Source organism: Streptomyces sp. NPDC007907, from assembly GCF_042959365.1.
GTDB classification, from domain to species: Bacteria; Actinomycetota; Actinomycetes; order Streptomycetales; family Streptomycetaceae; genus Streptomyces; species Streptomyces indiaensis.
In genome coordinates this window covers 115,344-171,761 of sequence record NZ_JBIBKR010000011.1, presented here as the reverse complement: position 1 = coordinate 171,761, position 56,418 = coordinate 115,344, and the positions used below count along the sequence as shown (strand labels likewise).

Sequence of the window (56,418 nt, the reverse complement as noted above, 5' to 3'; positions counted from 1 at the left end):
TGCACGACACGCGGGGCCTTTCCGCCGAGCTGGCCGGACTGCCGGGCGACCGCCCGCTGGTGGTGGCGTCGGTGGGCAGCGCACTGCCCACGGTGATGGGCATGAAGGAGCAGGGCGTCGAGCCGCCCGAGGGCATGCTCCACCCGTCCGAGACGCTGCGGGCCATCATCGAGGGGCTCTCCGCACTCGACTGCTACGCGGTCGTGGGCACCGCGGGCTTCCCCGTCGACGGCGTCACGGTGGGGGACAACGTGACCGTGATGGACTGGCTGCCCCAGCAGCAACTCCTGGAGTGTGCACAGCTGTTCGTGACGCATGGTGGTTACAACAGCGTGCGTGAGGCCATCCGGCAGGGCGTGCCGATGGTGTCGCTGCCCCAGTTCGGCGACCATCTGCACAACTCCGAGCGACTGACGGAGCTGGGCCTGGGCGCCCATGTCACCGACGTGACGGCCGAGGGCGTCGCCCTGGCCTGCATGCAGGTGCTCGGCGACGACCGGATCCAGGCGGGCATGCGCAGCGCCCACCGGCAGATGCTCGGCCTTCCGGGCATCGGCGAGGTCGTCACCCACCTCGAGTCGCTCGTCGCCACAGCTACCGCCACCGCCACCGCCACCGCGTGACCCGGGCCTGACGTCCTGTCAGGCCCCCCTGAACCCGCTGCCGGTCCCCCGTCCGGCAGCGTCCGGCGGGCGCCGGTTCCGATCGACCGTCGGAACCGGCGTCCGCTTTTTGTGGGCGGGCGAATCCTTACGGGCGGGCGGGCTCCTGGGCCTCCAGCGCGATCGCGGTGACGAGCAGGCCGTCCCGGGCGAGCCAACGGCCGGTGAAACCCGTCAGCGGTTTCCCGTCGGGCAGCCGCCCCGGACGCAGGATCCGCGCCGAGAACATCCCGGACGATCCGCCGGCACCGCTGAAAGTGATCTCCGCGTCATCGAAGTCGATCTCTCGCCGGGTGAGGGGGAACCAGGTCTTGTAGACGCACTCCTTGGCGCTGAACAGCAAACGGTCCCGGTGCACGGGACCGGCCGTCCCCGGGGCGAGCGCCCACGCGGCCTCACGGGGCAGCGCGATCGCCCCCAGCACCCCGTCGGGGAGCGGCCCGTCGGGCTCCGCGTCAATGCCGACCGCCAGGACGTCGTCGGCCTTGGCCAGCGCCGCGGCCCGGTAACCCGCACAGTGGGTCATGCTTCCCACCACACCCCGCGGCCACTGCGGCACGTTGCGCATCCCCGGCAGCACCGGCGAGGGCGGCAGCCCCAGACCGGCGAGCGCCTGCCGCGCGCAGGCCCGTACGGTCGCGAACTCCGCGCGCCGTTCAGGCACCGAGGACCCGATGAGGGCTGCCTCCTGCGGGTACAGGGCAGTCTCCGGCCTCTCCCCGTCCTCGAAGGCTTCCGCGCAGACGACCGTCTTCGGCATCAGCTGGCTGATCATGCCGGCCCTTTCAGTCGGTCGGCAGTGCCCTGAGGGGCCGCGGTCTCCGGTGTGAACGGAGCGATCCGGCGCAACAGGCCTCGTGGGTGGCCCCGTTTGCGCCACTCGCGCGGATAGCCGATGGAGACCTCCTCGAAGCGGACCCCGTCGTACCAGGTGGTACGCGGAATGTGCAGATGCCCGTAAACGACGGCGGCGGTGTTGAAGCGTGTGTGCCAGTCAGCGGTCAGCTCGGTGCCGCACCACTGGGCGAATTCCGGGTGCCACAGGACGTCCGTGGGCTGCCGCACCAGCGGGAAGTGGTTCACAAGGACGAGGGGCAGGCCCGGGTCGTGCGCCGCCAGCCGGCGTTCGGTCTCCGCCACGCGCGCCCGGCACCACGCGGCCCTGCCGGGATAGGGGTCGGGATGGAGCAGGAACTCGTCCGTGCACACCACGCCCGCTTCATAGGCGCGCGCCAGTGACTCCTCCTCGGTCCGCGCGCCGGGCGCCCGGAAGGTGTAGTCGTAGAGCACGAAGAGCGGGGCGACTGCGAGCGGCCCTCCCGGCCCGTCCCAGACCGGGTAGGGGTCCTCGGGCGTGACCACGCCGAGACTTTCGCAGAGTTCCACCAGATGCCGGTAGCGGGCTTCGCCGCGCAGTTGGACCGGATCCTCGCGCGGCGTCCACAGTTCGTGGTTGCCCGGCGCCCAGATCACCTTGGCGAACCGGTCGGCCAGCATACTCAGTGCCCGTTCGATGTCCTGCGTCAGTTCGGCGACGTCTCCGGCCACGACCAGCCAGTCTCCCTCGCCCTCAGGGCGCAGGGATTCTGTGATCGGCCAGTTGTCGGCCATCCCGACGTGCAGATCGCTCACGGCGAGGAGTTGTCGTTCATGCACAGTCGGCGACATCGAAGTCCAAAGTGGTCGGCAGGTCCTGTCGGCGCCTGATGTTGATCTTCCGGTAGACCCGGGTGAGATGTTGCTCCACCGTGCTGACGGTGATGAAGAGCTTGCTGGAGATCTCACGGTTGGTGTGGCCGAGCGCGGCCAGCCTGGCCACCCGGCGTTCGGCCTCCGTCAGGGCCTCCTCCGCGCGGATCCCGGTCCCGGTGCTGGGTTCCGGCCCTTTGGGCAGGGCTTCGGGGCCGGCCGGGGCGACCCGGGCGGGGGCGACGCGGGCCGCGGCGGGCCGGGGAGACCGGAACAGCTCGTACGCGCCGCAGATGTCGGCCACCTGCCCCGCCTGCCGGACCAGTCCACGTCCCTTGGCCGGTGCGCCGAGCCGCTTGTAGGCGTGACCGAGGTCGGTCATCGCCAGGGCCATGGTGTACGAGTCACCGACGTCGCGGAGCAGTCGCACGGCCTCCTCCAGCAGGGCGGGCCGTTTCGCGAGGGGACGGGTGGCGGCCAGCACCCGCAGAGCGGCGCCCCGGGTGCGCAGATGTTTGGGATGCGTGCGGGACAGTTCGTCGTTCACCAGGGCGGCGGCCCGTTCGGGATCCTGCAGCTTCAGCCAGGTCTGCGCCGCGCCGGTGCGCCACGGCACCAGGGCGGGAGAGTCCATGCCCCAGGCCATCATGAGTTCGCCGCACCGCAGGAAGTCGGCGAGAGCGGCGTGATGACGCCCGGTCTGCAGCTGTAGCCCCGCACGCGCGTGGAGATAGGAGAGTCCGTAGCGGGTCCTGAACATCGCGTCGGGTACCGGTCGTTCGAGCAGTTCCGCCGCCGCCTTGTGGTGCCCCATGCGGGTGTGGGCCTCCACCAGCGCCGACAGGGGCAGTCCGATGCCGACGCCCCAGCCGTGCGCGGGCAGCCGCGCCAGCGATGCCTCGGCTCGCTCCGCTGCCGCGGTGAGATTGCCCTGCCGCAGGAAGATGTGCGCCCGGATGGCCATGAGCATGGCCATGGCGCGCTTGCCGCGGGCCTGCCCCAGCAGCCGGTCGCACCAGCGGGCCGAGGAGTCGAGCAGATCGCTGAGGATGAGGACTCCCAGCGCGGCCAGCAGCATCTCGACGGTGGTCTCGGTCAGCATGCTGGACCGCAGGCTCTGCTCGGCGTCTGCCACCGCCGTCGTCTCCGACCGCAGACCCAGTACGGAGTTCAGCGCCCCGAAGACCCGTACCCGGGCGCGGGCCGCGGCACCCGGGGCGGGTTTCGTCGGGGCGGATGCGGTCGTGGTGAGTACGGCCGGGGTGGGGTGAGTCGCCATGGACTTCGTCGGCATGGATTCGGTCGCCGTTGTGGGCGCGGACGCGGTGGCCGCCTCCGGTTCCGGACGCGGCTCGACGTACGGAGCCCGGTCGTTCTCCGTGAGGGCGTCCGGATATGTACCGGCCACCTGCCACCGGGTTGCCCTGACCTCGTCGTCCAGGCGCGGAGCGTGCGTCTCGGCGGCGGTCGTCGCCTGCCGCAGGGCGGCGGTCGCCTCGTCCACGTACCCGTACCACATGAGCTTGGGGACCAGCCGCAGGGTGTAACTGACCGGCAGCCGGCCGTCGCGGGCCGGCAGGGCCAGTGACCGCACCTGTTGGGCGGCGGTCGCTGGCTGGTGCCCCCAGTTGAGTTCGGCCAGTTGGGCCCGGATGGACAACCGGGTCGGCTCGTCCCGGCAGCAACGCTCGGCCATTTGCAGGCACCGCACCCCGAAGTCCGGCTCACCGCCGGCCGGTGCCTGGCGGGCGGCCTCCTGAAGGACCTCCCACACCCATGCCTCGTCCACCGGCCCCCGCAGGTCCTGGGCCAGAAGCTGAGTCGCGACGCGCACGGGGTCGGCACCGCCCTGGTGCAGCAGCTCGGCCGCGGAATAGTGCAGCCGCGCGGCCTCCTCGGTCGGCAGGTCGTCCAGTACCGCCTGCCCCATCGCTTCGTGATGGAACTGCCGTCCGCGCAGGATGCCCGCGTCCTCCAGGGCGGCCGCGGTCGACCGGATCGTCCGGTCCTCGACTCTGAGCAGCAGAGTCACGTTCGGCGAGGTTGGGGGCTCCCGGAGCAGCGCGATACCGCGTGCGACGGCCATGGCGTAGGGGCCACTGCGCTGCACACAGCGCAGCACGGCCTGCCGGAAGAAGTCACCGGCCTGCGGTGTCCCGCCGCCCCGGCGGGTGGGCGACACCAGGATCCGGTCCGCGGCGAGCGCCTTGAGCAGCGTGGGATTGCCGCCCGTGGCTCGGTGGAATTCCGGGGCCAGGTGAGCGGCCTCGGTGGCGGGGAGCCGGTCGGCGAGCAGCCGGCCGACGTCCTCGACGCCGAGCGGTCCGAGCCGCATACGCAGCACACGATCCGGTTCCGGCGACGCGTCGGCGGAGAAGACCTCCCCGGTCGGCGCGGGCCCTTCCGTCACCACCATGGACAGCCCGGAGAACCCGGAGTGCCGCAGGAGGTACTGCAGGACCTGGCGGGACTGGACGTCCGCGAACTGGATGTCGTCGACGGTGATCAGCACCCGCCCGGCAGCGGCCGGTGCGCCGAACTCGCGCGTCAGTTCACGCAGTACTCGCAGCGGGACCTGGGAAGCGGGCGCGGAGGGCGCCGCGGCTTCGGGGCGGTCCGGGTCGGTCCGGTGCTCCTGCTGGGGCTCGGCCGGCATGCCCTGCTGGAGCTGTTCCAGTACGGCGTACGGCAGGTCCTGTTCCGTGGGCGCCGCCACGGCGCTCACGACGGTGACCCGGTTCGCCGCGGCGAAGTCCGCGACCGCATGGAGGAGTTCGGTCTTGCCCATGCCGGCCGCGCCGCTGATGACCGCGAGGCGGGGGCCGGGTCTCGCCGTCCTGGAGTCCGCCTCGAGAAACTCGCGGAGCCGCGCCGTTTCCTCGCCCCGATACACCGTCATGGCCACGTGTCCTTCCCCTCCGTCGCTCACGGGTGGCGACGAGGTACGGACACGCCAGCGGTCGGCTGGTCCTGCCTGCACGTCGTGCTTCCCCGTTGCGATGTGCGCTGCGGCGGCCGGGACCGCTGTCCCGGCCGAGGCCGGGATCCGACTGCCACTGCGCTTCCCCGTTGCAATGCCCGCGGTGCGGGAGTACTGCGCCCCTTTCGTTCCGCGGCGGTCTGGCGGAACGGGGGTGACCGGGTGGTCAGCTCCGGTCAGGACACCTGGCTGGTGTCGAGGTCAGGTACAGATGCGGTTAGTTGGGGCTGCCGGTTCCACAGCACGTCACCTCCATCGGAACCAGATCGGCGACTGTTTGCCTGCCGTTCAGCGCGAACTGGGCGTCGCCACCGCCTGCCAGCCGGGTCGAGAGGTCGCGTCGCCTGTTGACCTTCAACTTCCGGTAGATGCGCGTCAGATGCTGCTCCACCGTGCTCACGGTGACGTACAGCCTGGCCGCGATCTCCCGGTTCGTGTTGCCGTGGGCCGCCAGCACGGCCACCCGGCTCTCCGCCTCGGTCAGCGCGGCCGTGTCCTGCGGCAGCACGGGCTCGTGACGCGGCGCCTCCCGTTCGGGGTCCGTGCCGCCCGGTATCAGCTGGCGGCAGAGCGGCGCGGCGCCACACGACTTGGCCACCTGCCACGCCTTGCGCACGAGCATCCGGGCTCGATTCACATCGTCCATCGCCCGGTACAGGCGCCCCAACTCTCCCAGGCACAATGCTAGTTGCAGCCGGTCGCCACCGTTCTCCAGTATCTCCACCGCCTCCTGGAGCTGCTGGAGGCCGCGGCGGCCCTCGCCGGTCGCGCCGACCAGCCGCAGAGCCGTGCCGCGCGCCCGGTCAGGACTGCGCAGCAATTGTTGCTCGGCCAGGCTCCGGGCCTTCTCGGGGTGGCCGAGGGCCATCCAGGTCTCCGCCGCGTCGAGCCGCCACGGCACCAGCTCGGGAGCGTCGATACCCCACTCCTCAAGGGCCTCGCCACAGGCGAGGAAGTCCCCGAGAGCGGCGTGGTAGCGGCCGATGGCCAGGTTCCAGCGGCCCCGGGCACGCGCGTAGTGCAGGCCGGGCAGGGTGTGCAGGAACACCTCGGGCACGGTCTGGCCGAGCAGGCTCTCCGCCTCATCGAACTGCCCCATGCCGGTGTGCGCCTGGATCAGCGTGGCGAGTGGGAAGGCACGGGCGAGGGACCAGCCCCGCGGCCCCAACTGCCGCAGCGACGCTTCGGCGTGCACCCTCGCCCCGGGCAAGTCACCCTGGCGCAGGGCCGTCTCGGCCCGTACGGAGGTGAACAGGGCCTGCCAGGGCCGGGCGTGGTGGGCTGCTGATTCGTTGAGCAATCGCTCGCACCAGGGAGCGGCGAGATCCAGCCGGCCGGCATACACCAGCGCCCAGAGGGCGAGGGCCAGGGGCTGCACATAGCCGTCGTCGAGCCGGTAGCGCTGAAGCACCCTGGTGGCCTCGGCGACCGCGTCCGCGCGCCTGCTCTCCGACAGGGCGGCCGCCACCGCGGAGGAGGCGTGCAGGTGGGCGATCTCCGCGTCTCCCGCGAGGGTGTCTGCGGGCCCCGGGCGCATCGGCTCCTCGTCGCCGGGCTCCATGTCCAGCGAGGGGCTGAGTACGGTCAGCCAGCGGCGGGCGGCGGTCAGGGCCGTCCGTTCCTCGCGCCCGGACCAGCCTTCGGTGCCTTCGAGGGCCTCCAGCACCTCTCCCGCCTCGTGCAGCTGGCCCGACCAGGCCAGATATGAGAGGGACACCACGAGGTCGCCGGGCGAGAGCCTGCCCGCCTTCGCGTCCAGCAGGAGCGTCGAGGCATCGATGTCGACGGCCGCCGGATCAGTGCGCCAGACGACACCGGCCAGCTTGACGGTGAGCGAGGCGCGCACCCGGTCGTCCCGGGAGGAGTTCCGGGCGAGGGCGAGGCAGCGGTGGGCGAAGTCCATGTCACCGTCGGCCAGGGCGTAGTCGGCGGCCTCCTGGAGCACTGGGACCGCCCAGAGGTCCGCCGTGTCCCGGGCCGCGACGAGGTGGTGTGCGATGTCGTACGCGGCCGAGCCGTCCTGGTGCAGGAGTTCGGCGGCGTGGGTGCGCAGCCGCGAGAGGCGGTCCGCCGGCACGGCGTCCCGCACCAAGGACGCGGCGTGCTCGTCGCGGAAGCGGCCTTCGCTCAGGAGCCCGCACTGGCCGAGGTCGGCGACGGCCTGCTCGGCATCTCTGAGGTGGAGGCCGAGGAGGCGGCTGAGCAGCCCCGGCCCGGTGTGCGCCCCGAGGACGGCGATGCCCCGCGCGATCTCCAGCGTTTCGGGCCCGCACCGGTGCAGGCAGTCGATCACGGCTTGTGCGTAGTTGTCGCCTCGTACGAGCGGCTGGTACGGGTCGCCCGCCTCGGTGGCGGTGAGGCGGTCCTCGACCAGCGCCCGGAGCAGCAGCGGGCTGCCGCCGGTGATGTCGTGCAGTTCCGGGGCGAGGCGCGCGGCTGTCGACGGCGTGAAATGTTCACTGAGCAGTCCTACGGTCCCCATCGGCGACAGCAACTTCAGTCGCAGCAGTGTGCAGTGGGGCAGGTGCGCGAGTTCCGTGTGGAATCCCCGCTTCCCCGCTTCGAGTCTGGCGGGTTCGGTCAGGATGACCAGCATCCGGACGTGGCGAATGCGGCGGGTCAGATAGAGCAGAAACCGAAGTGAGGCCTGATCGCTGTCATGCACGTCATCAACTGCGATCACCACGAGGTGATCCTTGGCCAAGTCGAGGAGAACCGCGCTCAGCTGAGGCATGGCCAGCATCTGGTCGTGGACCGATGACTCGCCCCCGGCCACTCCGTCGATCAGCCGGGCCACTTCCGCGTGGCCCCCTGGGGCCAGCGGCGCGCTCGCGAAGATCCTGCCGAGGAGGCCGAACGGCCGGGCACGCTCGGCCTGGACCCCTGCCGTGTCCAGCAGGAGCGCGCCCTCCGCCAACGCTTGGTCGGCGCAATGCATCAACAGCGCTGATTTCCCACTGGCGACCGCACCGCTGAGCAGTGCGACCTGCCCCTGCCCCTCACCCGCTTTTTCCAGGAGCTCTCTCAGCAGGGCCCGCTGCTTTTCCCGCTCGACATAGTGTGTGTCCAGGAACATATTCCTCCCCCGAGCCGCCGGGGCTTTCGCAAGGAAAGGGAAAGCCTGGCGGTAAATGCTTTGTCAATGAACGCGATCCGCAAAACCCTCGCGCGCCTGGTCATGCGGGCGCGGGTCTGCGCAGTCGGCTAGAGCAGACAGTCGGAAACGATTCCGCCGACCTGCTCCAGGTGATCGGCCAGGAAGAAGTGGCCGCCCGCGAACGTGTGCAGTTCGAAGTCACCGGTGGTGTGCTGCCGCCACGCGGCGGCCTCTTCCGCGCTCGTCCGTACGTCGGTGTCACCGGTGAGCACGGTGATCGGCGCGCGCACCTTGGCGCCCGGCTCGACCCGGTACGTCTCGATCGCGGTGTAGTCGCCCCGGATGGCCGGCATCGCCATCCGGAGGAACTCCTCATCGGCGAGGATCCGGGCATCAGTGCCACTGAGCAGGCGCATCTCGGCGATGATGCCGTCGTCGTCGCGCTTGTGGACCGCCTCTTCACGGTGCGTGGAAGGCGCGCGCCGCCCTGAGGCGATGATCCTCCGCGGAGTGAATGCCGGATCCCGCTCCAGCCGTCGCGCCACCTCGAAGGCGAGCGTCGCCCCCATGCTGTGGCCGAAGAGGACGGTGGGCAGTTCGAGCCACGGCTGAAGAGCCGACGCGATCTCGTCGGCCAGCTCTCCCAAATCCGTGAGACAGGGTTCGGACCGGCGGTCCTGACGTCCCGGGTATTGCACCGCGAGAACGTCCGTATCGGGAGCTACCGTCCGGGTCATGGGAAAGTAAAAAGATGCTGAGCCACCCGCGTGCGGCAAGCAGACGAGACGGGTCCTGGCCTGCGAGGCCGACCGGAACCGTATCAGCCAGGGCGTGTTGGTTATAGATTGAATCATTGGCTGCCGTTCCACCTTCAATTAAGTGCTCGGTGCGACGTACTCGCCGATGGCAGCAATATTAGGCAGCATGATCAAAGTAGGGGGTACCCCTATTTAGGGGCTGCGCGGTCACGTGGAGGGGTTGCGACACCCCGGCACTGGGGATGGCGCAGGGGTCCGGAGGCGCATAGGCCGAGTTCCACAGGGGGATGTGCCCCCTCGGGGTGACATTAAGACGGCGCGGACGTGATTTACGCCACGCCCGCCCCTCGGGGGTGCTCAACCTCAAATGAACCTCAACGGTAGGGGTTCGGGCCGTCCCGTGACGTGCGGTCAGAGGGGTGCGCAAGCCCCCGCTGGTAGGCGTAGCGCACGGCGTCGGCCCGGTTGCGCGCGTTGATCTTGGCGAACGCGTTGTTGATGTGCGTCTTGACCGTCGTCTCCTCGATGAAGAGCGTCGAGGCGATCTCCCCGTTGCTCAGACCCTGGGCGATCAGCTTGAGCACATCCACCTCGCGGCCAGTCAGACCGTCGGGGTTGACCCGGCGCCTGGCCGGGGCCGGGGCGGACGGGGGCTGCGGGGACTGGCTCGGGGTGACCGCAGGCGCCGCGGGCACGCTGAGCGCCGCGGCCAGCCGGCGGGTCACCGCCGGATCGAAGGTCGACTGACCCTGGGCCGAGCTGCGGATGGCCACCGCGATCTGCTCCTGGTTGGCATCCTTGGTCAGATAGCCGCACGCCCCAGCGTTAAGCGCGTCGACGAGGGACTCGTCGTCGGCGAACGTCGAGAGCACCAGCACGGCCACGTCCGGGTGTTCCGACAGAATCCGCCGGGTGGCCTCCGCACCGCCCATGCCCGGCATTCGCAAGTCCATGAGCACCACCCGAGGCGAGGTCTCGCTGGCCAGGCGAACCGCCTCCGCGCCGTCGGCCGCGCCTCCCACCACCTCGATGTCATCCATCAGATCGAGCAACGACATCAGACCTTCACGAACGATGTGCTGATCATCCACGACCATGACGCGAATCCGCGCCGAACCGGGCTCAGCATCCACGCCTGCGACCCCCACGCCTCTTGCGGTCCGAGCGCGGGCGCCGAACCAGGCGTCCCCCGCTTTCCTTCGGCGACCCAACCTACCCGCAATCCACGGACCGGCCAGACCGCGTGGGCGACCGCGGGGAGGGTCACTGCGCAGGCCGGGGAGGACCCGACCGAGGATCTCCGCCCTGATCTCCACCACAGGGTGGGCCCGCGGCACGGTCCCTCGTTCCTACCCTCTGGGCATTCCCCGGAAGGAACGCATATGAGCCTGGCCCTCGACCTCGATACGGTCATGACCATCCTGTTGATCCGCTTCGCCCTGATCGTCGGCGCCGTCGCAGTGCTCGTGATCATCGCCTTCGCGATCTTGATCGGTCTCAAGCGAAGCGGCCATCTCGGCGCCCTCAGAAGGCGGGTGGAGCACATCGTGCGGGATCGGCGCCGGGCCCTGGACCGCATCACCAAGGACGGTGGCCGCTCATGAGCGGGACGGTTCGGGCGGCGCGGTCGGCCATGACCGTCCAGGCAGACGGCGAGGAAGCGGGAGACATCCTCTTGGCGGTGCTGCTGGACCGACTGTGGAAGATGGGCATCGTGGTGGCAGCGGTTATCCTCGTGCTGACCGCCATGATCATCATCTATCGGAGAACGGGCCCCAAATAGGCTCGCCCATGCATCCCGGGGCCGTCGCGCGACATCGTTGGAGCAAGGTGAACAAGGCACCCGCACGCGGTAGTTGGCGCATCGTGGACCGGCTGGCGCCTGCCTGGCTCGTGGTGCAGTTCCTCGGCACGGCCGTGCTCGTCGTGGCCATAGTCACGGCCAGGGAGGACACGCTCTGGGTCTGGGGCGTGTACGCGGCGAGTCTGTTGTGCTGGACCCTGTTCATGGTCCTGCACCCCGTCCGGCCCGAGGCCGCCAATGCCATGCTGGCGACGAGCGCACTGCTGCCGGCCCTGGTGGTGGGGTACTCCGACGACGCGACCGCGGTGATCATGCTGTGCGTACTGCTCGGCAGATTCACCTCGATGATCACCTCCTCCGCGCGCACCCTCACGGTCGTGACGTGCGCGTGCCTGGTGGCCATCTGGGTCAGCTGCATGGTGGCGGGGCAGCCGCTCACATACGTGCTCGGCTACACGATGCTGGCCCTCGTGCTGACGCTGTTCGGCCTCAACCGGCGCCAGTACGAGGGCCGGGCCAGGCAGGCCGAGCAACTGCTGGCACAGAACCAGCTGATCCAGCAGGAGCAGGCCCGGGCTGCCGCGCTCGCTGAACGCAGCAGGATCGCACGGGAGATGCACGATGTACTCGCACACTCCCTGGGCGCGCTGAGCGTCCAGCTCAAGGTCGCCACCGCACTGATAGAGAAGGGCGACTCGGCCGGGGCGCTGGCCCGGGTGCGCCGGTCCAACCGGCTGGCGGACGAGGGCCTGGTCGAGGCGCGGAACGCGGTGGCGGCCCTGCGGGGGGATGTGCCCTCGCTCCCCGAGGCACTCAAGAGCCTCGCCGGGCAGCACCGTTCGAACCACCTCAGCGAGGTCCACGTGGACATCGTGGGCGAACTGCGGCCACTCTCTCCGGCGGCCACGGTCTCGCTGGTCCAGACGGCACGCGAGGCGTTGACCAACGCCGCCAAGCACGCCCCCGGCGAGACCATCGGGGTGACGGTGGAGTACCGCGCGGACGCGCTGCGGCTCACCGTGGAGAACGCCACGCCGACGTCGAGTCTCCCCGACCCTGACCACGCGCCCGGCTACGGCCTCACGGGCATGAGGGAACGCCTGGCCCTCGTCGGCGGCTCCCTCGTCGTGAACCGCCTAGACGGGGACACGCGGTGGGCGGTGACCGCCGAGGTGCCCGAGTGAGGCGGTGACGGAACGCCGTCACACCTGCCCCGCCCGGGTGGGCCGACCGCTTACGTGGCGCGAATCGCGCGCCGGCCCCGCCGATGGGCGGGGGGCCGTTTCTCGGCCGAAACTCATAGGGTCGATATCTCGCGCCTTTCGTTGAACCGAGTGAGCGCCCGTGACTGACCTTCCAGGGTGGACCAGTTGACCTCGCCCACACCGAAAGTTCCACACGCCGCGGCTACCCGCTCTTGCGGGGCCGACCCTCCTCGGAGTCGTGGGACCGCCCTGCCCTCGCCGCCACTCCTCCGACGCAGTCGTCGCCGAAGGCGGCGGGTGAGCCGCAGGGCCATCCCAACTCAGGGGCGGCTTTCATGCGCCTGACACCTCATCCAGAAAGCGCGTCAAGCGTGCGTCAGACGTGCGTCACATGCGTCGCTCGTGCGTCAAGATATCGCCCGTAACACCCACAGCGCACATCATGCACACCAGGCAAAACCGCAGGTCAGTGCCCCTTCCCAGTAGGCTCAAGGATCGCGACGCACTCAACATGATGGGTCATCGGAAACAGATCGAACGCCCGAAGCGTCCGCACCCGGTAACCACCGTCCCGGAAGTACCCCAAGTCCCGTGCCAGCGCCGCCGGGTCGCACGCCACGTACGCGATCCGCCGGGCGCCCAGCGACGACAGGTGCTCCACGGTCTTGCGGCCCGCCCCGGCCCGGGGCGGGTCCAGCACGACCAGGTCGACCTCGGTGATGCCCGTGCGCGGCAGCACGCTCTCGACCTTGCCCTGCTCGATGCGGACGCGCTCGAAGTCGGCCAGGTTGTGCCGCGCGTCCTCCACCGCCCGCTTGCCCGACTCGATGCCGAGGACCGCGCCCTGGTCGCCGACCCGGTCGGCCAGCGCGCCCGCGAACAGGCCGACGCCGCAGTACAGGTCGAGCGCCATGTCGCCCTTGCGCGGCAGCAGGCCCTGCATGACCGCGGTCACGAGGGTGTCCGCGGCCTTCGGGTGGACCTGCCAGAAACCGCCGTTGCCGACGCGGTGCGTGCGGCCGTCCGCCCGTTCGCGGACGAAGGGGCGGCCGTGGACGCGGTGGACACCGCCGGAGCGCTCGTCCACCCGCAGCACGGAGACCGGGCGGTCGAGCTCGACGAGCGGGAGACGCGCGCCCGGCTTCGGGGTGAGGACCACCTGGCGGTCCTGGGAGCCGGTCGCCGCGATCGCCTCGACGGAGTCCATGCCCGTCCAGACCCGCTTCTCGATGCCCAGCTCGCTGACGCCCTCCGCCGCGATCATGCAGTGATCGATCGGCTCCACCTCGTGCGAGCGGTGCCGGCGCAGGCCCGCCCGGCCGTCGGCGGTGACGGCGTACTGCACGCGGGTGCGCCACGCCGGGACCTGGCCGGCCGGCACCTTGTCGCCCTCGGCGGGCAGCACCGTGCCGTCCCAGCCGGCCTCCTCCGGGGTGAGTCCGGCGAGACGCTGGAGCTGTTCGGCGATGACGTCGGCCTTCAGACGCCGCTGCGCCCCGGGCTTGGCGTGCTGCCAGTCGCAGCCGCCGCAGCGGCCGGGGCCGGCGAACGGACAGGGCTCGTCGATACGGTCCTTGGACGCGTCGAGCACCGTCACCGCGTCGGCGCGCAGGAACCGCGCGCCCTCCTCGCCCTCCGTCACCCGCGCCACCACCCGCTCGCCGGGCAGCGCGTGCCGGACGAACAGCACCTGGCCCTCGGACGTGCGGGCGATGCAGTGACCGCCGTGGGCGACGGGGCCGACCTCGACCTCGTACTCCTCCCCCACCAGCGACTTCCTCGGTTCTGCCTGCATGGCGGGGTGACTCCAAAACACGTGAGGGGAGGGGCCGAAACGGGAACGGCCGGACGACAGCCCACCAGTCTACGTGGCTGCCGACCGGCCGCTTCACATGAGCCGTCGCCTCAGGAAGTCATCACGACTTGTGCTCGGAAGACTCCTTGGACCGCACCTGCGCGGGACCCCGGCGCACCGAGCCCGGCGCGTTCCAGTCCTGCTGCTTGCGGGCCCGCCGCTTGGCCGCCTCGGAGGACTGCAGCTGGTACGGCACCGAGGTGACCATGATCCCGGGTGTGAACAGCAGCCGGCCCTTCAGCCGCAGGGCGCTCTGGTTGTGCAGCAGGTGCTCGTACCAGTGGCCGACCACGTACTCCGGGATGATCACGGACACCGCGTCGCGCGGGGACTCCTTGCGCAGGCTCTTGACGTACTCGATGATCGGCCGCGTGATCTCGCGGTAGGGCGAGTCCAGGACCTTCAGCGGTACGTCGATGCCGCGCCGCTCCCACTCCTCGCGCAGGGCCTTGGTCTCCGCCGGGTCGACGTTGACGCTCAGCGCCTCCAGGGTGTCCGAGCGCATCAGCTTGGCGTAGGCCAGGGCGCGCAGCGTGGGGCGGTGGATCTTGGAGATCAGCACGACCGAGTGGACCCGCGAGGGCCGTACGAGGTCGTCGGTGGGGCCCTCGGGGGCGGCGATCTCGGCGGCGACCCGGTCGTAGTGCTTACGGATGGCCGTCATCGTCGCGTAGAAGATCACCATGCCGAGCAGGGCGACCCAGGCCCCGTGGGTGAACTTGGTGAGCAGGACGACGACCAGCACGAGGCCGGTGAAGAAGGCGCCGAACGCGTTGATCGCGCGGGAGCGGATCATGTGGCGGCGCTTGGCCTGGTCCTTCTCGGTGGCCAGGTGGCGGTTCCAGTGCCGGACCATGCCGGTCTGGCTCAGCGTGAAGGACACGAACACGCCGACGATGTAGAGCTGGATCAGGCGCGTGGAGTCGGCGCCGTAGATCCCCACCAGCAGTCCGGCGGCGCCGGCGAGGAGCACGATGCCGTTGGAGAAGGCCAGCCGGTCGCCGCGGGTGTGCAGCTGGCGCGGCAGGTAGCGGTCCTGGGCGAGGATCGAACCGAGCAGCGGGAAGCCGTTGTACGCGGTGTTGGCCGCGAGGAACAGCACCAGCGCCGTGGCCGCGGCCAGGATGATGAACAGGAAGCTGCCCTTGCCGAAGACGGCCTCGGCGACCTGGGAGATCACCGGGTTCTGCACGTAGTCGGGGCCGAGCGGGACACCGTTGTGGATGAGGTCCTTGGCCGGGTTCTCGGCCATGCGGACGTCGGTCGCGGCGGCCAGCGCGATGATGCCGCAGAACATGGTGACGGCCAGCAGGCCCATCATGGCGAGGGTGGTCGCGGCGTTCTTCGACTTGGGCTTGCGGAAGGCCGGGACGCCGTTGGAGATCGCCTCGACGCCGGTGAGGGCGGCGCAGCCGGAGGAGAAGGCGCGCAGCAGCAGGAAGACCAGCGCGAAACCGGCCAGGCCCTGGTGCTCGGGCTTGATGACGTAGTCGGCGGTCGGTGCCCGCATGGTGTCGTCCAGGACCAGTCCGCGGAAGGCACCCCACGCGATCATGGTGAAGACGCCGAAGACGAAGACGTACGTCGGGATCGCGAACAGCGAGCCGGACTCCTTCACCCCGCGCAGGTTCATCAAGGTCAGCAGCACGATCACGCCGATCGCGCAGAGCACCTTGTGCTCGACCACGAAGGGGACCGCGGAGCCCAGGTTCTCGATGCCGGAGGAGATCGACACGGCGACGGTGAGGACGTAGTCCACGAGCAGGGCGCTCGCGACCGTCAGGCCGGCCTTGGGCCCGAGGTTGGTGTTCGCCACCTCGTAGTCGCCGCCGCCGCTGGGGTAGGCGTGCACGTTCTGCCGGTAGGAGGCGACCACGGTGAACATCAGCACGACGACCGCGACGGCGATCCACGGGCTGAAGTGGTACGCCGTCACTCCCGCGATCGACAGGACCAGCAGCACCTCGCCGGGCGCGTACGCCACGGAGGAGAGCGGGTCGGAGGCGAAGACGGGGAGTGCGATGCGCTTCGGCAGGAGCGTTTCGCCCAGCCGGTCACTGCGCAGTGCGCGCCCGATCAGGATCCGTTTGGGCACGTCGGTCAGTTTGGACACAACAGAGGATCGTAGGCGTTCGATTGCGGGGGCGCCCACCCGCCACCCCTCATCGGCGTTCCGTCTGCTCTCCGAGTGAAATCAGAGGCGCATGCGGCTGAGGATTCCGCAGGTCACCCGCTTCCCATGCCTATATGACTAAGCCCCGTCCGTTCCCGGCCGTTGCCGCCCCTGGAGGTTCCATGCACACCCCCGCCCAGCTGATCGGCGCCACGGCCACCCTCGTCGCCCTCGGATTCCTGACCCTGGCGAGTGTGCGCAGCATCGGCCGCCGCAAGGACGTCCCACCCGGGGCACGCCAGGCGTCCGGGGCGCGCTAGGCGCTCGGGGCCCGCTGGGTGTCCGAGGCCCGTCGGCTGCTCGGGCGGGTTCCGCTCCCCTCCCTCTCCGCCGCTGACTCTCCGCCGCCCCTGCCCCGCCCCGCCGCTCTCGCTCTTGTGACTCACGGCGGCCGCCTGCCCGGCCGGGAGCCCGGCAGGGCCTAGGCAACGCCCTCGGCTTTGCGGATACGTTGGACTCGGGCAGCCGAAGGCGGCACCGCCCCCGGAGGGCATCATGGCGTGATTCCACCGGCATGATGTTGCCCGGCGGCCCGCTCGCGGGTCGCGACGTGATGCCGGGCGAGCCGAGAGAGAGACATGAGCACGACATTCATGAAGCCCAGAGGGCCAGCAGGAAGCGCGGTGTGACGCGATGCATATTGTGATCATGGGTTGCGGAAGGGTGGGTTCCGCACTGGCCCAGAACCTGGAGCAACAGGGGCACACGGTCGCCGTGGTCGACCAGGACCCCACGGCCTTCCGCCGGCTGGGCTCCTCGTTCGGCGGCCGCCGGGTCACCGGTGTCGGCTTCGACCAGGACACTCTGCGTGAGGCGGGCATCGAGGAGGCCGGCGCCTTCGCCGCCGTCTCCAGCGGTGACAACTCCAACATCATCGCCGCCCGCGTGGCCCGCGAGATGTTCGGCATCGAGAACGTCGCCGCCCGCATCTACGACCCCCGCCGCGCGGAGGTCTACCAGCGCCTGGGCATCCCCACCGTCGCGACCGTCCGCTGGACGGCCGACCAGATGCTGCGCCGTCTGCTCCCCTCCGGCGCCGAGCCGCTGTGGCGCGACCCCACCGGCGGCGTCCAGCTCGCCGAGGTGCACACCTCCACCGCCTGGGTCGGCCACAAGATCAGCCGGATCCAGGACGAGACCGGCGTGCGCGTCGCGTTCCTGACCCGGCTCGGCGAGGCGGTCCTGCCCACCTCGCAGACGGTGCTGCAGGAGGGCGACCTGGTGCACGTGATGATGCGCACCGACGAGGTCGACAAGGTCGAGGCGGCGTTCGCCAAGGGTCCCGAAGAGGAGGGCGGTCACTGATGAGGGTCGCCATTGCCGGAGCCGGCGCCGTCGGCCGCTCGATCGCGGGCGAACTGCTGGAGAACGGCCACGAGGTCCTCCTGATCGACAAGGCGCCGACCGCCATCTCGGTCGAACGCGTCCCGCAGGCCGAGTGGCTGCTCGCCGACGCCTGCGAGATCACGTCCCTGGACGAGGCGGCGCTCCAGCGTTGCAACGTCGTGATCGCCGCGACCGGCGACGACAAGGTGAACCTGGTCGTCTCGCTCCTGGCCAAGACGGAGTACGGCGTCCCGCGCGTCGTCGCCCGCGTGAACAACCCCAAGAACGAGTGGCTGTTCAACGAGTCCTGGGGCGTGGACGTGGCCGTCTCCACCCCGCGTCTGATGTCGGCCCTGGTCGAGGAGGCGGTGAGCGTGGGCGACCTGGTCCGCCTGCTCCGCTTCAGCCACGGCGACGCCAACCTGGTCGAGCTGACCCTGCCGGAGGAGTCGGCCCTGGCCGGTACGCAGGTCGGCGACGTCGACTGGCCGCAGGACACGTCCCTGGTGACGATCATCCGCGGCAACCGCGTACTGACCCCGTCCCGGGAGGACTCCCTGGAGGCGGGCGACGAACTGCTCTTCGTGGCCGCCCAGGCCCGCGAGGAGCAGCTGGAGGACCTGCTGTCGGTGCGGCGCGACGCGGCGAGCTGAGCCGGCCGGTCGCCGAGCGAACGGAAAGGGGCGTCCCGAGTGCTCGGGACGCCCCTTTCCGTCGGCCTTCACCTTCGGGCTTTACCGCCGGCTGTGGAGGGTCACTGCTCCGCGGACCGGGCGGCGGCCTGCCGCTCCCGCTCCTCGGCGGCCTTCTCCTCCGCCTCCATCTCCGCGAACACGTCGATCGGCGCGGGCGCCTTGGCGAGGAACACCCACGTCAGGTACACCGCGAGCAGGAACGGCGGGATCTTCAGGGCGACCAGCACCCAGCCCAGCTGCGTGGTGTCGGCCCACCAGTACAGCGGAAAGAGGATCGCGCACTTGGCGAGCAGGATGGCGCCCCACGCGTAGCTGGCCTTCGCGTACGCCTTCTTGCGGCCCGGGTTGCGCGTGCGCCAGGAGAGGTTCTCCTTGAAGACCGGGCCGAGGATCAGCCCGATCAGCGGCACCCCGCACAGGGTGGTGACGATGTAGGCGAGGCCCAGTCCCAGCGTGTAGAGCATGCCGGGCAGGTAGAAGTCCTTGGCGTTGCCGGTCATCATCGCGAAGACGACACCGAAGGCCACGCCGAAGACACCGCTGAAGGCGTGCTTGACGGTGTCCTTCATCACCAGCCGGACCACGACCAGCACGAGCGACACGGCCAGCGCCGCGATCGCCGAGAGGTGGAGGTCCTTGTTGATCGTGTAGATGGTGACGAAGAGGAGGCCGGGGACCACCGTCTCCACCATGCCCCGCACGCCGCCGAACGCCTCGAACAGGGCGGCCTCCGTCACCGCCCGGGCGTCGTCCGCAGATGTCTCTTCGGTCGGCTTGTCGAGCGACGTCACCGGCTACTCCCGTCCGAGGGGTCTCAGTTCGTACTTGGGATTGAACAGCACCCGGCGGCCCCGGCTCATCGAGATCCGGCCCGACGCGATCAGCTTGCGTCCGGGCTCTATCCCCACGATGGAGCGCCTGCCGAGCCACACCACGTCCAGCGCTGCGGTGCCGTCGAACAGCTCGGCCTCCAGGGCGGGGACTCCGGCGCGCGGCCGAAGGGTGACCGTGCGCAAGGTACCAGTAACCGTCACGATCTGGCGGTCCTGACAGTCTCCGATCCGGATGCAGCCGGCCGTCTCGGCGTCCTCCCGCAGTTCCTCGGACTCCAGGTCCTCCTGCGACGAGGAGAGCCGGTCGAGCATGCGCCGGAACCGGCCCACCGGCTTTTCGGAACGAGGAACAGCACTCATATCTGAAGCGTACCGGGGCGTACTGACGAAGGGCGAGGAGCCTATTTCTCGAACCTGTAGCCCATGCCCGGCTCGGTGATGAAGTGCTTCGGATGGGAGGGATCCGCCTCCAACTTCCGTCGCAACTGCGCCATGTACACGCGGAGATAGTTCGTCTCCGTGCCGTACGACGGCCCCCACACCTCCTGGAGCAGCTGCTTCTGTCCGACCAGCCGGCCGCTGTTGCGCACCAGGACCTCCAGCAGGTGCCACTCCGTGGGGGTCAGCCGCACGTCCTTGCCGCGCCGGTCGACCTTCTTCGCGGCCAGGTCGACGGTGAACTCACCGGTGTCCACGATCACGTCGCCCTCACCGTGGGCCGGCTCGGCCCGGCGCACCGCCGCCCGCAGCCGGGCCAGCAGCTCGTCCACGCCGAACGGCTTGGTGACGTAGTCGTCGGCTCCCGCGTCCAGCGCCGCGACCTTCTCGTCGGAGGAGTGCCGGGCGGACAGCACCAGGATCGGCACCCGGGTCCAGCCCCGCAGTCCCCTGATCACCTCGACACCGTCCATGTCGGGCAGACCGAGGTCGAGGACCACCACGTCGGGGTGGCGGGCCGCGGCGAGCCGCAGGGCGGTGGCCCCGTCGTGGGCCGCGTCGACCTCGTAGGTGCGTGCCTTGAGGTTGATCACGAGGGCACGCACGATCTGCGGCTCGTCGTCGACCACCAGGACGCGGGTCATGAGACCTGCCTTTCCGGTTCTGCCACGTGGTGAGGCTCCGGGCGGGTTCCCGCCGCGCGGAGGGTGAGGACCATGGTCAGCCCGCCGCCGGGGGTGTCCTCGGCGTTCAGGGTGCCGCCCATGGCCTCGGCGAAGCCGCGCGCCACGGCGAGCCCGAGGCCCACCCCGGCGCCGCGCGGGGCGTCGCCGTGACGCTGGAACGGTGCGAAGATGCGGTCCTTGGCCGCGTCGGGGACGCCCGGCCCCCGGTCGACGACCCGCACCTCGACCCGGTCGGCGAGCGCGCTGGCGGCGACCAGCACGGGTGTACCGGGCGGAGCGTACTTGACGGCGTTCTCCACGAGGTTGGCCACCGTCCGCTCCAGCAGTCCGGGGTCGACCGCGACCATGGGCAGGGTCTCCGGGACGTCCAGTTCGGCGCTGCCCTCGGGCACGCCCCCGAGCGCCATCGGCACGACCTCGTCCAGGTCGATCTCGCGGATCAGCGGGGTGACGGTGCCGGTCTGGAGGCGGGACATGTCCAGCAGGTTGCCGACGAGGTGGTCGAGGCGGTCGGCGCCCTCCTCGATGCCTTCCAGCAGCTCGGCCCGGTCCTCCTCGGACCACTCGACGTCCTCGGAGCGCAGGGAGGTCACCGCCGCCTTGATGCCGGCGAGCGGAGTCCGCAGATCGTGGCTGACGGCGGCAAGCAGCGCCGTGCGGATGCGGTTGCCCTCGGCGAGCGTGCGGGCCCGGTCGGCCTCCTCCCGGAGCCGGCGGCGGTCCAGGACGACGGCGGCCTGGGCGGCGAAGGCGGCCAGCACGCGGCGGTCCTCGGCGGGCAGCACGCGGCCGGTGAGTGCCAGGGCCATGTGGTCGCCGACGGGCATGTCCACGTCCGCCTGGTCGGGCCGTTCGACGGGACGTCCCCGGCCGACGCGTCCGACACAGATCCAGGGCTCGACGTCGCTCGCCCGTTCCAGCAGGGCTGCCGACTCCATGCCGAAGGTCTCCCGCACCCGTTCCAACAGCTCTTCCAGGCCGGTCTCGCCGCGCAGCACGTTGCCCGCGAGGAAGGACAGGATCTCGGACTCGGCCCGCAGCCGGGCCGCCTGCTGGGTGCGGCGGGCGGCCAGGTCGACCACGGACGCCACCGCCACACCGACCGCCACGAAGATCACGATGGCGACGATGTTCTTCGGGTCGGCGATGGTCCAGCGGTGCAGGGGCGGTGAGTAGAAGTAGTTCAGCAGCAGGGAGCCCACCGCCGCCGACGCCAGGGCGGGCAGCAGTCCGCCGAGCAGGGCCGCCGCCACCGTCAGCGCCAGGAACAGCAGCATGTCGTTGGCGAGGCCGAGACCGACGGTGCTCAGCAACACCGTCATCACCGGCGGTCCGACGATTCCGACCAGCCAGCCCCACGTCCGCCGGGACCGCCCGAGCCGCGCGCCCCGGGCCACCGGCAGTCCGCGGCCCTTGGCGACCTCGTCGTGGGTGACGATGTGCAGGGTCCAGGTCGGGCCCGGACTCCCGGGCGACGGTGGCGCCGACGCCGGGTCCGAAGACGTACTGCCAGCTCTTGCGACGCGAGGAGCCCAGCACGATCTGGGTGGCGTTCACTCCCCGGGCGAAGGCGAGCAGCGCGGCCGGTATGTCGTCGCCGACGACGTGATGGAACGTTCCGCCGAGATCCTCGACCAGGGTCCGCTGCATCGCGAGTTCCTTGGGCGAGGCAGAGGTCAGGCCGTCGCTGCGGGCTATGTAGACGGCCAGCACCTCGCCGCCGGCGCCCTTCTCCGCCAGCCGGGCGCCCCTGCGGATGAGGGTGCGGCCCTCGGGGCCGCCGGTCAGACCGACCACGATCCGCTCGCGCGAGCCCCAGATCTTCGATACCCGGTGCTCGCTGCGGTACCGGGTGAGGTGGGCGTCGACCCGGTCGGCCACCCACAGCAGCGCCAGCTCGCGCAGGGCGGTCAGGTTGCCGGGGCGGAAGTAGTTCGACAGGGCGGCGTCGACCTTGTCGGACTGGTAGACGTTGCCGTGCGCCAGCCGCCGCCGCAGGGCCTCGGGCGTCATGTCGACCAGCTCGACCTGGTCGGCCCGGCGCACCACCTCGTCCGGCACCGTCTCCTGCTGCCGCGCCCCGGTGATCGACTCGACGACGTCGCCGAGGGACTCCAGATGCTGGATGTTGACGGTGGAGACCACGTCGATCCCGGCGGCGAGCAGTTCCTCCACGTCCTGCCAGCGCTTGGCGTTGCGGGAGCCCGGGACGTTCGTGTGGGCGAGTTCGTCCACCAGGGCGACCTGGGGACGGCGGGCGAGGACGGCGTCGAGGTCCATCTCGGTGAAGACGCCGCCGCGGTGCTCCAGCTCCTTGCGCGGCACCTGCTCCAGGCCGTGCAGCATCACCTCGGTGCGGGGCCTGCCGTGGTGCTCGACGAAGGCCACCACACAGTCCGTGCCCCGCCCGACCCGGCGGTGGGCCTCGGACAGCATCGCGTACGTCTTGCCGACGCCCGGCGCCGCGCCGAGGTGGATCCGAAGCTTGCCGCGTGCCATTGCCCCATTGTCTTTCGGTGCCGCGCCGACTGCGCAGCGTCGACCCTACGGCCGGGCAGCGCCCCGTGCGGTGCCGGGCGGGTGCCCTGCGCACACTTTGACGGAACCCTGACGCTGCCGGTCCGTGGGCGGGACCGGGTGGGACCGGGCGCCGGGTCCCCACCGGCGCCCGGCCGGACATGGGTCAGGCGGGGTTGTCGCCGTGGGTGAGGGTCTCCCAGGCGACGAAGAGGTTGTTGCTGCCGGCCGGGCGGCCGCGCAGGGTCAGCGTCCCGGTGTTGGTCATGGCGTGGCCGAGACGGTTGGCCAGGGCGTTGTGGCCGACCTCGGTCACCGGCCCGAGCCCGAGCTTCAGCGAGCCGCCGCACAGCCGGCCCTCGGCACCGGCGCCGAGCTGGTACTTGGCGTGGAAACCGAGCCCGTGCCGCAGCCGCTCGCCCACGTCGGTGCCGTAGAGGTCCTGGCCCTGGATGCGGCTGGTCTCGGCGACGTGCGAGACGGCCGAGAGGCCGTAGCCGGTGTGGGTGAAGTCGCGGCAGGTCTCCTGGCTGAGGCCGTTGACGAAGTTCGACTGCCCCTGCCAGTACTTGACGATCTTGTCCCGGGTGTTCAGGTTCTGGCTCGGCACGGTCTTCGGCAGCGCGCCGTCGGACTCCAGGTAGACGTAGGCGGCCGTACGCGTGCGGAACTTCGCCATGGCCTTGCCGTAGGACGCCTTGTCCTCCAGGAAGACGGAGATGCCGACGGCGGCCTCCATCATCGACAACTCCCAGTTGCCGTTGGAGTTCGAGCCGTTGATGATCTCGGGCAGGTAGACGGTGCGGAGCATGGTGGCGAAGCGGCCGGAGTTCGCCCAGGTGCCGGTGTACGTGTACTTGATGATCTCGGCGGCCTTCGGCCAGGAGGAGCCGGCCCAGCCGGTCTGAAGGGGCGCGTTGCTGTTGGTGTGGTCCCTGATGACGGCGGACCAGGCGTCCATCAGCTCGATGGCCTTGCGGGCGTGCCGTTCATCACGGGTGAGGTACCAGGCGAGGGCGTGGGTGTACGCGGCGATCGCGTCCTCGCGCTCGTCGGTGCAGCCGCGGTCGGGGTTGGAATACGAACCGCATTCGACGACCGCCCGGGGCTTGGGCGTGCGGTTCAGGTCGGCGTACTTGCTCGCCGTCATCTGGTCGAAGGCGCCCTTCCAGGGCTGGGCACCGGCGTTGACCTTGGACCGGGTGAAGTCCAACTGGCTCTTGGAGACGGTGACTCCGGGGTGGGCGAAGGCCGCGGGGGCGCTGGGAGCGGCGTCGGCGGGCCAGGCGAGGGCACCGGCGACGAGGGCGGCCGAGGCCATGAGGAGAGCGGTTCTGCGCATGCGTGGGGGGCCCTCCGTTCTCGTATGTGAACGTGAAGCGCCTTTATGAACAGACGCGTTGGACGGAGACGGTAGGTACAGACCAATGGGCCGTCAAGGTTCCACGCATGAGAAAGGGCCGCACCCCCGGTGGGGTACGGCCCTGGTGTCTCGGTGCGCTCAGCGGACCTCGGTGATCTCCGGCCCGCGCTGGAGCTGGCCCATTCCGCCGGCGAAACGGGAGCCCTCCTCCTGCTGGACACCCTCGGGGACCATCTGCGCGTCGTTCGGCAGCTTCAGGACGATCGGGTCGCGGGGCGCCATCGGGCCCTCGCCGCGGACCACGACCGTGTCCCGGAAGATCTGCTCGAGCAGCCCGGCTGCCTGCGGCTGCACCGCACCCTGACCCGAGATGACTCCGCGCAGGAACCAGCGGGGGCCGTCCACGCCGACGAACCGCACGACCTGGAAGCCACCGGTACCGTCCGGCAGCTGTACGGGCACCTGGGCGCGCAGCTCCCAGCCCAGCGGCCCCTCGACCTCGTCGACGATGCCGCCCTGCTGGGTGATGCCGGTGCCGATCTCCTCACGCACCTCGCCCCAGATGCCCTCGCGCTTGGGCGCGGCGAAGCCCTGCAGCTGGATGGCGCTGTCGCGCAGCACGACCGTCGCCGCGACGATCGCGTCGCCCGCGACCTCGACCCTGAGCTCCATGCCGTCGACGCCCGGCACGAACAGGCCGCCCAGGTCGACCCGGCCTTCGCCCGGGTCACGGACCTCGGAGCTGTCCCACGGGCCGTCGGGGCGCGGCGCGGGCTCCAGCCTCAGGCGCTCGCGCTCTTCGTCCGCCTCGGTGTCGACACCGTCGACGACCTGCTCGGTCTCGCCGGCCGCGCCCTCGGCGGCATCCCTCTTCTTGCGACGTCCGAACACGTCACTGTCCTTCCCGGTCGGATACGACCGAAGCGTATCGATTCCCACCCGCCCGACCGCCCATGGCGGCCTGACCGCTTGTGCCGCTCGTCCCGTCCACCGCGGCATGGCCTCCGGTGGACCCGAAGCCCCCCTCGGCCCGCGCGGAGCCGGGAAGTTCCGCCACCTCCTGGAAGCGGACCCTCTCGACCTGCTGGACTACCAGTTGGGCGATCCGGTCGAAGCGCTCGAACCGCACGGCCTCGCGCGGGTCGAGATTCACCACGATCACCTTGATCTCCCCACGGTACCCGGCATCAACCGTCCCCGGGGCATTCACCAGGGCGACGCCGCAACGAGCGGCCAGACCGGATCGCGGGTGCACGAAGGCCGCGTACCCCTCGGGCAGCGCCACAGACACGCCCGTGGGCAGTACGGCCCGTTCGCCCGGCTCCAGTTGGCACGCCTCGGTGGTGCGCAGATCGGCTCCGGCGTCCCCGGGCTGCGCATACGACGGAAGCGGCACCTCCGGATCGAGGCGCCGGATCAGCACGTCCAGCGGCGGCCTGCCCCCGGGGCTCGCGGGAGCCACGGGGCTGCCCGGGCTCGCGGTGCCCAAGGGGCCGACGGTGCCCGCGGGGTCGGTGGAGGCGGCGTGGGCTCCGGGCCGCACGGCGTCGGCGGGGGCGGCGGTGCTCCCGGCGCTCGCCGGACGTTTTGCGCTCACGGGTTCACCTCGAAGGCACGGGCGCGCCGGATCTGGTCCGGGTCGCTCATGGCCGCCTGGATCTCCTCCTGGCGGCCGTGGTCGACGAAGTGGTCGACCTTCACCTCGATGAAGAGGGCGTCGGCGCGCACGGCGACGGGCCCGTCGGGGCCGCCGACGCGTCCGGTCGCGGTGGAGTAGATCTTCCGTCCCGCCACGGCCGTGACCTCCGCCTCCAGGTGCAGGGTCGTGCCGACGGGCACGGGCCGCACGAAGTCGGTCTCCAGACGCCCGGTCACCGCGATCGTGCGCAGCAGCCAGTTCAGCGAGCCGAGGGTCTCGTCCAGCGCGGAGGCGAGCACGCCGCCGTGCGCGAGGCCCGGCGCACCCTGATGGGCGGGCTGGACGGTGAACTCGGCGGTGAGCGACACGCCCTCACCGGCCCGCGCCTCCAGGTGCAGCCCGTGCGGCTGGTCGCCACCACAGCCGAAACACTGGCCGTAGTGCGCGCCGAGGAGCTCACCGGGTGCGGGCGCGTCCGGGTGCCGCACCGGTTGCACGGCGTCGGCCGGAGGCTGAAGAGCTGGGGAAGTACCACTCACAGCCGGAGACCTTACCCGCGCGTCGGCCCCTTCCGGACACCGTGTCAAGCTTGGCTCCATGCAGCTCTCCGCCGCCCCCTACGAAGAACGCCTGACCGCCCCGCGGACCTGGTGGCTGATCTCGTTCCTCGTGGGCGTCTCGATGGCCCTGATCCTGCTCCCCTTCGGCACGCTGCCGATGCTGGGCGGCCTGGCCGGGGGCACCGCGGTCGCGGCCGTCGCCGCGAGTTCCTACGGCGCGGTGCGCATCCGCGTGGTCGGCGACTCCCTGATCGCGGGCGAGGCGAAGATCCCGCTGGCGGCACTGGGCGAGGCGGAGGTGCTGGACGCGGAGGAGGCCCGCGCCTGGCGCACCTACAAGGCCGACCCGCGCGCCTTCCTCCTGCTGCGCGCGTACATCCCCACGGCCCTGCGCGTGGAGGTCACGGACCCGCAGGACCCGACGCCGTACCTGTACCTGTCCACGCGCGAGCCGGAGCGCCTGGCGGAGGCACTGCGGACGGCGAAGCCGTAGCACACCTGCACGGGGAGTCACCCGGTCAGTGCGTTGACGGCCCCCGCCCGCCCCGGTCGGCGCGCCCGCCGTCTCAGCGGCTGTCGCCGCGTCTGCTGTCGTGTCCGCCGTCGTCGCGCCGGTGGCCCTCGTGGCGGCCCAGGGGGTCGTGCGTGATCTCGCCCATCTCCAGGGCGTCCGCGGGACGTTCCAGCGTGGGGAGCGCCTCCAGGGCCTCCCAGGGCACCTGGATCTTGCGCAGGTCCCGGCGGATCCGCCCGGCGAGCTTTCTCGTCTCGCCGCGGTTCATGGCCGCTCCTACGGCGGCGCCCACCATGAAGGGCATCAGGTTGGGCATGTTGCGGAGCGTGCGCTTCATGATCCGCTGCCGCAGTTCGCGTTTCATGCGGCTGTTCAGCGCCGTGCTGAGGGTCGACGGCTTGGACGCGTCGATGCCTCGCTCCCCCGACCAGGAGTCGAGGTACGCGGTGCTGCGCTGCTTGAGGTTGCCGGGCGGTCGCACCCCGTAGACCTCGTGGAGTTCGGCGATCAGCTTCAGCTCGATCGCGGCGACGCCGGTGACCTCGGCGGCCAGTTCCGTCGGCATCGCCGGGGGCACGGGAAGCATCGCGGCCGCGCCGATGCCGGCGCCGACCGTCGCCGTCGCCTTCGCGGCGCCCGCCACGAGCTTGTCGGCCAGCTCCTCGGGGCCGAGGCCCGGGAACTGCCGGCGCAGCGTCGCCAGGTCCCGTACGGGCACGCGCGGGGCCAGTTCGATGATCCGGTCGGCGAGGTAGGCGAGCCCGGCACGGGCCCGGTCGCCGCCCTTGCGGGCGCCTTCCCTGGCACGATCCCGGATCGTCCCCGCCCGCCGTCTCGCGACGGGTGCGGGGACGTCCACGGACGCCGGGAGGTCACCCCGGTCCGCTGCCGGTTCGAGCGAGGCCGTCTCCGGACCGGTTGAGCCTCGCTCGTCGTCACGCGCGCTGTACCGCGGGCCGTCGAGCGGCCCTTCGTCCGCTTCCCGCTTGGAGAAGCGGCGCTTCCAGGGAGGGGTCGAGCCAGTCACGGCCGACCCGTCCTCAGTCGCAGTCGCGGCAGATCGGCTGACCGTTCTTCTCGCGGGCCAGCTGGCTGCGGTGGTGCACCAGGAAGCAGCTCATGCACGTGAACTCGTCCTGCTGCTTCGGGAGCACCCGGACGGCCAGCTCCTCGTTCGAAAGGTCGGCTCCGGGCAGCTCAAGGCCTTCGGCGGCCTCGAACTCGTCGACGTCCACGGCGGAAGCCGACTTGTCGTTCCTCCGGGCCTTCAGCTCTTCGAGGCTGTCCGAGTCGACGTCGTCGTCGGTCTTGCGTGGAGTGTCGTAATCGGTTGCCATGGTCGCTCTCCCCCTCTGGGTGTCTGCGGTGTCTCCAGCGCACGTAACGCGTGAGAGGCCGGACTTGTGCCCGACCTGAGGCGGAGATTTTGCCTCACATCAAGGTCTGTTACTCAATCGACACCCAACCGGACTCCTGACGAGTGATCGGCTTGGATGGCGATGGGGACCGTACACGGTCCGAATGCTGCACGCCAAAGGCGTCTCACCGTGTACTTCCCGTGATCAAGACCCCCGAAAACCGGGATTTTCCCGGCTTTACGACAGCGTGCATGATCACGGAGAGTAGATGGCCAGAAAGGCGTCCCTGTGATCGATCACACACGGCGCACGCGCGGCGACGCATCAGAAATTCCGCGCAAAGCGAACATCCCCGAGTGTCGCCGAGTGGATCGGCGACATGATCTCAGATCGGCAGCGTGACCCGCATGACGAGTCCACCCCCCTCACGCGGCTGGGCGTAGATGTGCCCGCCGTGCGCCCGGGCCACCGACCGGACGATGGACAGCCCGAGCCCCACCCCCTTGTCGCTGCCTGTCCGCTCCGTGCGTAGCCGCCGGAACGGCTCGAAGAGGTTGTCGATCTCGTAGGCCGGAACGACCGGGCCCGTGTTGGAGACGACCAGGACCGCCTGGCCGTGCTGGACGTCGGTCGTGACCTCGACCCAGCCGTCCTCCGCCACGTTGTAGCGCACGGCGTTCTGCACGAGGTTGAGCGCGATCCGCTCCAGCAGCACGCCGTTGCCCTGCACGACCGCAGGCTTCTGCTCGCCGCGGATCGCGACGCCCTTGCTCTCCGCCTCGCCGTGCACCTGGTCGATGGCCTGCGAGGCGACCTCGGCGAGGTCCACGGGTCCCCGCTCGACGATCTGGTTGTCGCTGCGGGCGAGCAGCAGCAGGCCTTCGACGAGCTGCTCGCTGCGCTCGTTGGTGGCCAGCAGCGTCTTGCCGAGCTGCTGCAGCTCCACCGGGGCGTTCGGGTCGGACAGGTGCACCTCCAGCAGCGTGCGGTTGATCGCCAGGGGCGTGCGCAGCTCGTGCGAGGCGTTGCCGACGAAGCGCTGCTGGGCCGTGAAGGCGCGCTGCAGCCGCTCCAGCATGTCGTCGAAGGTGTCCGCCAGCTCCTTCAGCTCGTCGTCCGGGCCGTCCAGCTCGATCCGGCGGGACAGGTCGGAGCCCGCCACCGCCCGGGCGGTACGGGTGATCCGGCCCAGCGGCGACAGGACGCGGCCGGCCATCGCGTAGCCGAAGGCGAAGGCGATGACCGCCAGGCCCAGCAGCGCCAGCAGCGAGCGGCTGAGCAGGTCGTCCAAGGCGTGCCGGCGCTGTTCGTTGACGCACGCGTTCATCGCGTCGTTGAACTCGCTCGGTGAGGCCTGGTCGGGGAGGTTGCAGATGTCGCTGGTGACCTTGCCCTCGACGATCTTGAAGGGCAGGTCGCTGCCCACGTGCAGTGCCTGCGCGGCCAGCAGGTAGATGATCGACAGCAGCAGTATGCCGGCGATCAGGAACATGCCGCCGTAGAGCAGTGTGAGCCTTATGCGGATGGTCGGGCGCAGCCATGGGAAGGGCGGCACGGGCCTTCTGGGGTCCCAGGTGGGCTTGGGGGGCGCCTGCGGGGGCGCGGGAGTCGTTGCCACGGGGGATCAGATCCGGTAGCCCGAGCCGGGGACGGTGACGATGACGGGGGGCTCGCCCAGCTTGCGGCGCAGGGTCATGACGGTCACGCGCACGACGTTGGTGAACGGGTCGGTGTTCTCGTCCCAGGCCTTCTCCAGGAGCTGCTCCGCGGAGACGACGGCGCCCTCGCTGCGCATCAGCACCTCCAGGACCGCGAACTCCTTGGGCGCGAGCTGGACCTCGTGACCGTCGCGGAAGACCTCGCGCCGGTTGGGGTCCAGCTTGATCCCGGCACGCTCCAGGACGGGCGGCAGGGGCACGCTGGTGCGCCGGCCGAGGGCGCGCACCCGTGCGATGAGCTCACTGAACGCGAACGGCTTGGGCAGGTAGTCGTCGGCGCCGATCTCCAGCCCCTCGACCCGATCGCTGACGTCGCCGGAGGCCGTCAGCATCAGCACGCGCGTGGGCATGCCCAGTTCGACGATCTTGCGGCAGACGTCGTCACCGTGCACGACCGGGAGGTCGCGGTCGAGGACGACCACGTCGTAGTCGTTGACGCCGATGCGCTCCAGGGCGGCCGCACCGTCGTACACGACGTCGACGGCCATGGCCTCCCGGCGCAGCCCGGTGGCCACCGCATCGGCGAGCAGCTGCTCGTCCTCGACGACGAGTACGCGCACGTTCGTGGTCCTTCCTCATGTCCGCCCGCGCGGCCCGGCACCGGGCACACGTGGGCAGGGGTCTTCGACGATGCCTTGGTGTGTTGCCCTCCATCCTGCCCTTTTCGGCCATAAGTCGGAGGTAAGGCGGGTGAGGGAGCGGTGACCCGAGGGGGAATAAGAGATTTTCTCCTCCGGTTAGGTTTCCACGGAAGAGAGCTTGGGGAGGACGGCTTTACATCCCACGATCACGCTCTGCTGGCGCCGCACCACGCGGTGCGCATCAATCCGCTTGCCGCAGGGCGGGCGTGGGTGTCCGGCACCGTCGCCGTCCGGCCGGGCGGGGCTGGGCATCCACATGCGGCGTGATCGTCCCTTCCGGACGGCACACCCCCGTGCCATCGACCCACGACCCAGGACGAGGGGGCGCAGCATGGACGCATTCACCGCAGGACTTCTGCAGCGCATAAGGGCGACCGAGTCCGATCTGTCCCGGGCTCGAGACGAGGGCGACGAGTTCCTCGTCGACGTGGAGCAGGGCGAGCTCGACGACCTGCACCGTCTCGCCGCCGAGCACGGTGTGCAGGTCGGCGCCACGAGCGTCTGATCAGGCCGTACGCGACGGGCCCCGGCGAATCCAGCGCCGGGGCCCGTCGCGTTGTCATGGGGGCCCGTTCACCTGACGTTCAGTGCGTCGTCATCGTGCGGTGCGGTCCGGGCCGCCCGCTCAGTCGTGCCAGGCCCCGAAATCCTCCAGGAGGCGCTGGAGGGGCTCGAAGACACCGGGAGTACCGGCGACCGCCAGCTCACCCGAGGGGCGCTCTCCGGGGCGTCCACCGGTCTGCGCGCCCGCCTCCCGGGCGATCAGGTCCCCGGCCGCGAGGTCCCACGGGTGCAGGCCGCGCTCGTAGTAGCCGTCGAGACGTCCTGCGGCCACGTCGCACAGGTCGACCGCGGCCGAGCCGCCGCGCCGGATGTCGCGCAGCAGCGGGATCAGCCGCTGGGCCACGTCGGCCTGGTGGGCGCGGACACCGGCGACGTAGTTGAAGCCCGTCGACACCAGCGCCTGGTCCAGGGGCGGTGCGGGGCGGCAGGCCAGCCTTCGCTCGCCGTCCCAGGCGCCGGTGGCCCAGGCGCCGCGGCCGCGCACCGCGTGGAACGTCTCGCCGCGCATCGGGGCCGTGACGACTCCGACGACGGTCTCGCCGTCCTGTTCGGCGGCGATGGAGACGGCCCAGGTGGGCAGCCCGTACAGGTAGTTCACGGTGCCGTCGAGCGGGTCGATCACCCAGCGGACGCCGCTCGTGCCCTCGGTGGAGGCGCCCTCCTCGCCGAGCACGCCGTCGTCCGGGCGGCGCTCGGCGATCAGACCCGTGATCAGCTTCTCCGCCGCGATGTCCATCTCGGTGACGACGTCGATGGGGCTGGACTTGGTCGCGGCGACCGCGAGATCGGCCGGACGTCCGTCCCTCAGCAGCGCCCCGGCGCGGCGGGCCGCTTCGTGGGCGAGGTCGAGCAGGTCCGTGTGCAGGGGGTCGGTCACGGGGCTCCTCACGCGTAGGTGCTGTCGGCGCCCGCGGCGGCGGGCCGGGGGGCGCGGGCCGGGCAGCAGCCGACCGGGCAGAGGTTGTGGCTCGCCCCCAGGGCGCCCAGGGCGCACGGGGTGACGTCCTGCCCGCGTTCGACGGCGGCCCGCTCCGTGACGAGATCACGGATCGCGGCGGCGAACCTGGGGTCGGCGCCGACGGTGGCCGAGCGCCGCATCGGCAGCCCGAGTTCCTCGGCCCTGGCCTTCGCCTCCGTGTCGAGGTCGTAGAGGACCTCCATGTGGTCGGAGACGAAACCGATCGGGGCGATGACGACCGCCGGGACGCCGGCCGCGTGCCGCTCGTCGAGGTGGTCGCAGATGTCGGGCTCCAGCCACGGGATGTGCGGGGCGCCGGAGCGGGACTGGTAGACGAGCTGCCAGGGATGGTCGACTCCGGTGCGCTCACGGACGGCGTCGGCGATCTGCTGCGCCACGTCCAGGTGCTGCTTCACGTAGGCGCCGCCGTCGCCGTGCTCCTCGACGGGCCCGGAGGTGTCGGCGGAGGCCGTCGGGATCGAGTGGGTCGAGAAGGCGAGGTGGGCCCCGTCCCGGACGTCCTCGGGAAGCTCGGCGAGGGACTGCAGCACACCGTCGATCATGGGCTCCAGGAAGCCCGGGTGGTTGAAGTAGTGCCGCAGCTTGTCGACCTTCGGCGGCTCCAGGCCCTCCGCCTCCAGGGTCGCGAGCGCGTCGGCGAGGTTCTCGCGGTACTGGCGGCAGCCCGAGTAGGAGGCGTAGGCGCTGGTGGCGAGGACCAGGATGCGGCGGCGGCCGTCGCGGACCATCTCGCGCAGGGTGTCCGTCAGGTACGGCGCCCAGTTGCGGTTGCCCCAGTAGACCGGCAGGTCCAGGCCGTGGTCGGCGAAGTCCTTGCGCAGGGCGTCCAGCAGGGCGCGGTTCTGGTCGTTGATCGGGCTGACCCCGCCGAACAGGAAGTAGTGCTGCCCGACTTCCTTGAGGCGTTCCTTGGGGATGCCACGCCCTCGTGTCACGTTCTCCAGGAACGGGACCACGTCGTCCGGGCTTTCCGGGCCACCGAACGAGAGCAGGAGTAGGGCGTCGTAGGGGCTGACATCACGCGCGTCTGGCATAAGTCGATCCTGCCACCCGGCACCGACAGCCGGAAAACGACGGGTGCCACCGGCGCGGCCGACGCACGCGGGGCGCTAGGCAACGGCCTGGCACGCGCATCTGCCGCGTTGTCGTCCGGGCGGGCACACGTCGGGGGAGCCTGTGCGGGGGCGGACGGGCACAGGCCGGGGCGCTGCTGTGCGGGACCGGACGGGCGCGTCGAGCCATTCGTTGCGGACCGGAAGGGCGCGTCGGGCGATCCCGTGCCGAGCCGGACGGGCACACATCGCGGCACTCCTCTGCGGAACCGGGCGGGTGCGTCGGGCGGTTCCGTGCCGAGCCGGACGGGCACCTGCCGGGGCGCTCCTCTGCGGAACCGGACGGGCGCGTCGGGCGGTTCCGTGCGGGGGCCGGACGGGTGTCGTCTGGGCGTTCCGGGCCGTAAGCTGTGTCGACTGCGTTCGCAGCTTACTGAGCTTTCCGGAGACCCCGTGCCCACCCCCTACCGCGCCCTGTTCGCAGCCCCCGGTTCCAAGGGCTTCTCCGCTGCGGGTTTCCTCGGCCGGATGCCGCTGTCGATGATGGGCATCGGCGTCGTCACCATGATCTCGCAGCTCACCGCCCGGTACGGGCTCGCCGGTGGCCTCTCGGCGACCATCGCGCTGGCCGCCGCGGTGGCCGGGCCCCAGGTCTCCCGCCTGGTCGACCAGTACGGGCAGCGGCGGGTGCTGCGTCCCGCCACACTGATCTCGCTCACGGCCGCGGCGGTCCTGCTGTTCGCCGCGCACTACGGGTGGCCGGACTGGGTGCTGTTCGTGGCCTGCGCCGGCATCGGCTGCGTGCCGAGCGTCGGCGCGATGATCCGGGCCCGCTGGGCGGCGCTGTACCGGGGCACGCCGCAACTGCACACCGCGTACTCGTTCGAGTCGGTGGTGGACGAGGTGTGCTTCGTCTTCGGGCCGATCATCTCCATCGGCCTGTCCACCGCCTGGTTCCCGGAGGCCGGCCCGCTGCTCGCCGCGTGCTTCCTGGCCGCCGGCGTCTTCTGGCTGACCGCGCAGCGCGCCACCGAACCCGAACCGCACCCCCGGCAGCGGAAGGGCGGCGGCAGCGCGATGCGGGCACCGGGGCTCCAGGTCCTGGTGGCCACCTTCGTCGCCACGGGGACGATCTTCGGGGCCGTCGACGTGGTCACCGTGGCCTTCGCCGAGGAGGAGGGGCACAAGGCGGCGGCGAGCGTCGTCCTCGCCCTGTACGCGGCGGGGTCCTGCGTGGCGGGCATGATCTTCGGGCTCCTGCACTTCGCCGGGGCGCCGGAACGACGGTGGCTGCTGGGCGTATGCGCCATGGCCGTGAGTATGATCCCCCTCCTACTGGTCGGAAACTTGCCGTTTCTGGCCGTGGCGCTGTTCGTTGCGGGTCTGTCCATCGCGCCGACGATGATCACGACCATGTCCCTCATCGAAGAGCACGTACCACGCGCGCAGCTCACCGAGGGCATGACCTGGGTGAGCACCGGGCTCGCGGTGGGAGTCGCCCTGGGCTCCGCCGCGGCCGGCTGGGTGATCGACGCGGCCGGGGCGCGTGCGGGGTACGGGGTTCCGGCGGTGGCCGGGGCCGTCGCGGTCGCGGTGGGTTTCCTCGGGTTCCGCCGGCTCAAGCGACCGGCACCGGGTCGGGGAGGCTCCGTTGAGCAGCACAGCGAACGGAAAGAACGGCACGTGGCGTAACTGGGGCGGCAACGTCTCGGCACGTCCCGCGCGGGAGGTCACCCCTGCCTCCGTCGACGAGCTGGCCGCCGCCGTGCGGCGGGCCGCCGAGGACGGTCTGAAGGTGAAGGCGGCCGGCGCCGGGCACTCCTTCACCTCCATAGCCGCGACGGACGGTGTGTTGATCCGTCCTCAACTGTTGACCGGCATCCGCAGCATTGACCGCGAGAACATGACGGTCACGGTGGAGGCCGGCACCCCGCTCAAGAGACTCAACGTGGCCCTGGCGCGTGAGGGTCTGTCGCTCACGAACATGGGCGACATCATGGAGCAGACGGTCTCCGGAGCCACCAGCACCGGCACCCACGGCACCGGCCGGGACTCCGGCTCGATCGCCGCCCAGATCAAGGACCTGGAGCTGGTCACCGCCGACGGTTCGGTTCTCACCTGCTCCGAGAAGGAGAACCCGGAGGTCTTCGCCGCCGCCCGCATCGGCCTCGGCGCCCTGGGGCTCGTCACCGCGATCACCTTCGCCGTCGAGCCGGTCTTCCTGCTCACGGCCCGCGAGGAGCCGATGCCGTTGGACCGGGTCCTCGCGGACTTCGAGGAACTCTGGGCCGAGAACGAGCACTTCGAGTTCTACTGGTTCCCGCACACCGACAGCACCAATGCCAAGCGCAACAACCGCAGCGCGGGCCCGGAGAAGCCCGTGCCGCAGCTCAAGAGCTGGATCGAGGACGAGCTCCTCTCCAACGGGGCGTTCCAGGTGGCCAACTGGGTCGGCCGCGCGGCGCCCGCCACGATCCCCGCGATCGCCCAGATCTCCAGCAAGGCCCTGTCCGCACGGACGTACACGGACATCCCCTACAAGGTGTTCACGTCTCCGCGCCGCGTGCGCTTCGTGGAGATGGAGTACGCCGTTCCGCGCGCGGCCGTCGTCGAGACGCTGCGCGAGCTGAAGGCGATGGTCGACCGCTCCGGCCTCAGGGTCAGTTTCCCGGTCGAGGTGCGCACCGCCCCCGCCGACGACATCACCCTGTCCACCGCTTCCGGACGGGACAGCGCGTACATCGCCGTCCACATGTTCCGGGGGACGCCCTACCAGCGGTACTTCACGTCCGCCGAGCGCATCTTCACCGCCCACGAAGGCCGCCCGCACTGGGGCAAGATCCACACCCGGGACGCCGAGTACTTCTCCCGGGTGTATCCGCGCTTCGGCGAGTTCACGGCGCTGCGGGATCGCCTGGACCCTGATCGGCGGTTTCAGAACGACTACTTGCGGCGGGTTCTGGGGGCGTAAAGGGCGCACCGGAGGTGGCGCTCCCGGCCTCCGCGCCCCCTGCCACTCGGGGAGGCGGCCTGGCCGGGACCCGTCCCGCCGCCCTCCCGGAATGAGGGCGATGCGGTCCCGCCTTGCGGCGCGCCGGAGGGACAGGCCGTGGGGGTCTCCTCGACGCCGGAGTCGGCCGAGTTGGCGTTCAATCACACAAGAAGGGGGCGTGCGCCCGAAACCCTTAGTTCCGATTCTGGTGATTACGTGAAGTTCCCCACGTTCAAGATCGAGTGAAGGGGGCAAGGGAGTCCAAGACCCACCTCTTGCGAGAAGTTGGGCGGCGTGCCAATCCACGCACGTGGCCCGAATGGAGTACTGTTGCGAGCCCTGGGTCCGGTCTCCCGTCAGGGTGTACAGGGCCTTTAAGGACCGCCGGGAGGGGGGCTAGTTGCACGGGGTGACAGAGTTCGTCACTTAGCGTTGCGAATAGGTAACCGTGCCATAACGGCGATCCAGGGCCCGCGCCCGACACGCCGGGCAACTCGGCAAGGTTGTGGCAGGCTGCACCCGGGCAGGCCACACTCGACTAGCGGAAGCAGCGACGCACGTGACGTCGGCAGGCACCACCCGGGAGGTCCCCATGCCCGAACTGCGTGTCGTGGCCGTCTCGAATGACGGCACACGGCTGGTGCTGAAGGCTGCCGACTCTACGGAGTACACGCTTCCGATCGACGAACGCCTGCGCGCCGCCGTGCGCGGCGACCGTCCCCGTCTCGGTCAGATCGAGATCGAGGTCGAAAGCCACCTCCGCCCCCGCGACATCCAGGCGCGTATACGTGCCGGCGCGACCGCGGAAGAGGTCGCGCAGATGGCCGGCATCCCCGTCGACCGGGTGCGCCGCTTCGAGGGCCCCGTGCTCGCCGAGCGTGCCTTCATGGCCGAGCGGGCCCGTAAGACGCCCGTCCGCCGCCCCGGCGAGAACTCCGGCCCGCCCCTGGGTGAGGCCGTGCAGGAGCGCCTGTTGCTGCGGGGCGCCGACAAGGACTCCGTGCAGTGGGACTCGTGGCGCCGGGACGACGGCACGTGGGAAGTCCTGCTCGTCTACCGTGTCGCCGGCGAACCGCACTCGGCCGGCTGGACGTACGACCCGCCCCGGCGGCTCGTCCAGGCCGTCGACGACGAGGCGCGCTCCCTGATCGGTGAGTCCGACGACCTGTCCGCGCCCGAGCCGAGCTTCCCGTTCGTGCCCAGGATCGCCCGGCTGCCGCGCGACAGACCGCTGGACCGTCCCGAGCGGCCCAGCCTGCCCGCGCAGGCGTCCGAGCCCATCGAGGAGACCACGGGCGAGCGCGACTCGCTGACCAGCCTGCTGGAGGCGGTGCCGAGCTTCCGTGGTGACCTGGTGGTTCCCGAACTCCCCCCGGCGGAGCCCGAGGAGGAGCCCGTCGTCGCCGAGATCGAGGAGGAGGAGCCCCCGGCTCCCGCCGCCTCGGCCGGTTCCGCCTACGCCGACGTCCTCATGCCGCGCAGCGTGGGGAGCCACCGCGACCGGCTGATCGGTGCCACCGACCGCCAGGCCGAGGCGGACGGCGTGCGCCCCGGGCGCAGGGCGGCCGTCCCGAGCTGGGACGAGATCGTGTTCGGGACCCGGCGCAAGAAGCAGGAGTAGCCGAGTCGGCCGATGAACGACGGGGCCGCGCCGTCCGGGCGCGGCCCCTCGTCGTGTCAGGTCACTGCGGGTCCGGACCGACGGCCACCGGCCGGTCCGGGTCCGAGGACCACTCCGACCACGACCCCACGTACAGCTCGGCCGGAATGCCGGCGGCCGCCAGGGCCAGGACCTGGTGCGCGGCGGAGACCCCCGAACCGCAGTACACGCCGACCCGCGACCCCTCGGTCACGCCGAGGCCCTTGAACCGCTCCTGCAGTTCCCCGGCGGACAGGAAGCGCCCGTCGGCGCCGACATTCTCCGTGGTGGGCGCCGACACCGCGCCCGGAATGTGCCCGGCCACGGGGTCGATCGGCTCCACCTCACCCCGGTACCGCTTCCCCGCCCGCGCGTCCAGCAGCACCCCGGAGCGGGCCAGCGCAGCGGCGGCATCCGCGTCCAGCAGGCCCGTCGCCCCCGGCTCGGGCACGAAGTCGCCCTCCTCCACCGTCGGCACGGACTGCTCCAACGGCCCTTCCCAGGACGGCAACCCGCCGTCGAGGACTCGCACCTCCGGGTGACCCGTCCAGCGCAGCAGCCACCATGCCCGGGCCGCCGCCCACCCCTGGCCGCCGTCGTAGACGACCACCGGCGTTCCGGCCGAGACGCCGGCCCGGCGCATCGCGGCACCGAAGTGCGCGAGGTCCGGCAGCGGGTGCCGGCCGGCTTCGCCCGGCGCGGAGGCCAACTCCCGGTCCAGGTCGACGTATACGGCCCCGGGCAGGTGTCCCGCCTCGTACGCGGCGCGGCCGTCGAACGGCGGCTCGCCGGCCGACTTCGCCGCCGTGAGCTGCCAGCGGACGTCGAGCAGGACAGGGGGCCGGGCGCCCGCCAGGTCCTTCGCGAGATCGGATGCGCTGATGATGGCGTTCATGGTCCCCATCCTCGCGCACGGGGGTGGCCGAGCCGCCCTCGTCCGGTTACTCTGCTCGGCCGGAGCGCAGCGATCACTCCGCGTACCGGAACAAGCACATGCTGTACAGCTGAACGACACCTGTCGATAAGCGCGCCACGAGGGACAGGTGCCCGCAGATCGGGCATTCTCCCGGACATGGGAACGCCCCACAGGGCCGCCCCGTCAGGCTGCGGAGAACGGCCACCGCGAGGCCGAGAAGAGAGTGACGATGACCGACGCACGGGGGTCCGCCGGGCCGAACCGCGACACACCCGCTCGGCACACGCCCGGCGCGCCCTGCTGGGTGAGTCTGATGGTGCACGGCCCGGATGCGACCGAGGAGTTCTACGGAGCGCTGTTCGGCTGGGAGTTCCGGCCGGGCCCCCAGCAGCTCGGCCCGTATGTGCGCGCTCTGCTGGACGAGCGCGAGGTGGCCGGCATCGGACGGCTGCCCCCGGACCGCCACCTGCCCATCGCGTGGACGCCCTACTTCGCCTCGGAGGACGTCGATCTGACGGCCGACACGGTGCGCAGCCGCGGCGGCACGATCGGAGTGGGCCCGCTCGACGCGGCCGACGCCGGCCGCCTGGCCATCTGTTCCGACCCCTCGGGCGCGGTCTTCGGCATCTGGCAGGCCGCCGCGCACCTCGGCACCACCGTCGCGGGGGTCCCCGGCACCCCCGCCTGGAACGAACTGCTGACCTTCGAGTCGGCCGGTGTCGCCAAGTTCTACCGCACGGTGTTCGGCTACGAGGAGGAGCCGGTGGTCTCCGCCGACGTCGACTACGTGTCCCTGCACCTCGACGGCGAGCCCGTCGCCGGCATCCGCGGCCTGGGACACGCCCTGCCCCGCGACCGGGGACCGCACTGGGTCACATACTTCCAGGTGGCCGATGTGGACGACGCCTCGCAGCACCTCGTCCGCCTCGGCGGGCAGGTCCTGGAGCCGGTGCACGACACGGCCCACGGTCGGGTGGCGAACGTGGCCGACCCGGAGGGGGCGCGGTTCGCGCTGCTGCAACGGCCGAGCTGACGTACGGCGAGCCGGCCGCGGGTCAGGCGGACGTCACCGGCAGCACGTCCGGGGACAGGGCGGCCGCGCGGGACGTCGCCGCGGTCATCCGGCGGCGGTGGTGGCGTCGGCAGAGCACCTCGTAGCCGACCTCATCGGCGGAGTGGGTGACGTCGCCGACGACCACCTGGGCGCCCTCCACGACCATCACCCCGCCTATCGTGCGGGCGTTGTGCGTGGCGCGGGCTCCGCACCAGCACAGGGCCTCGACCTGGAGGACCTCCACCCGGTCGGCCAGCTCCACCAGCCGCTGCGAGCCGGGGAACAGCTTGGAGCGGAAGTCGGTCGTGATGCCGAAGGCGTAGACGTCGAGGCCCAGGTCGTCCACCACACGCGCGAGTTGGTCGATCTGCTCCGGTGCGAGGAACTGCGCCTCGTCGGCGATCACGTAGTCCGCGCGGCCGCCCTGCGAGAGGTGGTCGACGAGGTGGCCGTAGAGGTCCTGTCCGTCCCCGACCTCGACCGCGTCGGTCACCAGGCCGAGGCGGGAGGAGAGCTTGCCCTCGCCGGCGCGGTCGTCGCGGGAGTAGATCATGCCCTGCAGGCCGCGCGCCGAGCGGTTGTGCTCGATCTGGAGAGCCAGCGTCGACTTCCCGCAGTCCATCGTTCCGCTGAAGAACACCAGCTCGGGCATGTGGAGTTGAGTACCTTTCGGCGTGAGAGGCCGGGACGGGGCCGTGTCGGGAGCGTACTTCGGGTCAGGAGCGTACTTCGAGCAGGGGGACCAACTGCTCGGCGGGGGTCATCGAACCGTGGTTGCCGACCATGGCCGACTCCTTCGGCTCCCGCTCCGAGGCGATGAGCAGGACGTCGTCCCGCGCTGCCGCGACCACGTCGCCGATCCTGCCGTAGACCCGTTCGTCGATGTGCGGGCCGAACCAGCCCGCGGCGATGGCCTCGTCGCGGGAAGCGACCCAGAACTGCTCGCCGAGCACCTCGCGCCAGCAGGTCAGGACGTCGTTCGCCGCGCCGGGCACCGCGTAGACGTGGCGGGCGCGGCCCTCGCCGCCGAGCAGGGCGACACCGGCGCTCAGCTCCCAGTCCTCGTCGAAGTCGATGCGGTGCTGCTCGTCGAAGGGCACGTCGATCATGCCGTGGTCGGCGGTGATGTAGAGCGCGCTGCGCGGCGGCAGTTGCTCGGCCAGGCGCTGGACGAGGCGGTCGGCGTACATGAGCTGGCCGCGCCAGGTGTCGGAGTCGACGCCGAAGCGGTGGCCGGCGCCGTCGACCTCGGCGAAGTAGGTGTACACCAGGGACCGGTCGCCCGCGGCCAGTTGCTCGGCCGCCAGGTCCACACGGTCCTCGCCGGACAGCCGCCCGAGGAACGTTCCTCCACTGAGCGCGACCTTGGTCAGCGGGGTGTTCTCGAAGGTCGGGGACGACACCTGCGCGGCGTGCACCCCGGCCGCGTGCGCCAGCTGGAAGACCGTGGGGTACGGCTGCCAGGGGCCGGGCGGGGTCCACGGCTGCCAGCGCAGCTGGTTCATCAGCTCGCCGGTGTCCGGGTTGCGGACGGTGTAGCCCGGCAGGCCGTGCGCGCCCGGGGGCAGACCGGTGCCGACGGAGGCGAGGGAGGTCGCAGTGGTCGCCGGGTAGCCGGCGGTGAGCGGTCGTCCGGTGCCTCCGCGGGATGTGGCGAGCAGGGACGTCATGAAGGGGGCGTCCTCCGGGTGCGCCCGGAGCTGCTCCCAGCCGAGGCCGTCGATCAGGAACACGCAGTTCCGGTCGGCGGGGGTCAGCTCGGTGATCGCGGCGCTCATGTCCGGTACGCCCAGGCCGGCGGCCAGGGTGGGCAGGAGATCGGCGAGTGATCCGCTGCCGTACTCGGGGGCCGGTGCGGAGGCGACGGTGAGCGGTTCGGGGTGCTGGTCCCACGCCGTATGGAGCTGTGTCATCAGCGGGTCGTGTCCGCGGTCGCCTCGGAAAGGGCCTGCGCGAAGGCGAGCGCCTCGCGCACCGTCTCGGGTCCGTCCCCGGCCTCGCTGACGCGCAGGCTGAGGTCGTCCGCCGTGGAGTTGCCGGTGTAGCCGTGGTCCGCCTCGCAGTTGGGGTCGCCGCAGGCGGCAGGCTCCAGGTCGATGCGGGAGACGGCACCCCAGCCGATGGTCAGGACGACTTCGCGGGGCAGCGTCCCCGGCTTGTACGACTCGGGGTTGGCGACCACGCGGCTGACCACGACCGACGAGATGCGGCCGATCTTCACGGACTCCGTCGACGTGGTGGCGTACGGCGTCGGGGAGGTGCTGTCGGCGGCCTGTTCGTCGGTGTGGCTGACGATGAAGCGGGTGTCGGTGAGGACGAGCACGGTCACATGCCGCCGCACCTCGTTCTGGTCGAACGTCGTCTCCTGGTGGACCAGGTACGACCGCATGGGCTCGCCGCCCACAGCGGCCTCCACCGCCTCGGCCACGAGGGCCGGGTAGTAGCCGCTGCGCTCGATCGCCGCCCGCAGCCCCTGGGTCGTCGTACTGGTCTTGGCCATGACGCCCATCCTACGGGGGACCACTGACTGCGAGGGACAGCTCGCCTGCCGTCAGTACGCGGGGAGCGTCCGGGGGCCGAGGTCGTCGCGGGCGGGAGGGGGTGCGAGGCGGACCGAGGCGCCGAGGACGCTCAGGCCGTGCGAGGCGACGACGACGGGCTCCAGGGTGACCGCGACGACCTCGGGGTGGTCGTCGACCAGCCGGGACACCCGCAGCAGCAGCTCCTCCAGGGCCCGTGTGTCGGCCGGTGCGGAGCCGCGCCAGCCGAACAGCAGCGGGGCGGTGCGGATCGAGCGCACCAGCGAGGTGGCCTCCCGGTCGGTGACGGGGATCAGCCGGTGGGCCGTGTCACCGAGCAGTTGCGAGGCGGCTCCGGCCAGCCCGAAGGAGAGCACCGCTCCGGCCGCGGGGTCGATGACGGCGCGGACGACGACGTCCACGCCGCGCGGTGCCATCCGCTGCACCACCGGCCGCAGCTCCTCGGGCGCACCGAACAGCTCGGTCAACTCGGTGTACGCGCGGCGCAGTTGGTCCTCGTCCGCGAGATCGAGGCGGACGCCGCCCAGGTCGGCCCGGTGCCTGAGGTGCGGGGCGGTGGCCTTGAGGGCGACGGGATAGCCGAGGGTGCGGGCGGCTTCCACGGCGTCGTCGGGGGTGGGGGCGGGCAGGGCGCGGTGGACCTGCACGCCGTAGTGGCCGAGGAGGTCGCAGGTCTCGTCCGTGCCGAGGGTGAGTCCCTGCCCGCGCGCGAGCAGGCCTTCGATCAGGGCGGCGGCTCCCTTTTCGTTGATGTCGTCGTACTCGGGCACCTTGCCGGGGTCGGCGGCCTCGCGCCGCCACTGCGCGTACGCGACGGCCTGGCCGAGTGCCCGTACGGCGCGCTCGGCGGCGGGGTAGGCGGGGATGAGGCGGGTGTCCTCGGTGGCCTCGGCGTCGACCTGCACCTCGGGGGCCGGGGGGCGTCGCCCGGAGTGTGCCGGGCGGGGGACGTCGTCGCCCTCCGCCGCGGCCTGCGGTGCGGTGCTGGCCGCCGCCGACAGGGCCTCCGCGAGGCCGCCGAGCTCCACGTGGACCACCAGGACCGGCTTGTCGGGAGCCGCCGCCGATGCCGAGCGCAGGGCCTGCGCGAGGGCCGCGTCGCCGACCGAGCCCTCCCCCACCGCCGGTATGGCGGTGACGACGACGGCGTCGCACCGGTCGTCGGCCAGCGCGTGGGACAGGGCCGTGTGGAAGTCGGCCGCGGAGGCCGCCGTGGTCAGGTCCTGCGGAGGGTGCGGCCTGAGGCCCTCGGCCAGGCACGCGTCGTACGTCAGCAGGCCGAGTGACTCGGAGTTGCCGAGGATCGCCACCCTGGGCCCGGCGGGCAGGGGCTGGCGGGCGAGGAGCAGGCCCGCGTCGACCAGCTCGGTGATGGTGTCGACGCGGATGACACCGGCCTGCCGCAGCAGCGCCGACACGGTCGCGTGCGCGAGCCGGGTCGCCCGTACGGCGTGCCCCTGGGGAGCGGCGCCGTGCCGCGCGCCCTGGACGACGACCAGGGGCTTGGCGGCGGCCGTCCGGCGGGCGAGACGGGTGAACTTGCGGGGGTTGCCGATGGACTCCAGGTACATGAGGACGACGTCGGTGTCGGGGTCCTCGTACCAGTACTGCAGGACATCGTTGCCGGAGACGTCGGCGCGGTTGCCGGAGGAGACGAAGGTGGAGACGCCGGTGACGCCCGTGACGCCGCCGCCGCGCCGGTGCAGCCGGGACAGCAGGGCGATGCCGATGGCGCCGGACTGGGCGAACAGACCGATCCGGCCCGGGCGCGGTACCTCGGGGGCGAGGGAGGCGTTGAGGCGTACCTCCGGGGAGGTGTTGATGATGCCGAAGGCGTTCGGGCCGATGATCCGCATGCCGTACGTACGCGCGTGCCGCACCAGGGCGCGCTGGCGTTCGCGCCCCTCGGGGCCGCTCTCGGCGTACCCGGCGGACACCACGACCAGCCCCTGCACGCCGTGTTCGCCGCACTCGGTGACGACCTCGGGGACGTGCTCGGCGGGGACGGCGACGACCGCGAGGTCGACCGGGCCGTCGATGTCCCGCACCGAACGGTGGGCGGGCACGCCGTCGAGCTCCTTGTGCCCCTCGGGGAGGGCCTTGTTCACCGCGTACAGGCGGCCCGTGTACCCGGCGTCCCGGATGTTCCCGAGAACGCTGCGGCCCACGCCGCCCGGTGCGCGGCCGGCGCCGATGACGGCGACCGAGCCGGGGGCCAGCAGCCGCTGCACGGAGCGCGCCTCGGCGCGGTGTTCGCGCGCGTACTGCACGGCGAGGGAGCGGTCGGTGGGTTCGAGGTCGAACTCCAGACGGACGACGCCGTCCTCGAAGCTGCGCTTCTGCGTGTAGCCGGCGTCCGTGAACACCTTGATCATCTTGGTGTTGGCGGGCAGCACCTCGGCGGCGAAGCGGCGGATGCCACGCTCGCGGGCGACGGCTCCGATGTGTTCGAGCAGGGCGGAGGCGACCCCGCGCCCCTGGTGGGCGTCCTGCACGAGGAAGGCGACCTCGGCCTCGTCGGCGGGTGCGGACGCGGGCGTTCCGTCTGCGCCGATCCGGTCGTAGCGTACGGTGGCGATGAACTCGCCGCCGACCGTGGCCGCGAGTCCCACCCGGTCCACAAAGTCGTGGTGCGTGAAGCGGTGGACGTCCTTGGCGGACAGGCGAGGGTACGGCGCGAAGAAGCGGTAGTACTTCGACTCGTCGGAGACCTGCTCATAGAAGCTGACCAGGCGATCGGCGTCATCAACGGTGATGGGCCGGATGCGCGCGGTGCCTCCGTCGCGCAGCACCACGTCGGCTTCCCAGTGGGCGGGATACTCGTGCCGGTCCGGCGAGGTCTGCATGGGCCCCAGAGTACGGCTAGCGCCTGACAACGGCGCGAGGCAGTCTGTGGAGGGCGTCAGTCGGGTCGAGGCCGCGATCCGACGGCACCTCCGGAGTGGAACGACAGGACCGCTCCGGGTGGGCTTCACGATATGGGAAACTGGTCTAGACAACCCTGAAAACCGAAGGGCAGCAACACATGGCTGAGCGCCGCGTCAACGTCGGCTGGGCCGAGGGCCTCCACGCCCGCCCCGCCTCCATCTTCGTCCGAGCCGCCACGGCCGCAGGCGTCCCGGTGACGATCGCCAAGGCTGACGGCAACCCCGTCAACGCGGCCTCGATGCTGGCCGTCCTGGGTCTCGGCGCACAGGGAGGCGAGGAGATCGTCCTCGCCTCCGACGCCGAGGGCGCGGACGCCGCCCTCGACCGGCTGGCGAAGCTGGTCGCCGAGGGTCTCGAGGAACTGCCCGAGACCGTCTGATTTCCCGGCGCCCGATCCGGCGCACAGTGAAGGGCTCGTCCGAATTCACCGGGCGAGTCCTTCGCCATTGCCGGGCCGCCAGGGAGAAGTGTTTTCCGCACCCGCGCAGCCGGAATTAATTCACCGGAACGCTCGTCGAGGAACTCCGGGAATTGCCGTCTCTTTGTATACGGCCACCGTGTTAATGCCGCGGGCTCGCCGTGTTTACGGCATGTTGCGAGTTCCTCACACGGTCGGCGCGCTCCCCGGTGGAGCCGATGCGCAGGCGATGCGCCCCGGTAGCGCGCTCGGTGTGCAGCGCTGTGACCGCCCGCGCGCGCTCGCCGTCCCCGCGCGCGACCGCGTCCACGATCGCGCCGTGCTCCGCCCAGGACTCCACCGGGCTGAGCGGCGCCTCCACGGCGTACATCCACGTGATCTTGTGGCGGAGCTGAGTGAGCATCGAGGTCAGGGCGGGGCTGCCGGAGGCCTGGGCGAGCGTCTCGTGGAACCACACGCCCAGGGAGCGCAGGTCGTCGCTGGTGCCGCGACGGGCCCGGTCCTGGCCCAGCCGGACCAGGCCGCGCAGGACCTTCAGATGCGCCTCGGTGCGGCGCTGGGCGGCTCGGGCCGCACCGAGCGGCTCCAGGAGCATCCGCATCTCCAGCAGGTCGGCGGCCTCCTGCTCGGTGGGCTCGGCCACGCACGCGCCCGCGTGCCGACGGGTCACCACGAAGCCCTCGGCCTCCAGCGTGCGCAGCGCCTCCCGGACGGGCACCCGCGAGACGCCGTAGCGGCGGGCGAGGAGTTCCTCGGTGAGCCGGCTGCCGCGCGCGTGGACACCCGCGACGATGTCGTCGCGGATGGCGGTGCACACCGAGTGCGCGGGAATACGCATGACCGACCTCCGCTTAATCCCCGTGAAACGCCGACGAGCGGCGTGTGTTCCGTGACTCTATTGCAATGAGCCGGAATTTCCGACGGCAAGCGGGAATCCATGGATATTTTTTGGACAGCGGACATCCACGGGCCGCCCGGGAGGCCATCCGGGAGGCCGTAGTCCGGTGGCCCGCAAACGCCGAAAGCCCCGGCTCGGGGAGCCGGGGCTTTCGGGAACGGCGGAGAGGTTCCGGTCAGAGGCTGACGCCGTGCGAGCGGAGGTAGGCGACCGGGTCGATGTCGGAGCCGTACTCGGGGCTCGTACGGGCCTCGAAGTGCAGGTGCGGGCCGGTGACGTTGCCGGTCGCGCCGGACAGGCCGATCTGCTGACCGGGGGTGACCTTCTGGCCGACCGAGACAGCGATGGACGACAGGTGGCCGTACTGGGTGTACGTGCCGTCGTTCATCTTGATCACGATGTTGTTGCCGTAGGAGCCGCCCCACCCGGCCTCGACGACCTCGCCCATGCCGACCGCGTGGACGGAGGTGCCGCTGGCGGCGTGGAAGTCCACGCCGGTGTGGCTGCCGGAGGACCACAGACCGCTGCTGGCCTGGTAGGCGGTGGAGACGTACGAGCCGGAGATCGGGGCCACGAAGGCGTTGAGGCGCTTGCGCTCGGCCTCGCGGGCGGCGCGCTCCTTGGCCGCGCGGGCCTTCTCGGCCGCCTCCTTGGCCTTCTCGGCCACCTCGGCGGCCCGCTTGCGGGCGGCCTCCTCGGCCTTCTGCTTGGCGGCGGCTTCGTCGGCGGCCTGCTGCTGCGCGACGGCCTGGGCGTCGATCTGCTGGGCCACGGTGTCGCCCATGGTGACGACCGGGGTGAGACCCGTCTGCTCCGTGCTGGGCTCGGCGGCGAAGGCCGCGGGGGCCGCCACGGTGCCGATCACGCCGGTGGTGGCGAGGGCCGCCACACCTGCCGCGCGGGCGGTGCCGCGCTGGATCCTGCTGGGACGACGGTGCTTCCCGGTGGCGCGAGTGAACGCCATGTGGTGGCTGGTCCTTTCCTTCCCTCTCGCCTACCGGGTTAGCTGACGGGTTCGGAGCAGGAAGGTCTCCTACGGACTCCCTCGCGGCACGCGCGGGCGTCCGATTCACCCCAGGGACTGCGGTGGGTCCCCGGCTCCCCTGGCTCGCGCCGTACGGGGACTCGGCGATGACTGTCCGGTGCCGCGGGTGCGGCGCACTGCCTGACGAACAGCCCGGACGACGCTAAGCGGCGCCGCTTTCAATTCCCAAACGAATCCCGGCTTTTGTAGCGCATCCCACAGGGCAGACAGGCAACTCCCATCCCAATTCGGGCATAAGGGGGCCCTGGTGCCTTCGAAGACAACCAGGGCCCCTGCGCGCGCCTGCCGCTACTCCGCCGAGACGACGGTGACTTCGCCGATGCCGAGGGCCTCCACAGGCGCCTTGATCTGCGCCGCGTCACCGACGAGGACGGTCACCAGACGGTCCACCGGGAAGGCGCTGACGGCCGCCGCGGTGGCCTCCACGGTGCCGGTCGCCGCGAGCTGCCGGTACAGCGTGGCCTGGTAGTCGTCGGGCAGGTGCTGCTCGACCTGGTCGGCCAGCGTGCTCGCGACGGCGGCCGCCGTTTCGTACTTCAGCGGCGCCACGCCGACCAGGTTCTGCACGGCGACGTCCCGCTCGGCGTCGGTCAGGCCCTCAGCGGCCAGGGTGCGCAGCACCGTCCAGAGGTCCTCCAAGGCGGGGCCGGTGTTGGGGGTGTCCACGGAACCGCTGATGGCGAGCATCGCGGCACCGGTGCCGTCCGGGGCGGACCTGAGGACCTGGCCGAACGCCCGTACGCCGTAGGTGTAGCCCTTCTCCTCGCGCAGCACGCGGTCCAGACGCGAGGTGAGGGTGCCGCCCAGGCAGTAGGTGCCGAGCACCTGCGCGGGCCACACGCGGTCGTGCCGGTCCGGACCGATCCGGCCGATCAGCAGCTGCGTCTGGACGGCGCCGGGGCGGTCCACGATGACGACCCGGCCGGTGTCGTCGGCGGTCACCGGCGGCACCGGACGCGGCTCCGCCGCGAAGCCCGTCCAGGCGCCCAGCGTGTCCGCGAGCAGGGCGTCGAGGTCGATGCCGGTGAGGTCGCCGACGACCACGGCGGTGGCGGTGGCGGGCCGGACGTGCTTCTCGTAGAAGGCGCGTACGGCCGCGGAGTCGATCGCGGCGACGGTCTCCTCGGTGCCCTGCCGCGGCCGCGACATGCGGGAGTCCGCCGGGAACAGCTCCTTGGAGAGCTCCTTCGCGGCGCGGCGCGAGGGGTTGGCCAGCTCATGCGGGATCTCGTCGAGACGGTTGTTCACCAGCCGCTCGACCTCGCTGTCGGCGAACGCGGGCGCCCTGAGGGCGTCGGCGATCAGCCCCAGTCCCTTGGCGAGCCGGGAGGCCGGCACCTCCAGGCTGAGCCGGACACCGGGGTGGTCGGCGTGCGCGTCGAGGGTGGCGCCGGCGCGCTCCAGCTCGGCCGCGAAGTCCTCGGCGGAGTGCTTGTCGGTGCCCTCGGAGAACGCCCGGGCCATGATCGTGGCCACACCGTCGAGACCTGCGGGCTCGGCGTCCAGGGGGGCGTCGAGCAGCACCTCCACGGCGACGACCTGCTGGCCGGGGCGGTGGCAGCGCAGCACCGTCAGGCCGTTGTCGAGCGCGCCGCGCTCGGGGGCGGGGAAGGCCCACGGCTTGGCGTCGCCCGCCTGCGGCCGGGGGTGGAAGTCCATCGTGGCGAGCTCGGTCACCGGGCCGCCTCCTCGTTCTCGTCCTGGTCGGCGGGGGTTTCGGGGGCGGTCGGCTCGTAGACGAGGACCGCACGGTTGTCGGGCCGCAGGCGGGCCTTGGCCACCTCCTGGACCTCCTCCGGCGTGATCTCCAGCACGCGCTGGACGGCGGTCAGGGCCAGCTGTGGGTCGCCGAACAGCACGGCGTACCGGCACAGTTCGTCGGCGCGGCCCGCGACCGTGCCGAGCCGGTCCAGCCACTCGCGCTCCAACTGGGCCTGGGCGCGCTCCATCTCCTCGGCCGTGGGGCCCTCCTCGGCGAACCGGGCGAGCTCCTCGTCGATGGCGGTCTCGATGACCGGAACCTCCACGTCACCGGACGTCTTCACGTCGAGCCAGCCCAGGGAGGGCGCCCCGGCGAGCCGCAGCAGGCCGAAGCCGGCCGCCACGGCCGTACGGTCGCGGCGCACGAGCCGGTTGTAGAGGCGGGAGGACTCGCCGCCGCCGAGGACGGTGAGGGCCAGGTCGACCGCGTCGCACGCGCGCGTGCCGTCGTGCGGCAGCCGGTAGGCGGCCATCAGGGCACGGGCCGGGACCTCCTCCTCGACGACCTCGCGCAGCTGCTCGCCGATGGTCTCCGGCAGCGAGCCGTCGCGGGGGGCGGGCTTGCCGTCGTGGCCGGGGATGGAGCCAAAGTACTTCTCGACCCAGGCGAGGGTCTGCTCCGGGTCGATGTCGCCGACCACGGAGAGTACGGCGTTGTTCGGCGCGTAGTAGGTGCGGAAGAAGGCGCGCGCGTCCTCCAGCGTCGCCGCGTCCAGGTCGGCCATCGAGCCGATCGGCGTGTGGTGGTACGGGTGACCCTCCGGGTACATGAGGGCGGTCAGCTTCTCGAAGGCGGTGCCGTAGGGGACGTTGTCGTAGCGCTGGCGGCGCTCGTTCTTGACGACGTCGCGCTGGTTCTCCATCGACTCGTCGTCGAGCGCGGTCAGCAGCGAGCCCATGCGGTCGGCCTCGAGCCAGAGGGCGAGCTCCAGCTCGTGGGCGGGCATGGTCTCGAAGTAGTTGGTCCGCTCGAAGCTGGTCGTGCCGTTCAGCGAGCCGCCCGCACCCTGGACGAGCTCGAAATGACCGTTGCCCTTGACCTGGGCGGAGCCCTGGAACATCAGGTGCTCGAAAAGGTGAGCCAGGCCGGTACGCCCCTTGACTTCATGGCGTGAGCCGACGTCGTACCAGAGGCACACCGCCGCGACCGGGGTCAGGTGGTCCTCGGAGAGCACCACGCGCAGGCCGTTGGCCAGGCGGTGCTCGGTCGCTGTCAGGCCCCCGGAGCCTGCCTGGGCTGTGGCCGTGTGACCCATGGGCATGTACGTCCCCTCGATCGCTGAGCGGTTGTTCAGACCGCGGTTTTCTGCCGGTCCTGCCACTGTATGCAAGCGTGCGGAGCCCTGGTGAAGTTCCCGGCGGCGACCTTGTCCCGCGGTACGGGATGTGCCCCGGACCGGGTCGCGGTCCCGGTTGTCAGTGCGGCGGTCCACAATGGTCGGCGTCAGTTCTCGTTCACGCTTCAGCATGAGCGAGCCGAAGGGCGCGCCGGTGAGGAGAGGGCGAGCGCGCGGAGGCCCGAGGAGTTGAGCACGATCGGCCTCTCAGCACCGGCATCAGTGCCCGTAGGCGAGCGACCAGGAAACAGAAGGAGCCGGCAGCGATGGCCCGCCGCAGCACGAAGACCCCGCCGCCCGACGACTCGTACGAGGAGCGGATCCTCGACATCGACGTCGTCGACGAGATGCAGGGCTCCTTCCTCGAGTACGCGTACTCGGTCATCTACTCCCGCGCCCTGCCGGACGCACGCGACGGCCTCAAGCCGGTGCACCGCCGCATCGTCTACCAGATGAGCGAGATGGGCCTGCGCCCCGAGCGGGGGTACGTCAAGTGCGCCCGCGTGGTCGGCGAGGTGATGGGCAAGCTGCATCCGCACGGCGACGCGTCGATCTACGACGCCCTCGTGCGCATGGCCCAGCCCTTCTCGATGCGGGTCCCGCTGGTCGACGGCCACGGGAACTTCGGCTCGCTGGGCAACGACGACCCGCCGGCCGCCATGCGGTACACCGAGTGCCGGATGGCCGAGGCCACGAGTCTGATGACGGAGTCCATCGACGAGGACACCGTCGACTTCAACCCCAACTACGACGGCCAGGAGCAGGAGCCGGTCGCCCTGCCCGCCGCCTTCCCGAACCTCCTGGTCAACGGCGCCTCGGGCATCGCGGTCGGCATGGCCACGAACATGGCGCCGCACAACCTGCGCGAGGTCATCGCCGCCGCCCGCCACCTGATCAGGCACCCCAACGCGGATCTCGACGCGCTGATGAAGCACGTCCCGGGCCCCGACCTGCCGACGGGCGGCCGCATCGTCGGCCTCTCCGGCATCCGGGACGCCTACGAGTCCGGCCGCGGCAGCTTCAAGATCCGGGCGACGGTGTCGGTGGAGCCCGTGACGGCCCGCCGCAAGGGTCTCGTCGTCACGGAGCTGCCGTTCACGGTCGGCCCCGAGAAGGTCGTCGCCAAGATCAAGGACCTGGTCGGTTCGAAGAAGCTCCAAGGCATCGCCGACGTCAAGGACCTCACCGACCGCGAGCACGGCCTGCGCCTGGTGATCGAGATCAAGAACGGCTTCGTGCCCGAGGCGGTCCTGGAGCAGCTCTACAAGCTGACGCCGATGGAGGAGTCCTTCGGCATCAACAACGTGGCCCTGGTCGACGGCCAGCCGCTCACGCTGGGCCTGAAGGAGCTTTTGGAGGTCTACCTCGACCACCGCTTCACCGTCGTCCGGCGGCGCTCGGAGTTCCGCCGCGGCAAGAAGCGCGACCGGCTGCACCTGGTCGAGGGCCTGCTGACGGCCCTGCTCGACATCGACGAGGTCATCCGCCTGATCCGCTCCAGTGAGAACTCCGCACAGGCCAAGCAGCGCCTGATGGAGCAGTTCTCCCTGAGTGAGGTGCAGACGCAGTACATCCTGGACACGCCGCTGCGGCGTCTGACCAAGTACGACCGCATCGAGCTGGAGGCCGAGAAGGACCGGCTCACCGCGGAGATCGAGGAGCTGACCCGCATCCTCGACTCGGACGTGGAGCTGCGCAAGCTGGTCTCCTCCGAACTGGCCACGGTCGCCAAGAAGTTCGGCACCGACCGGCGTACGGTCCTGCTGGAGTCGGGCGGTGCCCCGGTGGCGGCCGTACCGCTGCAGGTGGCCGACGACCCGTGCCGGGTGCTGCTGTCCTCCACCGGTCTGCTGGCCCGCACGGCGAACGGCGAGCCGTTCGCACAGGACGCCGCCGCCAAGCGCGTGAAGCACGACGTGATCGTCTCGGCGGTGCCCGCCACGGCCCGCGGCGAGGTGGGCGCGGTCACCTCCGCGGGCAGGCTGCTGCGGCTGAACGTGATCGACCTGCCCCAGCTTCCGGAGTCGCTGCCGTCACCGAACCTCGCGGGCGGCGCCCCGCTGGCGGAGTTCGTCTCCCTGGAGGACGACGAGACGGTGGTCTGCCTGACCACGCTCGACGAATCGTCGCCGGGCCTGGCGCTGGGCACGGCTCAGGGCGTCGTCAAGCGCGTGGTGCCGGACTATCCGGCCAACAAGGATGAGCTCGAGGTGATCACCCTCAAGGAGGGCGACCGGATCGTCGGCGCGGTCGAGCTGCGCACCGGCGAGGAGGACCTGGTCTTCATCACCGACGACGCACAGCTGCTGCGCTTCCAGGCGGCCCAGGTCCGCCCGCAGGGCCGTCCGGCCGGCGGTGTGGCGGGCGTCAAGCTCGCCGAGGGCGCGAAGGTCATCTCGTTCACGGCGGTGGACCCTGCCGTGGACGCCGTCGTCTTCACCGTCGCGGGCTCGCGGGGCACGCTGGACGACTCCGTCCAGACGACGGCCAAGCTGACCCCGTTCGACCAGTACCCGCGCAAGGGCCGCGCCACCGGAGGTGTCCGCTGCCAGCGGTTCCTGAAGGGCGAGGACTGCTTGTCCCTGGCCTGGGCGGGCCCTGCCCCGGCCCTGGCGGCGCAGAAGAACGGCACGCCGGCCGAGCTCCCGGAGATCGACCCGCGCCGCGACGGCTCGGGGGTGTCCCTGGCGAAGACGGTGGCGGTCGTGGCCGGGCCCGTCTAGGCCGGGTCGGACCAGGCCGGGTCGGCGCCGTCCTCCTCGGGATGGCGCACGTACCGCAGGACGCCCCACATGCCGTGCTCGTCGGCGTGTGGGGCGTCGGTCTTGCACGCCTCCAGTTCCTTGCGGAGAGCGGTGGTGTCGATGCCGGAGCCGATGAGGACGAGCCGGGTGAGGTGCTCGTCGCCGGCCGGCCAGGGCTCGGGGTAGAAGCGCAGGAAGCGCCCGACGGCGTGGACGGCGTAGCGGTTGCGGAGGTCGTACGGCCCGAAATCGACATAGCCCTTGATCCGGTACAGCCCCTCGGGCCGGCTGTCGAGGAACGTCATCAGCCGGCGCGGGTCGAGGGGCTCGGGCGAGACGAACGACAGGCTGTCGTAGGCGGTGTGCAGATGCCCGGTGTGGTCCTCGCTCGTGTGGTCCCCGCCCGCGCGGTCCTCGCTCCCGTCGGTGCCGTGGTCGTGCAGGTCGTCGAAGGACAGCTGGCCGATGCGCTCCTCGCTCGGCCGGCAGTCGAAGAGGAACTCGGGGTCGATCCGGCCGTAGGTGGCCGGGACGACGGCGGCACGGTCGACGAGGGACCGGACCAGCCCGAGAACACGCTCGCCGTCCTCCGCCCGGTCGAGCTTGTTGACCACGACGAGGTCGGCCAGCGCGAGGTGCCGGTCGATCTCGGGGTGCCGGCTCCGGGTGTCGTCGAACTCGGCGGCGTCGACGACCTCGACGAGCCCGCCGTAGACGACCCCCGGATGCTCGCTGGCCAGCAGCATCCGCACGAGTTCCTGCGGCTCGGCGAGACCACTGGCCTCGATGACGATGACGTCGATGCCGAGGGAGGGCTCCGCGAGCCGCTCCAGGTACTGGTCGAGTTCGCTCGCGTCGACGGCGCAGCACAGACAGCCGTTGCCGAGGGAGACGGTCGAGTCGCCGAGTGCTCCCGCCACGGCCATCGCGTCGATCTCGATCGCCCCGAAGTCGTTGACGATGGCACCGATACGGCTGCCACCGCTGCGGTGCAGGAGGTGGTTGAGCAGAGTGGTCTTCCCCGAACCGAGGAATCCCGCCAGGACGACGACCGGGATCTGCTGCGGGTGCGGGCTCGGCTGGCTCACCGTGGACCTTTCTCGCGCCGACGCGTGCACCGGCTCGCGTTCCCGGCACACAGGGGGGATGGGGATGCCGCCCCAGAATACGAGCCGTGAGATCCACGCCGAAGTGAACGACTGTCAGCAGCGCACCCCGAGGAGCGCGGCAAGCGCCACGCGCCGCAGGGGTGTGTGCGTTCGTCCCGGCGGTGAGGTCACCCGGGTACGGGCGTCTCAGGCGGGCACCGGCACCGGCGCCGTCGGCCCCACGTACCGTGCCGCCGGCCTGATGATCTTCGAGTCCTCCGCCTGCTCCAGGATGTTCGCGCTCCAGCCCACCGCCCGCCCGGCGGCGAAGGTCGGGGTGAACATCTCGCGGGGCAGGCCGCAGAGTTCCATGACCACGCCCGCGTAGTACTCGACGTTGGTGTGCAGTTCCCTGCCGGGCTTGAGCTCCGCCAGGACGGCCTCGATGCGACGCTCGACCTCGACGGCGAAGTCCACCCTCGGCCCGCCGAACCCCTGGGCGACCTCGCGCAGCATCCGTGACCGCGGGTCCTCCGTGCGGTAGACCGCGTGACCGAATCCCATGATGCGTTCACCGGCGAGCACCCGCCGGCGTACCCAGGGCTCGATGCGGTCCGGTGTGCCGATGGCGTCGAGGGTGTCCAGCGCCCTGCTGGGCGCGCCCCCGTGCAACGGGCCCGACAGCGCCGCCACCGCCCCGGCCAGGCATGCCGCCACGTCCGCTCCCGTCGAGGCGATGACCCGGGCCGTGAACGTCGACGCATTGAATCCGTGATCAATGGTTGAGATCAGGTATCGCTCGATCGCCCGTGCCTGCGGCTCGGCGGGCACCGAGCCGGTCAACATGTACAGGTAGTTCGCCGCGTAGGACAGGTCCTCGCGCGGCTCCAGCGGTTTCAGACCCCTGCCCAGCCGGTGCAGCGCCGTGAGCAGCGTGGGTACGGCCGCGGACGCCTCGATGGTGTCCTGCCGGCGCCGGTCGGCGTCGAGGTCGTACACCGGGCGGAACCCCTTCGCCGCGCCCAGCAGCGACAGGGCCGTACGCATCCCGGCCAGTGGCCCGGAACGTCCGCCGGCCGCCGCGATGGCGGGCAGCGCCGCTCGCACCTCGTCGGGCAGTCCGCGCAGAGCGGCGGTCTCGGCCGCGAAGGCCGCCCCACGGCCGGCGTCCGGCAGCTCACCGTGCACGAGCAGATGCCAGACGTCCTCGAAGCAGCGGGTGCGCGCGAGGTCGACGGCTGAGTACTGCCGGTAGTGGTAGAAGCCCTCCAGACCGCGGACGTCACCGATGCGGGTGTCGGTGACCACGACTCCGGCGAGGCCCCGAGGCACTTCGAGAAGAGTGGCGGCTGACCTGTTGTCGGACATGAGTTCCTCCCTGGACTTGATTTGACTGTCCATGCTTGACTCAATGCCTGTCAATATTGATTCAATCAATATACGAGTCAATGATTCGCTGGACGGATACGGTGACCCCCATGCGCGATGAAGAACCCGCCCCGTTCGGCGCGGAGGGACGGCTGAGCACCAAGGAGGCCGCCGAGCTGCTCGGCGTGAAGCCGGAGACCGTGTACGCGTACGTGAGCCGCGGCCAGCTCAGCAGCCGACGGGTGAGCGGCGGGCGCGGCAGCACCTTCGACGCCACGGAGGTCGAGGCCCTCGCCCGGCGCAACAGGCGGGAGGGCGCGGGTGGGTGCGGTTCCGGCGGTGAACTGTCCGTACGCACCCGCATCACCCTCATCGAGAGCGACCGCTACTTCTTCCGCGGTGTGGACGCGGTCGACCTGGCCACGCGGCACACCTACGAGGAGGTCGCCGAGTGGCTGTGGACGGGGCGCATGCTCCCGGGCAGCACGTTCACCGCGCCCGCGGCCTCCGTCGCCGTCGCCCGCCGCGCCGTCGACGCACTGCCCGAACACGCCTCCCCCACCGACCAGTTGCGGGTGGCGACG

48 protein-coding genes, 1 pseudogene and 1 riboswitch (2 of these 50 running past the window's edge) are annotated in these 56,418 nt (G+C 71.2%); of the genes and pseudogenes, 16 read left to right on the top strand and 33 right to left on the bottom strand.

The genetic code is table 11. The features are described from left to right. Nucleotides 1-623, top strand: partial view of a nucleotide disphospho-sugar-binding domain-containing protein gene (locus tag ACFZDI_RS35710; protein ID WP_391256670.1) — the 3' portion only. Its footprint begins 598 nt before the window's first position; the window shows 623 of its 1,221 coding nt (coding positions 599-1,221); its start codon lies beyond the left edge, outside the window; the stop codon is at nt 621-623. Nucleotides 624-750: 127 nt separating this feature from the next. Here ACFZDI_RS35710 and ACFZDI_RS35705 read toward each other — a convergent pair whose 3' ends face one another. The 6 genes from ACFZDI_RS35705 to ACFZDI_RS35680 all read right to left on the bottom strand — a co-directional run bounded on the left by ACFZDI_RS35705 (nt 751) and on the right by ACFZDI_RS35680 (nt 10,319). Beyond that, complete coding sequence (locus ACFZDI_RS35705) at nt 751-1,437, bottom strand: 4'-phosphopantetheinyl transferase superfamily protein (RefSeq protein WP_391256667.1); 687 nt, start codon at nt 1,435-1,437, stop codon at nt 751-753. Beyond that, nucleotides 1,434-2,330, bottom strand: coding sequence for a metallophosphoesterase (locus ACFZDI_RS35700; RefSeq protein WP_391256664.1), 897 nt, complete (start codon nt 2,328-2,330; stop codon nt 1,434-1,436). The genes ACFZDI_RS35705 and ACFZDI_RS35700 overlap by 4 nt, the downstream gene beginning before the upstream one ends. Beyond that, on the bottom strand, nt 2,311-5,250 hold the full coding sequence (locus tag ACFZDI_RS35695; protein ID WP_391256662.1) for an AAA family ATPase: 2,940 nt from the start codon (nt 5,248-5,250) through the stop codon (nt 2,311-2,313). Before ACFZDI_RS35695 ends, ACFZDI_RS35700 begins: the two co-directional genes overlap by 20 nt. 298 nt (nt 5,251-5,548) lie before the next feature. Next, nucleotides 5,549-8,407 carry an AAA family ATPase gene (locus tag ACFZDI_RS35690; protein ID WP_391256659.1) on the bottom strand — a complete coding sequence of 953 codons (2,859 nt, stop codon included), beginning with the start codon at nt 8,405-8,407 and terminating at the stop codon, nt 5,549-5,551. Between the two features lie 128 nt (nt 8,408-8,535). Next, entirely contained in the window at nt 8,536-9,282 is a 747-nt protein-coding gene (locus tag ACFZDI_RS35685; protein WP_391256657.1) for an alpha/beta fold hydrolase, read from the bottom strand. A gap of 278 nt (nt 9,283-9,560) precedes the next feature. Then, a complete protein-coding gene (locus tag ACFZDI_RS35680) occupies nt 9,561-10,319 on the bottom strand; it encodes a response regulator (RefSeq protein WP_391256654.1) in 759 nt (252 codons plus the stop codon). A 249-nt stretch (nt 10,320-10,568) separates the two neighbouring features. On the opposite strand from ACFZDI_RS35680, the gene ACFZDI_RS35675 reads away from it, so the two are divergent. The 3 genes from ACFZDI_RS35675 to ACFZDI_RS35665 are packed head-to-tail and all read left to right on the top strand — an operon-like array spanning nt 10,569 to nt 12,174. Further along, nucleotides 10,569-10,790: a hypothetical protein gene (locus tag ACFZDI_RS35675; RefSeq protein WP_391256650.1), complete on the top strand. Its 222-nt coding sequence runs from the start codon at nt 10,569-10,571 to the stop codon at nt 10,788-10,790. Further along, complete coding sequence (locus ACFZDI_RS35670; RefSeq protein WP_391256648.1) at nt 10,787-10,969, top strand: hypothetical protein; 183 nt, start codon at nt 10,787-10,789, stop codon at nt 10,967-10,969. The genes ACFZDI_RS35675 and ACFZDI_RS35670 overlap by 4 nt, the downstream gene beginning before the upstream one ends. A 47-nt stretch (nt 10,970-11,016) precedes the next feature. Beyond that, nucleotides 11,017-12,174, top strand: coding sequence for a histidine kinase (locus ACFZDI_RS35665; RefSeq protein WP_391256645.1), 1,158 nt, complete (start codon nt 11,017-11,019; stop codon nt 12,172-12,174). Nucleotides 12,175-12,661: 487 nt separating this feature from the next. On the opposite strand, the gene ACFZDI_RS35660 is transcribed toward ACFZDI_RS35665, so the two are convergent. Together ACFZDI_RS35660 and ACFZDI_RS35655 are read right to left on the bottom strand one after the other, a co-directional pair. Beyond that, the gene (locus ACFZDI_RS35660) at nt 12,662-13,990 is read right to left on the bottom strand and encodes a class I SAM-dependent RNA methyltransferase (protein WP_234846509.1); all 1,329 of its coding nucleotides are present in this window, start codon (nt 13,988-13,990) and stop codon (nt 12,662-12,664) included. A 121-nt stretch (nt 13,991-14,111) separates the two neighbouring features. Next, on the bottom strand, nt 14,112-16,163 hold the full coding sequence (locus tag ACFZDI_RS35655; RefSeq protein WP_391256642.1) for an amino acid permease: 2,052 nt from the start codon (nt 16,161-16,163) through the stop codon (nt 14,112-14,114). Nucleotides 16,164-16,345: 182 nt separating this feature from the next. Between ACFZDI_RS35655 and ACFZDI_RS35650 the strand changes: the two genes are divergently transcribed. The 3 genes from ACFZDI_RS35650 (at nt 16,346) to ACFZDI_RS35640 (ending at nt 18,202) form a co-directional block, all read left to right on the top strand. Further along, nucleotides 16,346-16,483 (top strand): hypothetical protein, encoded by a 138-nt coding sequence (locus ACFZDI_RS35650; RefSeq protein ID WP_234846554.1) that lies wholly within the window; start codon nt 16,346-16,348, stop codon nt 16,481-16,483. 373 nt (nt 16,484-16,856) lie between these two features. Continuing rightward, nucleotides 16,857-17,528, top strand: coding sequence for a TrkA family potassium uptake protein (locus ACFZDI_RS35645; protein WP_234846511.1), 672 nt, complete (start codon nt 16,857-16,859; stop codon nt 17,526-17,528). Beyond that, entirely contained in the window at nt 17,528-18,202 is a 675-nt protein-coding gene (locus ACFZDI_RS35640) for a TrkA family potassium uptake protein (protein WP_234846512.1), read from the top strand. Before ACFZDI_RS35645 ends, ACFZDI_RS35640 begins: the two co-directional genes overlap by 1 nt. Nucleotides 18,203-18,303: 101 nt before the next feature. On the opposite strand, the gene ACFZDI_RS35635 is transcribed toward ACFZDI_RS35640, so the two are convergent. The 8 genes and pseudogenes from ACFZDI_RS35635 to ACFZDI_RS35600 form a co-directional block, all read right to left on the bottom strand. Further along, on the bottom strand, nt 18,304-19,035 hold the full coding sequence (locus ACFZDI_RS35635; protein WP_361118523.1) for a DUF3159 domain-containing protein: 732 nt from the start codon (nt 19,033-19,035) through the stop codon (nt 18,304-18,306). A gap of 3 nt (nt 19,036-19,038) precedes the next feature. After that, nucleotides 19,039-19,437 carry an OB-fold nucleic acid binding domain-containing protein gene (locus tag ACFZDI_RS35630; protein ID WP_234846514.1) on the bottom strand — a complete coding sequence of 133 codons (399 nt, stop codon included), beginning with the start codon at nt 19,435-19,437 and terminating at the stop codon, nt 19,039-19,041. Between the two features lie 41 nt (nt 19,438-19,478). After that, nucleotides 19,479-20,159, bottom strand: coding sequence for a response regulator (locus ACFZDI_RS35625; protein ID WP_391256635.1), 681 nt, complete (start codon nt 20,157-20,159; stop codon nt 19,479-19,481). After that, nucleotides 20,156-22,700 (bottom strand): annotated as a pseudogene (locus ACFZDI_RS35620) (ATP-binding protein). The gene ACFZDI_RS35625 and the pseudogene ACFZDI_RS35620 overlap by 4 nt, the downstream one beginning before the upstream one ends. 184 nt (nt 22,701-22,884) lie before the next feature. Further along, nucleotides 22,885-24,060 carry an alginate lyase family protein gene (locus tag ACFZDI_RS35615; RefSeq protein WP_391256631.1) on the bottom strand — a complete coding sequence of 392 codons (1,176 nt, stop codon included), beginning with the start codon at nt 24,058-24,060 and terminating at the stop codon, nt 22,885-22,887. Between the two features lie 159 nt (nt 24,061-24,219). Beyond that, nucleotides 24,220-24,972 carry a DUF3710 domain-containing protein gene (locus tag ACFZDI_RS35610; RefSeq protein WP_234846518.1) on the bottom strand — a complete coding sequence of 251 codons (753 nt, stop codon included), beginning with the start codon at nt 24,970-24,972 and terminating at the stop codon, nt 24,220-24,222. A gap of 1 nt (nt 24,973) precedes the next feature. Then, nucleotides 24,974-25,510 carry a dUTP diphosphatase gene (dut, locus tag ACFZDI_RS35605; RefSeq protein ID WP_234846552.1) on the bottom strand — a complete coding sequence of 179 codons (537 nt, stop codon included), beginning with the start codon at nt 25,508-25,510 and terminating at the stop codon, nt 24,974-24,976. Nucleotides 25,511-25,674: 164 nt separating this feature from the next. After that, nucleotides 25,675-26,259 (bottom strand): PaaI family thioesterase, encoded by a 585-nt coding sequence (locus tag ACFZDI_RS35600; protein ID WP_361118531.1) that lies wholly within the window; start codon nt 26,257-26,259, stop codon nt 25,675-25,677. 58 nt (nt 26,260-26,317) lie between these two features. Here ACFZDI_RS35600 and ACFZDI_RS35595 point away from each other — a divergent pair, with 58 nt between their 5' ends. After that, nucleotides 26,318-26,773, top strand: a complete 456-nt coding sequence (locus ACFZDI_RS35595; protein WP_234846520.1) for a DUF3093 domain-containing protein — start codon at nt 26,318-26,320, stop codon at nt 26,771-26,773. Between the two features lie 73 nt (nt 26,774-26,846). On the opposite strand, the gene ACFZDI_RS35590 is transcribed toward ACFZDI_RS35595, so the two are convergent. The 4 genes from ACFZDI_RS35590 to ACFZDI_RS35575 all read right to left on the bottom strand — a co-directional run bounded on the left by ACFZDI_RS35590 (nt 26,847) and on the right by ACFZDI_RS35575 (nt 30,430). Continuing rightward, on the bottom strand, nt 26,847-27,821 hold the full coding sequence (locus ACFZDI_RS35590) for a hypothetical protein (RefSeq protein WP_391256627.1): 975 nt from the start codon (nt 27,819-27,821) through the stop codon (nt 26,847-26,849). Nucleotides 27,822-27,834: 13 nt separating this feature from the next. Then, the gene (locus tag ACFZDI_RS35585; protein ID WP_003993510.1) at nt 27,835-28,131 is read right to left on the bottom strand and encodes a DUF4193 domain-containing protein; all 297 of its coding nucleotides are present in this window, start codon (nt 28,129-28,131) and stop codon (nt 27,835-27,837) included. A 406-nt stretch (nt 28,132-28,537) separates the two neighbouring features. Continuing rightward, nucleotides 28,538-29,770 carry a HAMP domain-containing sensor histidine kinase gene (locus tag ACFZDI_RS35580; protein ID WP_234846522.1) on the bottom strand — a complete coding sequence of 411 codons (1,233 nt, stop codon included), beginning with the start codon at nt 29,768-29,770 and terminating at the stop codon, nt 28,538-28,540. A gap of 6 nt (nt 29,771-29,776) precedes the next feature. Further along, on the bottom strand, nt 29,777-30,430 hold the full coding sequence (locus ACFZDI_RS35575; protein WP_234846523.1) for a response regulator transcription factor: 654 nt from the start codon (nt 30,428-30,430) through the stop codon (nt 29,777-29,779). 412 nt (nt 30,431-30,842) lie between these two features. On the opposite strand from ACFZDI_RS35575, the gene ACFZDI_RS35570 reads away from it, so the two are divergent. Next, a complete protein-coding gene (locus tag ACFZDI_RS35570; RefSeq protein WP_234846524.1) occupies nt 30,843-31,016 on the top strand; it encodes a hypothetical protein in 174 nt (57 codons plus the stop codon). Between the two features lie 120 nt (nt 31,017-31,136). On the opposite strand, the gene ACFZDI_RS35565 is transcribed toward ACFZDI_RS35570, so the two are convergent. Continuing rightward, entirely contained in the window at nt 31,137-31,952 is an 816-nt protein-coding gene (locus tag ACFZDI_RS35565; RefSeq protein WP_391256622.1) for an inositol monophosphatase family protein, read from the bottom strand. Nucleotides 31,953-31,960: 8 nt separating this feature from the next. After that, nucleotides 31,961-33,088: a ferrochelatase gene (locus ACFZDI_RS35560; RefSeq protein ID WP_234846526.1), complete on the bottom strand. Its 1,128-nt coding sequence runs from the start codon at nt 33,086-33,088 to the stop codon at nt 31,961-31,963. A gap of 471 nt (nt 33,089-33,559) precedes the next feature. Between ACFZDI_RS35560 and ACFZDI_RS35555 the strand changes: the two genes are divergently transcribed. The 3 genes from ACFZDI_RS35555 to sepH all read left to right on the top strand — a co-directional run bounded on the left by ACFZDI_RS35555 (nt 33,560) and on the right by sepH (nt 37,719). Next, on the top strand, nt 33,560-34,798 hold the full coding sequence (locus ACFZDI_RS35555; protein ID WP_391256619.1) for an MFS transporter: 1,239 nt from the start codon (nt 33,560-33,562) through the stop codon (nt 34,796-34,798). Next, the gene (locus tag ACFZDI_RS35550; protein WP_391256616.1) at nt 34,758-36,077 is read left to right on the top strand and encodes a D-arabinono-1,4-lactone oxidase; all 1,320 of its coding nucleotides are present in this window, start codon (nt 34,758-34,760) and stop codon (nt 36,075-36,077) included. The genes ACFZDI_RS35555 and ACFZDI_RS35550 overlap by 41 nt, the downstream gene beginning before the upstream one ends. A gap of 613 nt (nt 36,078-36,690) precedes the next feature. Beyond that, on the top strand, nt 36,691-37,719 hold the full coding sequence (gene sepH / locus ACFZDI_RS35545) for a septation protein SepH (protein WP_361118547.1): 1,029 nt from the start codon (nt 36,691-36,693) through the stop codon (nt 37,717-37,719). Nucleotides 37,720-37,780: 61 nt separating this feature from the next. Here the strand turns inward: sepH and ACFZDI_RS35540 are convergent, their stop codons facing one another. After that, nucleotides 37,781-38,632, bottom strand: coding sequence for a rhodanese-like domain-containing protein (locus tag ACFZDI_RS35540; RefSeq protein ID WP_391256612.1), 852 nt, complete (start codon nt 38,630-38,632; stop codon nt 37,781-37,783). Between the two features lie 250 nt (nt 38,633-38,882). On the opposite strand from ACFZDI_RS35540, the gene ACFZDI_RS35535 reads away from it, so the two are divergent. After that, nucleotides 38,883-39,686 carry a VOC family protein gene (locus tag ACFZDI_RS35535; RefSeq protein WP_391256610.1) on the top strand — a complete coding sequence of 268 codons (804 nt, stop codon included), beginning with the start codon at nt 38,883-38,885 and terminating at the stop codon, nt 39,684-39,686. Between the two features lie 22 nt (nt 39,687-39,708). On the opposite strand, the gene ACFZDI_RS35530 is transcribed toward ACFZDI_RS35535, so the two are convergent. The 4 genes from ACFZDI_RS35530 to ACFZDI_RS35515 all read right to left on the bottom strand — a co-directional run bounded on the left by ACFZDI_RS35530 (nt 39,709) and on the right by ACFZDI_RS35515 (nt 45,093). Further along, a complete protein-coding gene (locus ACFZDI_RS35530; protein ID WP_234846532.1) occupies nt 39,709-40,359 on the bottom strand; it encodes a thymidine kinase in 651 nt (216 codons plus the stop codon). 64 nt (nt 40,360-40,423) lie between these two features. After that, complete coding sequence (locus ACFZDI_RS35525) at nt 40,424-41,620, bottom strand: alkaline phosphatase family protein (protein WP_234846533.1); 1,197 nt, start codon at nt 41,618-41,620, stop codon at nt 40,424-40,426. Further along, nucleotides 41,620-42,207: a DUF5998 family protein gene (locus ACFZDI_RS35520; RefSeq protein ID WP_170320912.1), complete on the bottom strand. Its 588-nt coding sequence runs from the start codon at nt 42,205-42,207 to the stop codon at nt 41,620-41,622. Before ACFZDI_RS35520 ends, ACFZDI_RS35525 begins: the two co-directional genes overlap by 1 nt. A 51-nt stretch (nt 42,208-42,258) precedes the next feature. After that, a complete protein-coding gene (locus ACFZDI_RS35515; RefSeq protein WP_391256605.1) occupies nt 42,259-45,093 on the bottom strand; it encodes a GNAT family N-acetyltransferase in 2,835 nt (944 codons plus the stop codon). A 179-nt stretch (nt 45,094-45,272) separates the two neighbouring features. On the opposite strand from ACFZDI_RS35515, the gene ACFZDI_RS35510 reads away from it, so the two are divergent. Continuing rightward, entirely contained in the window at nt 45,273-45,554 is a 282-nt protein-coding gene (locus ACFZDI_RS35510; protein ID WP_030021209.1) for an HPr family phosphocarrier protein, read from the top strand. A gap of 181 nt (nt 45,555-45,735) precedes the next feature. Here the strand turns inward: ACFZDI_RS35510 and ACFZDI_RS35505 are convergent, their stop codons facing one another. The 4 genes from ACFZDI_RS35505 to ACFZDI_RS35490 form a co-directional block, all read right to left on the bottom strand. Next, on the bottom strand, nt 45,736-46,431 hold the full coding sequence (locus ACFZDI_RS35505) for a GntR family transcriptional regulator (RefSeq protein WP_234846535.1): 696 nt from the start codon (nt 46,429-46,431) through the stop codon (nt 45,736-45,738). A 235-nt stretch (nt 46,432-46,666) separates the two neighbouring features. Continuing rightward, nucleotides 46,667-47,455: a M23 family metallopeptidase gene (locus ACFZDI_RS35500; RefSeq protein WP_234846536.1), complete on the bottom strand. Its 789-nt coding sequence runs from the start codon at nt 47,453-47,455 to the stop codon at nt 46,667-46,669. Between the two features lie 12 nt (nt 47,456-47,467). Then, nucleotides 47,468-47,632: riboswitch (cyclic di-AMP (ydaO/yuaA leader) on the bottom strand. A gap of 192 nt (nt 47,633-47,824) precedes the next feature. Continuing rightward, a complete protein-coding gene (locus ACFZDI_RS35495; RefSeq protein ID WP_391256602.1) occupies nt 47,825-49,213 on the bottom strand; it encodes an insulinase family protein in 1,389 nt (462 codons plus the stop codon). Then, complete coding sequence (locus ACFZDI_RS35490) at nt 49,210-50,553, bottom strand: pitrilysin family protein (RefSeq protein WP_361118768.1); 1,344 nt, start codon at nt 50,551-50,553, stop codon at nt 49,210-49,212. The genes ACFZDI_RS35495 and ACFZDI_RS35490 overlap by 4 nt, the downstream gene beginning before the upstream one ends. Nucleotides 50,554-50,900: 347 nt before the next feature. Here ACFZDI_RS35490 and ACFZDI_RS35485 point away from each other — a divergent pair, with 347 nt between their 5' ends. Next, on the top strand, nt 50,901-53,357 hold the full coding sequence (locus tag ACFZDI_RS35485) for a DNA topoisomerase (ATP-hydrolyzing) (protein ID WP_391256599.1): 2,457 nt from the start codon (nt 50,901-50,903) through the stop codon (nt 53,355-53,357). Here the strand turns inward: ACFZDI_RS35485 and ACFZDI_RS35480 are convergent. Together ACFZDI_RS35480 and ACFZDI_RS35475 are read right to left on the bottom strand one after the other, a co-directional pair. Next, nucleotides 53,354-54,466, bottom strand: a complete 1,113-nt coding sequence (locus ACFZDI_RS35480) for a GTP-binding protein (RefSeq protein WP_234846539.1) — start codon at nt 54,464-54,466, stop codon at nt 53,354-53,356. The genes ACFZDI_RS35485 and ACFZDI_RS35480 overlap by 4 nt on opposite strands. Before the next feature lie 207 nt (nt 54,467-54,673). Beyond that, complete coding sequence (locus ACFZDI_RS35475) at nt 54,674-55,834, bottom strand: citrate synthase (RefSeq protein WP_391256596.1); 1,161 nt, start codon at nt 55,832-55,834, stop codon at nt 54,674-54,676. Between the two features lie 110 nt (nt 55,835-55,944). On the opposite strand from ACFZDI_RS35475, the gene ACFZDI_RS35470 reads away from it, so the two are divergent. Then, nucleotides 55,945-56,418, top strand: the beginning of a protein-coding gene (locus tag ACFZDI_RS35470; RefSeq protein ID WP_391256594.1) for a citrate/2-methylcitrate synthase. The gene runs 786 nt beyond the window's last position; 474 of the gene's 1,260 nt are visible here — the first part of the coding sequence; it begins with the start codon at nt 55,945-55,947; its stop codon lies off the right edge, out of view.

What these genes read in the sequence shown, in the direction of transcription:
- ACFZDI_RS35705 (WP_391256667.1), bottom strand. Translation starts at nt 1,437, where the DNA reads ATGATCAGCCAGCTGATGCCGAAGACGGTCGTCTGCGCGGAAGCCTTC.
- ACFZDI_RS35700 (WP_391256664.1), bottom strand. Translation starts at nt 2,330, where the DNA reads ATGTCGCCGACTGTGCATGAACGACAACTCCTCGCCGTGAGCGATCTG.
- ACFZDI_RS35695 (WP_391256662.1), bottom strand. Translation starts at nt 5,250, where the DNA reads ATGACGGTGTATCGGGGCGAGGAAACGGCGCGGCTCCGCGAGTTTCTC.
- ACFZDI_RS35690 (WP_391256659.1), bottom strand. Translation starts at nt 8,407, where the DNA reads ATGTTCCTGGACACACACTATGTCGAGCGGGAAAAGCAGCGGGCCCTG.
- ACFZDI_RS35685 (WP_391256657.1), bottom strand. Translation starts at nt 9,282, where the DNA reads ATGATTCAATCTATAACCAACACGCCCTGGCTGATACGGTTCCGGTCG.
- ACFZDI_RS35675 (WP_391256650.1), top strand. Translation starts at nt 10,569, where the DNA reads ATGAGCCTGGCCCTCGACCTCGATACGGTCATGACCATCCTGTTGATC.
- ACFZDI_RS35670 (WP_391256648.1), top strand. Translation starts at nt 10,787, where the DNA reads ATGAGCGGGACGGTTCGGGCGGCGCGGTCGGCCATGACCGTCCAGGCA.
- ACFZDI_RS35660 (WP_234846509.1), bottom strand. Translation starts at nt 13,990, where the DNA reads ATGCAGGCAGAACCGAGGAAGTCGCTGGTGGGGGAGGAGTACGAGGTC.
- ACFZDI_RS35650 (WP_234846554.1), top strand. Translation starts at nt 16,346, where the DNA reads ATGCACACCCCCGCCCAGCTGATCGGCGCCACGGCCACCCTCGTCGCC.
- ACFZDI_RS35645 (WP_234846511.1), top strand. Translation starts at nt 16,857, where the DNA reads ATGCATATTGTGATCATGGGTTGCGGAAGGGTGGGTTCCGCACTGGCC.
- ACFZDI_RS35640 (WP_234846512.1), top strand. Translation starts at nt 17,528, where the DNA reads ATGAGGGTCGCCATTGCCGGAGCCGGCGCCGTCGGCCGCTCGATCGCG.
- ACFZDI_RS35630 (WP_234846514.1), bottom strand. Translation starts at nt 19,437, where the DNA reads ATGAGTGCTGTTCCTCGTTCCGAAAAGCCGGTGGGCCGGTTCCGGCGC.
- ACFZDI_RS35625 (WP_391256635.1), bottom strand. Translation starts at nt 20,159, where the DNA reads ATGACCCGCGTCCTGGTGGTCGACGACGAGCCGCAGATCGTGCGTGCC.
- ACFZDI_RS35615 (WP_391256631.1), bottom strand. Translation starts at nt 24,060, where the DNA reads ATGCGCAGAACCGCTCTCCTCATGGCCTCGGCCGCCCTCGTCGCCGGT.
- ACFZDI_RS35595 (WP_234846520.1), top strand. Translation starts at nt 26,318, where the DNA reads ATGCAGCTCTCCGCCGCCCCCTACGAAGAACGCCTGACCGCCCCGCGG.
- ACFZDI_RS35585 (WP_003993510.1), bottom strand. Translation starts at nt 28,131, where the DNA reads ATGGCAACCGATTACGACACTCCACGCAAGACCGACGACGACGTCGAC.
- ACFZDI_RS35570 (WP_234846524.1), top strand. Translation starts at nt 30,843, where the DNA reads ATGGACGCATTCACCGCAGGACTTCTGCAGCGCATAAGGGCGACCGAG.
- ACFZDI_RS35560 (WP_234846526.1), bottom strand. Translation starts at nt 33,088, where the DNA reads ATGCCAGACGCGCGTGATGTCAGCCCCTACGACGCCCTACTCCTGCTC.
- sepH (WP_361118547.1), top strand. Translation starts at nt 36,691, where the DNA reads ATGCCCGAACTGCGTGTCGTGGCCGTCTCGAATGACGGCACACGGCTG.
- ACFZDI_RS35540 (WP_391256612.1), bottom strand. Translation starts at nt 38,632, where the DNA reads ATGAACGCCATCATCAGCGCATCCGATCTCGCGAAGGACCTGGCGGGC.
- ACFZDI_RS35535 (WP_391256610.1), top strand. Translation starts at nt 38,883, where the DNA reads ATGACCGACGCACGGGGGTCCGCCGGGCCGAACCGCGACACACCCGCT.
- ACFZDI_RS35530 (WP_234846532.1), bottom strand. Translation starts at nt 40,359, where the DNA reads ATGCCCGAGCTGGTGTTCTTCAGCGGAACGATGGACTGCGGGAAGTCG.
- ACFZDI_RS35525 (WP_234846533.1), bottom strand. Translation starts at nt 41,620, where the DNA reads ATGACACAGCTCCATACGGCGTGGGACCAGCACCCCGAACCGCTCACC.
- ACFZDI_RS35520 (WP_170320912.1), bottom strand. Translation starts at nt 42,207, where the DNA reads ATGGCCAAGACCAGTACGACGACCCAGGGGCTGCGGGCGGCGATCGAG.
- ACFZDI_RS35515 (WP_391256605.1), bottom strand. Translation starts at nt 45,093, where the DNA reads ATGCAGACCTCGCCGGACCGGCACGAGTATCCCGCCCACTGGGAAGCC.
- ACFZDI_RS35510 (WP_030021209.1), top strand. Translation starts at nt 45,273, where the DNA reads ATGGCTGAGCGCCGCGTCAACGTCGGCTGGGCCGAGGGCCTCCACGCC.
- ACFZDI_RS35505 (WP_234846535.1), bottom strand. Translation starts at nt 46,431, where the DNA reads ATGCGTATTCCCGCGCACTCGGTGTGCACCGCCATCCGCGACGACATC.
- ACFZDI_RS35500 (WP_234846536.1), bottom strand. Translation starts at nt 47,455, where the DNA reads ATGGCGTTCACTCGCGCCACCGGGAAGCACCGTCGTCCCAGCAGGATC.
- ACFZDI_RS35490 (WP_361118768.1), bottom strand. Translation starts at nt 50,553, where the DNA reads ATGGGTCACACGGCCACAGCCCAGGCAGGCTCCGGGGGCCTGACAGCG.
- ACFZDI_RS35485 (WP_391256599.1), top strand. Translation starts at nt 50,901, where the DNA reads ATGGCCCGCCGCAGCACGAAGACCCCGCCGCCCGACGACTCGTACGAG.
- ACFZDI_RS35475 (WP_391256596.1), bottom strand. Translation starts at nt 55,834, where the DNA reads ATGTCCGACAACAGGTCAGCCGCCACTCTTCTCGAAGTGCCTCGGGGC.